The 57,671-nt window shown below is 65.9% G+C and carries 38 protein-coding genes, 5 pseudogenes and 1 riboswitch (2 of these 44 only partly in view); of the genes and pseudogenes, 25 read left to right on the forward strand and 18 right to left on the reverse strand.

The features are described 5' to 3' along the window. The 13 genes and pseudogenes from A3M1_RS0124605 to istA form a co-directional block, all read left to right on the forward strand. A protein-coding gene (locus A3M1_RS0124605) for a TrbC/VirB2 family protein (protein ID WP_018391653.1) crosses the window boundary here: on the forward strand, positions 1-303 show its 3' portion. It extends 27 nt beyond the left edge of the window; the window shows 303 of its 330 coding nt (coding positions 28-330); its start codon lies beyond the left edge, outside the window; the stop codon is at positions 301-303. Beyond that, positions 303-653, forward strand: a complete 351-nt coding sequence (locus tag A3M1_RS0124610) for a type IV secretion system protein VirB3 (RefSeq protein WP_018391654.1) — start codon at positions 303-305, stop codon at positions 651-653. The genes A3M1_RS0124605 and A3M1_RS0124610 overlap by 1 nt, the downstream gene beginning before the upstream one ends. Next, positions 643-3,000: a VirB4 family type IV secretion/conjugal transfer ATPase gene (locus A3M1_RS0124615; RefSeq protein WP_018391655.1), complete on the forward strand. Its 2,358-nt coding sequence runs from the start codon at positions 643-645 to the stop codon at positions 2,998-3,000. The genes A3M1_RS0124610 and A3M1_RS0124615 overlap by 11 nt, the downstream gene beginning before the upstream one ends. A 14-nt stretch (positions 3,001-3,014) precedes the next feature. Then, positions 3,015-3,707, forward strand: coding sequence for a P-type DNA transfer protein VirB5 (gene virB5, locus A3M1_RS0124620; protein WP_018391656.1), 693 nt, complete (start codon positions 3,015-3,017; stop codon positions 3,705-3,707). Further along, positions 3,704-3,937, forward strand: a complete 234-nt coding sequence (locus tag A3M1_RS0124625; RefSeq protein WP_018391657.1) for an EexN family lipoprotein — start codon at positions 3,704-3,706, stop codon at positions 3,935-3,937. Before virB5 ends, A3M1_RS0124625 begins: the two co-directional genes overlap by 4 nt. Before the next feature lie 46 nt (positions 3,938-3,983). Next, positions 3,984-4,898, forward strand: coding sequence for a type IV secretion system protein (locus A3M1_RS0124630; RefSeq protein ID WP_018391658.1), 915 nt, complete (start codon positions 3,984-3,986; stop codon positions 4,896-4,898). 88 nt (positions 4,899-4,986) lie between these two features. Then, entirely contained in the window at positions 4,987-5,190 is a 204-nt protein-coding gene (locus tag A3M1_RS26625; protein WP_018391659.1) for a hypothetical protein, read from the forward strand. A gap of 12 nt (positions 5,191-5,202) precedes the next feature. Next, positions 5,203-5,871: a virB8 family protein gene (locus A3M1_RS0124640; RefSeq protein ID WP_026221509.1), complete on the forward strand. Its 669-nt coding sequence runs from the start codon at positions 5,203-5,205 to the stop codon at positions 5,869-5,871. After that, positions 5,871-6,743: a P-type conjugative transfer protein VirB9 gene (gene virB9, locus A3M1_RS0124645; protein WP_018391661.1), complete on the forward strand. Its 873-nt coding sequence runs from the start codon at positions 5,871-5,873 to the stop codon at positions 6,741-6,743. Before A3M1_RS0124640 ends, virB9 begins: the two co-directional genes overlap by 1 nt. 10 nt (positions 6,744-6,753) lie before the next feature. Continuing rightward, positions 6,754-7,911 carry a type IV secretion system protein VirB10 gene (virB10, locus tag A3M1_RS0124650; RefSeq protein ID WP_018391662.1) on the forward strand — a complete coding sequence of 386 codons (1,158 nt, stop codon included), beginning with the start codon at positions 6,754-6,756 and terminating at the stop codon, positions 7,909-7,911. A 29-nt stretch (positions 7,912-7,940) separates the two neighbouring features. Continuing rightward, on the forward strand, positions 7,941-9,005 hold the full coding sequence (gene virB11, locus A3M1_RS0124655) for a P-type DNA transfer ATPase VirB11 (protein WP_018391663.1): 1,065 nt from the start codon (positions 7,941-7,943) through the stop codon (positions 9,003-9,005). After that, a complete protein-coding gene (locus A3M1_RS25445; protein ID WP_018391664.1) occupies positions 9,002-10,336 on the forward strand; it encodes a DNA topoisomerase in 1,335 nt (444 codons plus the stop codon). The genes virB11 and A3M1_RS25445 overlap by 4 nt, the downstream gene beginning before the upstream one ends. A 107-nt stretch (positions 10,337-10,443) precedes the next feature. Continuing rightward, positions 10,444-11,738 (forward strand): annotated as a pseudogene (istA, locus tag A3M1_RS25450) (IS21 family transposase); the annotation flags it as partial. Positions 11,739-11,745: 7 nt separating this feature from the next. Here istA and A3M1_RS0124670 read toward each other — a convergent pair. The 15 genes and pseudogenes from A3M1_RS0124670 to A3M1_RS25470 all read right to left on the reverse strand — a co-directional run bounded on the left by A3M1_RS0124670 (position 11,746) and on the right by A3M1_RS25470 (position 38,466). Then, on the reverse strand, positions 11,746-12,513 hold the full coding sequence (locus A3M1_RS0124670; protein WP_018391665.1) for a SapC family protein: 768 nt from the start codon (positions 12,511-12,513) through the stop codon (positions 11,746-11,748). Positions 12,514-12,576: 63 nt separating this feature from the next. Next, positions 12,577-13,134 (reverse strand): invasion associated locus B family protein, encoded by a 558-nt coding sequence (locus tag A3M1_RS0124675; protein ID WP_018391666.1) that lies wholly within the window; start codon positions 13,132-13,134, stop codon positions 12,577-12,579. Positions 13,135-13,193: 59 nt separating this feature from the next. Then, positions 13,194-14,771, reverse strand: a complete 1,578-nt coding sequence (locus A3M1_RS25575; RefSeq protein WP_245261974.1) for an autotransporter domain-containing protein — start codon at positions 14,769-14,771, stop codon at positions 13,194-13,196. Between the two features lie 17 nt (positions 14,772-14,788). After that, a complete protein-coding gene (locus A3M1_RS27135) occupies positions 14,789-24,340 on the reverse strand; it encodes an autotransporter-associated beta strand repeat-containing protein (protein ID WP_198291200.1) in 9,552 nt (3,183 codons plus the stop codon). Positions 24,341-26,475: 2,135 nt separating this feature from the next. After that, positions 26,476-27,483 carry an AraC family transcriptional regulator gene (locus A3M1_RS0124690; protein WP_018391668.1) on the reverse strand — a complete coding sequence of 336 codons (1,008 nt, stop codon included), beginning with the start codon at positions 27,481-27,483 and terminating at the stop codon, positions 26,476-26,478. Between the two features lie 298 nt (positions 27,484-27,781). Then, a pseudogene (locus A3M1_RS26815) lies at positions 27,782-28,016 on the reverse strand (transposase); the annotation flags it as partial. Between the two features lie 9 nt (positions 28,017-28,025). Continuing rightward, positions 28,026-28,782, reverse strand: a pseudogene (locus A3M1_RS26285) (DDE-type integrase/transposase/recombinase); the annotation flags it as partial. Between the two features lie 515 nt (positions 28,783-29,297). Continuing rightward, complete coding sequence (locus A3M1_RS0124700; protein WP_018391669.1) at positions 29,298-30,254, reverse strand: FecR family protein; 957 nt, start codon at positions 30,252-30,254, stop codon at positions 29,298-29,300. 62 nt (positions 30,255-30,316) lie between these two features. Next, entirely contained in the window at positions 30,317-30,829 is a 513-nt protein-coding gene (locus A3M1_RS0124705) for an RNA polymerase sigma factor (protein ID WP_018391670.1), read from the reverse strand. A gap of 295 nt (positions 30,830-31,124) precedes the next feature. Beyond that, positions 31,125-31,985 carry an ABC transporter ATP-binding protein gene (locus tag A3M1_RS0124710; protein ID WP_018391671.1) on the reverse strand — a complete coding sequence of 287 codons (861 nt, stop codon included), beginning with the start codon at positions 31,983-31,985 and terminating at the stop codon, positions 31,125-31,127. Continuing rightward, positions 31,972-32,958: an iron ABC transporter permease gene (locus A3M1_RS0124715; protein WP_018391672.1), complete on the reverse strand. Its 987-nt coding sequence runs from the start codon at positions 32,956-32,958 to the stop codon at positions 31,972-31,974. The genes A3M1_RS0124710 and A3M1_RS0124715 overlap by 14 nt, the downstream gene beginning before the upstream one ends. Next, positions 32,955-34,004, reverse strand: coding sequence for an iron ABC transporter permease (locus tag A3M1_RS0124720; protein ID WP_245261976.1), 1,050 nt, complete (start codon positions 34,002-34,004; stop codon positions 32,955-32,957). Before A3M1_RS0124720 ends, A3M1_RS0124715 begins: the two co-directional genes overlap by 4 nt. Further along, a complete protein-coding gene (locus A3M1_RS0124725; protein ID WP_018391674.1) occupies positions 34,001-34,984 on the reverse strand; it encodes an iron-siderophore ABC transporter substrate-binding protein in 984 nt (327 codons plus the stop codon). The genes A3M1_RS0124720 and A3M1_RS0124725 overlap by 4 nt, the downstream gene beginning before the upstream one ends. Positions 34,985-34,995: 11 nt before the next feature. Next, positions 34,996-37,410, reverse strand: coding sequence for a TonB-dependent receptor (locus tag A3M1_RS0124730; RefSeq protein ID WP_157626343.1), 2,415 nt, complete (start codon positions 37,408-37,410; stop codon positions 34,996-34,998). A gap of 153 nt (positions 37,411-37,563) precedes the next feature. Further along, positions 37,564-38,466, reverse strand: coding sequence for a ferric iron reductase (locus tag A3M1_RS25470; RefSeq protein WP_051087062.1), 903 nt, complete (start codon positions 38,464-38,466; stop codon positions 37,564-37,566). Positions 38,467-39,001: 535 nt separating this feature from the next. After that, positions 39,002-39,213, forward strand: a riboswitch (cobalamin riboswitch). Positions 39,214-39,324: 111 nt separating this feature from the next. On the opposite strand from A3M1_RS25470, the gene metE reads away from it, so the two are divergent. Both metE and A3M1_RS0124745 read left to right on the forward strand, forming a co-directional pair. Beyond that, entirely contained in the window at positions 39,325-41,688 is a 2,364-nt protein-coding gene (gene metE, locus A3M1_RS0124740) for a 5-methyltetrahydropteroyltriglutamate--homocysteine S-methyltransferase (RefSeq protein WP_018391677.1), read from the forward strand. Continuing rightward, on the forward strand, positions 41,685-42,440 hold the full coding sequence (locus tag A3M1_RS0124745) for an acyl-CoA thioesterase (protein ID WP_018391678.1): 756 nt from the start codon (positions 41,685-41,687) through the stop codon (positions 42,438-42,440). Before metE ends, A3M1_RS0124745 begins: the two co-directional genes overlap by 4 nt. A 45-nt stretch (positions 42,441-42,485) precedes the next feature. Here A3M1_RS0124745 and A3M1_RS25475 read toward each other — a convergent pair. Continuing rightward, positions 42,486-43,115: pseudogene (locus tag A3M1_RS25475) on the reverse strand (ribonucleotide-diphosphate reductase subunit beta); the annotation flags it as partial. On the opposite strand from A3M1_RS25475, the pseudogene A3M1_RS25480 reads away from it, so the two are divergent. The 4 genes and pseudogenes from A3M1_RS25480 to A3M1_RS25485 form a co-directional block, all read left to right on the forward strand. After that, positions 43,116-43,577, forward strand: a pseudogene (locus tag A3M1_RS25480) (transposase); the annotation flags it as partial. It lies immediately after the preceding pseudogene. A gap of 385 nt (positions 43,578-43,962) precedes the next feature. Further along, complete coding sequence (locus A3M1_RS0124760; protein ID WP_018391681.1) at positions 43,963-44,193, forward strand: hypothetical protein; 231 nt, start codon at positions 43,963-43,965, stop codon at positions 44,191-44,193. After that, a complete protein-coding gene (locus tag A3M1_RS0124765; RefSeq protein WP_039784643.1) occupies positions 44,190-44,531 on the forward strand; it encodes a type II toxin-antitoxin system RelE/ParE family toxin in 342 nt (113 codons plus the stop codon). The genes A3M1_RS0124760 and A3M1_RS0124765 overlap by 4 nt, the downstream gene beginning before the upstream one ends. Before the next feature lie 124 nt (positions 44,532-44,655). Further along, positions 44,656-45,003: a WGR domain-containing protein gene (locus tag A3M1_RS25485; RefSeq protein ID WP_018391683.1), complete on the forward strand. Its 348-nt coding sequence runs from the start codon at positions 44,656-44,658 to the stop codon at positions 45,001-45,003. Positions 45,004-45,008: 5 nt separating this feature from the next. On the opposite strand, the gene A3M1_RS0124775 is transcribed toward A3M1_RS25485, so the two are convergent. Together A3M1_RS0124775 and traA are read right to left on the reverse strand one after the other, a co-directional pair. Then, positions 45,009-45,719 carry a BID domain-containing protein gene (locus tag A3M1_RS0124775; protein WP_018391684.1) on the reverse strand — a complete coding sequence of 237 codons (711 nt, stop codon included), beginning with the start codon at positions 45,717-45,719 and terminating at the stop codon, positions 45,009-45,011. A gap of 25 nt (positions 45,720-45,744) precedes the next feature. Further along, positions 45,745-50,253, reverse strand: coding sequence for a Ti-type conjugative transfer relaxase TraA (traA, locus tag A3M1_RS0124780; protein ID WP_026221515.1), 4,509 nt, complete (start codon positions 50,251-50,253; stop codon positions 45,745-45,747). A 268-nt stretch (positions 50,254-50,521) separates the two neighbouring features. Between traA and A3M1_RS25490 the strand changes: the two genes are divergently transcribed. The 6 genes from A3M1_RS25490 to A3M1_RS0124810 all read left to right on the forward strand — a co-directional run. Then, entirely contained in the window at positions 50,522-50,779 is a 258-nt protein-coding gene (locus tag A3M1_RS25490; RefSeq protein WP_018391686.1) for a TraC family protein, read from the forward strand. 40 nt (positions 50,780-50,819) lie between these two features. Continuing rightward, entirely contained in the window at positions 50,820-51,065 is a 246-nt protein-coding gene (locus A3M1_RS25495; RefSeq protein ID WP_018391687.1) for a conjugal transfer protein TraD, read from the forward strand. A 71-nt stretch (positions 51,066-51,136) separates the two neighbouring features. After that, positions 51,137-53,056 carry a Ti-type conjugative transfer system protein TraG gene (gene traG / locus A3M1_RS0124795; RefSeq protein WP_026221516.1) on the forward strand — a complete coding sequence of 640 codons (1,920 nt, stop codon included), beginning with the start codon at positions 51,137-51,139 and terminating at the stop codon, positions 53,054-53,056. Between the two features lie 2 nt (positions 53,057-53,058). Beyond that, entirely contained in the window at positions 53,059-53,610 is a 552-nt protein-coding gene (locus tag A3M1_RS0124800) for a hypothetical protein (RefSeq protein ID WP_018391689.1), read from the forward strand. Beyond that, a complete protein-coding gene (locus A3M1_RS0124805; protein ID WP_018391690.1) occupies positions 53,603-54,118 on the forward strand; it encodes a hypothetical protein in 516 nt (171 codons plus the stop codon). Before A3M1_RS0124800 ends, A3M1_RS0124805 begins: the two co-directional genes overlap by 8 nt. Before the next feature lie 241 nt (positions 54,119-54,359). Continuing rightward, positions 54,360-57,671 carry the 5' portion of an autotransporter domain-containing protein gene (locus tag A3M1_RS0124810; RefSeq protein ID WP_018391691.1) on the forward strand. 615 nt of this gene lie beyond the right edge of the window, so the window shows 3,312 of its 3,927 coding nt (coding positions 1-3,312); the start codon lies at positions 54,360-54,362; the stop codon falls past the right edge of the window.

Consider the following 57,671-nt stretch of genomic DNA (forward strand, 5'->3'; position numbering starts at 1 on the left):
AACGACGGGCTCGTTTCGCGTTCGCGTCGCCTTAGTGCCCCTCTGATGATGGGCCTGACCCTGGCACTGATCGGCGCGGAGCCTGCCTTTGCGCAGGCGACGGGTATTCAGACCGCCCTCGAAAGCCTGATCAGCATGATCACCGGCGGCGTCGGAAAGGCGCTCGCGGTTCTGGCGATCATGGGCGTGGGCATCGGCTGGATGTTCAACGTGATCCAGCTGCGCACGGCGGGCTTCGTCGTGATCGGCATCGCCATCGTGTTCTCGGCCGCCACCATCGCGTCGATGCTGGGGGCTGGCTGATGTCGAAGGCCGCCGGCGAGCCCGGGCTTGAAGAGGAAATGCTGTTTCTCGCCTGCACGCGCCCGGCGGTCTTTGGTGGCGCGCCGATGGAGACGTTGCCCGTCAACGCCGCCATCGGCCTGCTCACCGGCTTCATCCTGCTCGACAATTTCATTGTCGGCGTCGCGATCACGGCCAGCCTTCACATGGTCTGCCGCGAAATTGTGAAACGCGACCCGAACCGCTTCCGTCTCATCGCCGCGTGGCTGTTCACGTCCATGCGGTGTTTCAACCGGGATTATTGGGGCGGCTCCAGCGTGACGCCGCTCCAGACCATCCGCCACTACGACGAGCGCGATTATGGCCTCTGACAACGCAGCTCTCCGGGCGCGGGAGATCGAACCCGAGAGCCGCATCCCGCATGTGCGGCACGTCGACGAGCATGTCATCGCGCTCGCTGGCGGCGCGCTCATGACCATGATCGCCGTGGAAGGCATCTCTTTCGAGACGGCCGGCGTCGACATCATCAATGCGCGCTATCGTGGGCTCGACACGATGCTGCGCAACATCGCGGATGATCGGCTGGCGGTATGGAGCCATGTTGTTCGGCGCCGCGAGACGACCTATCCGGCCGGCTCCTTCGATCAGGCGTTCGCTTCGGGCCTGGATGAGCGCTACCGCGAGCGGATGGTCGGGCAGGAACTGTACCGGAACGACCTGTTCATTTCGCTGGTCTGGACGAGCGATCCGTCGTCGCTGGCAAAGATGGCGGGCCTTGCACGGCGCGCCCGCAACGGCGGCGTCGAGGTCAATACCGAGGCGCTGAAGCATCTGACGGATGCGCGCCAGACGATGATGGGGTTGCTCGCCGACTTCCGTCCTCGGCTGCTGGGCCTCTATGAGGCGGACGGGCTGATGTGGTCCGAGCCGTCCGAAGTGCTTCACCAGCTGGTCGGCGGTCGGCGTGAGCGTGTCCCGTTGACGATGGGACCGATCTATTCGGCGATCTACACCGATCGGGTCATCTTCGGCCGGGAAACGGCGCAAATCCGGCATGAGGCCGGGGATCGCGTCGCCGGGGCGCTGTCGCTCAAGGAATACCCCTCGCGCACCCGTCCCGGCATGCTGGATGGCCTGCTGGCCCTTCAGTGTGAATTCATCCTCACGCAGTCCTTCGCCTTTCGGTCGAAAGGCGACGCCCTGGCGCTGTTCACGCGCAAGCAGAACATGATGACGGCCGGCGGCGACAAGGCCGTCTCGCAGATCGACGACCTGATCGACGCCGCCGATGACGTGCAGGCCAATCGTATCGTCATGGGTGAGCATCACCTCTCGCTGATGGTCTTCGCGGGCGATGTGAAAACGCTCGGGGAGCATTTGTCGAAAGCGCGGGCGGAGCTGGCGAACGGCGGCGCCGTCGTGGCCCGCGAGGATATCGCCCTGGAGGCGGTATTCTGGGGGCAGCTGCCGGGCAATTTCTCGATGCGCCCGCGCTCGGGGGCGATTTCGTCCCGGAACTTCGCGGCGCTGTGCCCGCTGCACTCCTATCCGATAGGGCAGGCGGAAGGGAACTATTGGGGTCCGGCGGTCGCGATGCTGAAGACGGCATCGGGCGCACCGTTCTATTTCAACTTCCATTACGAACAGCTGGGTTCGACGTTCATCTGCGGCCCGTCCGGATCGGGCAAGACCGCCCTGATGAACTTCCTGCTGACGCAGATTACCAAGCATGCGCCGCAGGTGGTGCTGTTCGACAAGGACCGCGGCGCCGATCTGTTCGTGCGCGCGATGGGTGGCACCTATCTGCCGCTGCAGAATGGTCGCCCGACCGGCTTTTCGCCGCTCAAGGGGCTGGAGCTGACAGAGGCGAACAAGGTCTTCCTGTCGCGCTGGATCGAGCGCCTGGTGCGTGGCGGTAGGCCGATCACGACGAATGAACAGCGCGCCATCGAGCAGGCCATTACGGCGCTGGGCCAGCTGGATCGGCGGGACCGCTCCATCGGGGCGCTGATCCAGTTTCTCGATACGACGGACCCCGAAGGCGTGGCCGCTCGCCTGCGCCGCTGGGCGGCCGGCGGCGCGCTGGGATGGGTCTTCGACAATGACGGCGACGCCATCGGAGAGGGGGCGCAATTCCTCGGCTACGACATGACGGACTTCCTCGACAACGAGGAAATCCGCATGCCGCTGATGTTCTACCTGTTCCATCGGGTCGAACAGATGATCGACGGCCGGCGGATCGTCGTTGTGATCGACGAGTTCTGGAAGGCGCTCGCGGATGAGGGCTTCCGGGACTTCGTGCAGAACAAGCTCAAGACCATTCGGAAGCAGAACGGTCTGATGGTGTTCGCCACGCAAAGCCCGCGCGACGCGATATCGAGCCCGATCGCGCATACGGTGATCGAGCAATGCGGCACGCAGATATTCCTGCCGAATGAGAAGGGACAGCACGCCGACTATGTCGGCGGCTTCCGGCTCACCGAGCGGGAATATGAGCTGATCTCGCGCGACCTTCAGAAGGCGTCCCGGCGCTTCATCGTCAAGCAGGGTCATGGAAGCGTCGTGGCCGAACTGAACCTCGCGGGCTTCGGGGACGAAATGTCGATCCTCTCCGGCACGACGGCCGGCGTCGATGACCTTGAACAGATCCGCAAGGAAGTGGGCGACGATCCGTCCCGCTGGCTTCCGCTCTTCTACAGCCGTCGTCGCGGCGCTTAATCAGGAATCCTGGCATGTCTCGGCTGCGCCTTGTCCTCATCGTCACCACCTTCCTGTCGGGCTCGCTTGGAGCGAGTGCGCAGGGCATTCCAGTCCTCGATACGACCGCGATCGCGAAGCAGGTCGAACAGATCGCTCAGCTGAAAAGCCAGTTGGACACGCTCAAGGAGCAACTGGCGCAGGGCCAGGCGCTGTTCGATTCCATGAATGGCGTGACGAATATGAGCAACGTCGCCGGCCTGTTGAACGATCCGGAGATCCGCAACGCCCTTCCTGGGAATTTCTCCGAGGTTGAGGGGCTTCTGCAGGGCAATGGCTCGGGGGCCTTCGGGTCCTCGGCGCAGCGCCATCTGGATAGCAATTCGAGCTACCAGACCAATGCCAACGACTTCTACGCGCAGGAGCTGGCGAAGGTCCAGAAGCAGAACGCCGGCCAGCTGTCCCTAGGCGAACAGATGTACGAGGCCGCGACGAAGCGGGTCGATGGTCTCGAAGAGCTGCGCAAACAGATTTCCAAATCGTCCGACGCCAAGGAGGTCGCCGCTCTGTCGGCGCGCATCCAAAGCGAAAGCGCTCTGCTCCAGACCGATACGCTGCGCATGCAGGCGTTGAAGATGGTGCAGGACGCTCAAATCAAGGTAGACGAACAGCGGGCGCGTGAGAACTGGCGCCAGAAGCTGGATAATATGGAGAAGTCTTTGAAATGAAGAAAATTCTTATTGCAGCCGTCGCCTGCCTCGGCCTCGCCGCCTGTAACGGCAACGATGAAAAGGTCTACACGGTCGACGAGCTTGTGAATGACCCGGCTACACTCGAACGCATCTACAACGAGTGCAGCAATGACCCGGGCCGGCTTTCCGAGACGCCAAATTGCAAGAATGTTGCACAAGCGCGATGGAAGAGCCGGCTCAACAACATGTCTAAATCGCTTCAGTAGGGCTGCTGTGCGGCAGCGCGGCTGAATAAGAAAACGGGGCGCCGGCATGGCTGGTTACACGACATTCGAGAGCATCGAGGACAGTTTCACGGCGCCCCTGGAGAGCTTCATCTCTTCGGGCTCGTCGAACATCGCGTCCGCGATTGCCGGCCCCCTGTCTCTGGCGGTTACGCTCTATGTGATCATCACCGGCGTCCTGATGATGCTGGGAAAGATCGACACACCGATCCGGGAAATTGCCCTTCGGGTGATCAAGCTGGGCTTCATCATCGCGCTCATCAAAGAGAGCGGGACGTATCAGCAGTTCGTCACCGACATCTTTTTCGAGAGCCTGCCGAATGAGATTTCGGCGGCTCTATCGACCGGGAGCGCGATCAGTGGATCGAGCCTTGACGGTCTGATGACGCAAATTCAGGTGACTGCCACGAAGATCATGGCAGCGGCGGGCTGGGACTATACGATCGTGACCTATGGCATGGCAGCCTTGCTGCTGATCATTATCGCATTGATCACGCTCGCGATCTCCTTCGTCGTGACGCTGTACGCCAAGATCGCTCTGACGCTGGTGCTCGCTCTCGGTCCGATTTTCATCGCCTGCGCGCTGTTCGATTCAACACGTCGGATGACAGAGGCGTGGTTCGCTCAGGTCATCAATTACGTCGTGCTGCAGGTGCTGGTTTTGGCGCTCGGGTCGCTGCTCGTCGATATCCTGGACTCGCAAGTCAGCTCGGCGGGCAGCTTCTCCGACGTCTTGATGATCCCGCTGTCGCTCGGGGCGACCTTCGTGGCGGCCGGCTACATTCTGTACCAGCTGCCGCAGCTTGCCGCCTCGCTCGCCGGGGGAGGGATGTCCTTGGCCTATGGCACATTGGCGAAAAACGATGCGCGGGGAAGCGCGGTAGCGCAAAGCGCGCGGTATCTGGCCGGGAAGATGCGCGGCGGCTCAAAGGGAAAACAGTAAGGCCCTGACAAATCAACCGAATTTTGAGCCGGCCGCGAGGCCGGACACCACCCCTAACGCTCTGCGTCAGAGAACTGGACCTGAATTGATGAGAAAGCCGACCGCCTTAATCATCCTCGCGCTGGGCCTGATGGTGTCGGGCTGCGCGTCGATTCAGTACCCGTTGCCGTCCTGCGACGGCTCTGCCCGCCGGCCCCTCAACCGTTCGGTGTGGGATTCCACCTCCATGAGCACCCAGCCGGTGCCGACCGGGTTGGAAGTGGTCGCCGGCGCGACGCCGGCCGCGAGCTAAGGGGAGGGGATGATGGTGCCGACCAAGAGCCTCGACGAGTATTTCGAGAGGGCGCGCCGCTTCGATCAAGACCGGGTGATCGCGGCGAACCGCTCGCGCAAGGTGGCCTGGACGATCGCCGGTTTGTCGGGCGCGGTCGCGCTGGTGGCAGTGGCGGCTGTTGCCGGCCTGACGCCTCTCAAGACGGTAGAGCCCTTCGTGGTGCGGGTCGATAATTCGACCGGCATCGTCGATGTGGTGTCGGGGCTGAAATCGGGTCCGCTCGAATATGATGAGGCGGTCCGCAAATGGTTCGCGGCCCGCTATGTGCGCTCCCGCGAGGGCTTCGCGGCGAGCGAAGCTGAAGAGAGCTTTCGGACCGTGATGCTGATGTCGGCGCCGACCGAACAGGGTCGTTTCGCGGCCTGGTTCAACGGCCGCAATCCCGAGAGCCCCCAGAACATCTATGGGGAACGGGCGACAGTCAGGATCAAGGTCAAGACCATTGCGCTGATCGGCTCGAACGTCATGCAGGTGCGCTATCTGCGCACGATGACGCGCGGCGATGAGGTGAACCAGACGCACTGGATCGCCACGCTGACCTATTCGTTCGTCAACGCGCCGATGTCCGAACAGGACCGGCTTGTGAACCCGCTGGGCTTCCTGGTGAGCGATTTCCGAGCGGACCCGGAGGTAAACTGATGAACCGCTTCACCATGCTCTCGGCGGCGATCCTCATCGCGGCCTCCGCGCCGGTCGGCACAGCGCTCGCGCTGGAAACGCCGGTCGCGGCGCCCCGCGATAGCCGCATCCGGTTCGTACAGTTCGAGCCGTACAACGTGGTGCGGATCATCGGCACCCTGCGCTCATCCGTTCAGGTCGAATTCGCGCCGGACGAGGAGATCGTGCACGTCGCCACGGGCAACAGCATTGCCTGGGAGGTGGCGCCGGCGGGGAGCATTCTGTTCCTCAAGCCGCGCGAGAAGCAGGCCGTGACCAACCTGCAGGTCGTCACGGCACGCCGGGACGGCTCGAAGCGCAGCTATCAGTTCGAGCTGACGGTTCGGGAGGGGGCGGTTGGTCCCGGCTCCGACACCTATTTCCTTGTGAAATTCCGATACCCCGGCGACGAAGCCGAGGAGCGGCGCCGCGTCGCTGCCGCCAGGGCGGAAGCTGCGAAGGCGAACCAAGCCGACAAGGTGCTGGAGTTTCACGGCGCGTTCGGGCCGCGCAACTGGCGCTATTCGGCGCAGGGATCGCAGGTCATCGAGCCGGCGTCGGTCTACGACAACGGCAAAGTGACGACGTTCGCCTTTTCGGGGAACACCCAGATTCCGGCGATCTACATCGTGAACGCCGATGGGTCGGAGAACCTGGTGCCCAGCTCGACCGATGGCGATCTGGTCATGGTCCATGCCATTGCCGCGAAATTCGTTCTGCGGCGCGGCAAGGAAGTCACCTGCATCTTCAATGAGGGTTACGTGCCGGCCGGGATCAATCCGGGCACGGGCACGACGTCGCCATCGGTGCAGCGCGTCGTAAAGCCGGCCGCCGCGTCTACCCCGGCACAGTGAGGAAGATCCGATGTCTGATGCCGATCATGAGAAGGATGGCCTTGCGGGTGAACGCGGAGCGCTTCGGGCCACGCCAAGCCGCTTTGGGATCGACGCCAGGAAGCTCCTGGGCGGGGCCGCGTTCATCGCAGTAGGAGCAGCGGCCCTGGTCTATTCCTCGCTCGGGAATGAGAAGGCGGGTGAACCGGCCAAGCCGGATAACGTCATCCGCTCCAACGTTCCCTACGAGCCGGCGCCGGTGCAGCTGCCGAAGGTGGAGCCTGTGCCTGCCCCCGTTCGGGAGCGCGCCGCCGCTGTTGTGGCGCCGGTGCCTCAGCAAGAGCCCGACCCTCTTCTCGGGTCCGCAACCCGCGCGCCGGTCATCGCCTTCAGCGCGGGAACCGCACGCGGCGGCCAGGGCGCGCCGAGTGCCCCCGGCGATGACGCCTATGTGGCGGTGCAGCAGCAGCGGTCCGATGACGAGGCGCGCTTTCAGGGGCTGTTGAAGCCGACGGTCCTGCAAGGATCGAAAGCGGGCACTCTGGGAAATCGGAACTTCATCGTGGCTATGGGCGCCTCGATTCCATGTGTGCTGGAAACGGCGCTGTCGTCGGACCAGCCGGGCTTTTCCAGCTGCGTCATCCCGCGCGACGTGCTCTCGGACAATGGCCGCGTCGTCCTGATGCCCAAGGGGACGCAGGTCGTGGGCGAATATCGGGGAGGGCTGCGCCGTGGTCAGAGCCGGCTGTTCGTGCTCTGGACGCGGGCAAAGACGCCGGATGGGGTCATTATCTCGCTGGCGTCGCCGGCGACGGATGGCCTCGGCCGGGCGGGTTTCGACGGCTATGTCGACACGCATTTCTGGGAACGCTTCGGCGGCGCGATCCTGATGTCGATGATGAGCGACATTTCGAGCTGGATCGGGGATGAAATCTCCAAGGGCAGCGAAGTGTCGGCCACTCAGACCACGAGTTCGGGCGAAGACGCTGCCGCGATCGCCGTCGAGCAGTCGATCAATATCCCGCCGACCCTGATCAAGCATCAGGGCGAGGTGGTGTCGATCTTCGTCGCGCGCGACCTCGATTTCTCCAACGTCTACACGCTGAAAGTCACGGAACCGCTCGGCAAGATCTACGATCGCGGGGTGCTCGGTGACTTCGGCATAGCCGATCCCTTGATCACGAAATAGGCCGCCGGCCGCAACTCAGGGAATTAGCGATGACTGCCACGCAGGACCCCTTGGTCGTGCGGGCGCTCTTGCGCCCGTTCGACCAGTTTCTCTCGGACGACGAGGTATTCGAGATCGTCGTCAACAGGCCGCATGAGGTGCTTGTCGAGCGCCGCGACGGGTGGAAAGCCTATTCCTTCCCTGAGCTGACATTCGAGGCCCTGACGAGCCTCGGCCGGGCGGTCGCGACCTGGTCGCACCAGACCATCTCGGAATCGCGCCCGCTGCTCTCGGCGACGCTGCCGGCGGGCGAGCGCATCCAGATCGTGTTCCCTCCGGCTGTCGGCGCCGGCACGGTGTCGATCACGCTGCGCAAGCCATCGTCCAAGACCTTCACGCTCGACCAGCTCGACACGTTCGGGCTGTTCGACGACGTGCGGACGGTTGTGCAGTTCAATCCGGCCGATGAGAAGCTGATCGCTTTGCATCGCTGCGGCGACTGGTCCGAATTCCTTCGGCAGGCGGTTCGCGCGCGCAAGAACATTGTGATTTCGGGCGCGACGGGCAGCGGCAAGACGACCCTGTCGAAGGCGCTGATTGCCCATATCCCGCTTGATGAGCGGGTCATCACCGTCGAGGACACGCCGGAGCTGGAGATACCCCAGACGAACGCGGTGCGCCTCTTCTACTCGAAGGGAGGGCAGGGGGTGGCGAAGATCGGCCCGACCGAGCTGCTGGAATCGTGCATGCGGATGCGGCCGGATCGGATATTGCTGCAGGAGCTGCGCGACGGAACGGCCTTCGATTACATCGTCAACGTCAATTCGGGGCACCCGGGCTCGATTACGACGGTGCATGCCGATAGCGCGCTGCTGGCGATCGAGCGGCTGACGCTGCTGGTGAAGCAGAGTGAAGCCGGCCGCGATCTCGCGCGTGATGACGTGCGGGCGTTGCTGACGACCATGATCGACGTCGTCGTTCAATGCCACAAGGTAGCCGGCCGCTTCCGCGTCACCGAAATCGACTTCGCGCCGGCGCGCCTCGGTGGCGATAGCGCTGCTCGCCAGGACGTGCTGCCTACAGTTTCGACGAGCAAGCCGGGGCTGGCAGCATGAACACCGTGATCATCTGTGAAAAGCCGTCTCAGGCCCGCAATCTGCGCGCGGCTCTCGGCGATCGGCATGGCCGCATCCTTGCCGCCCAAGGCCACCTCCTGCGCCTGGAAGCCCCGGAAGAGGTCAATGAAGCGTGGCGGGTCTGGAGCCTCGATGTCCTGCGCCCGGCAAAGGGCCGGTATGGCTGGCGCGCCGACGAGGGCGACGGCAAGGCGGAACGTCTCGACGAGATCCGCAAGGCGCTGTCGGGCGCCGGCCGTGTGATCATCGCCACGGACTGCGACCGCGAGGGACAGGCGATCGGCGAGTCCCTGGTTCGGCATCTCGGCTTCACGGGCGAGGTGCTGAGGGCGATGTTCACCGCCGAGGACGAAACCTCGCTGAAGGCGGCATTCGCCGCGCTGAAGCCGAACGCGCATTGGGCCAATCTCTTTGCGGCCGCCGTGGCGCGCGCTCAGTCGGATCAGATCTTCAATCTGACGATGACCCGGGCCGCCACTGTGAAACTGAGGCCGGAGGGCTGGCGCGGACCGCTCGGGATTGGCCGTGTCCGCACGCCGACCCTGGGGCTGGTCTGCGCGCGCGAGCTGGAGATCCGCAGCTTCGTGCCGCGCGATTTCTACGAGATCGAGGCCGTCGTCGCCGGCGCTGCCGGCGAGGCGTCCCTTTGGTACCGGCCGCGCGGAGACGCGCGGATCTTCGATCCGGCGAGAGCGGACCGGATTGCCCTCGCGGCCGCGAGCTATCAAGGACCGATCGAGGTCTCACGGGAGGCCCGGAAAGCGGCACCGCCGCGTCCCTTCGACCTGCCGTCGCTGCAGAAGCACGCCGGCAAATGGGGCTGGGGCGCAAAGAAGGTCCTCGATGTCGCCCAGGCGCTCTATGAGCGGCACAAGCTGATCACCTATCCCCGGGCGGAAACCCGCTATTTGCCCGAGAACCTGGTGCCGAGCGCCGACAATCTGCTGACTGCCCTGCGCGGCATTGACGGGCTGGCGCCGCTGCTGCCGGCCGCCGCGGTTATTCGCAAGGGCAAGTCCGGTCTCTGGTCTGACGCCGGCATTGCCGGCGCCAGCCATCATGCCCTTATCCCGAACGTCAACGCCCCGAACATGTCGGCCAGCGTGGCGGCACTGGATCATGACGAACGAATGCTGTTCGACGCGATCGCGCGCGCTTTCATTGCCGCGATCTCGCCGGACCATGAGTTTGACGAAACCACGCTCTCATTTCCTGTGCAGGTACCGGAAGAGCCCGGCTCGATCGAGGTGCTGCGATTTCAAGCGCGAGGGCGCGTGGTGACGCGCCCGGGCTGGAAGGCCGTCTGTTGATTTCCATTTAGAGTTGACCCGGCAGGGACGGATTTTTCCATCGAGAAGTGACCCATGTTTTCACCTCGTCTCACGCGGGCTACGCGGGGGACAGCGGAGTGATCGACATGGAGTTATTGAGCGTCATCAGACGCTGGCATCATCGGGATCGTCGCTCGATCCGAGAGATATCCCGCAGCACCGGCCTCTCGAGGAACACCGTGCGCAAGTATCTGCGGGCGGACAGCGTCGAGCCCCAGTTTCAGGCTCCTGACCGGCCGAGCAAACTCGATCCCTATGCCGACAAGCTNGCGGCGATGCTGCNGGTCGAGAGCGGCAAGTCGCGCAAGCACAAGCGCACGGTCAAGCAGCTGCACGCCGATCTGGTGACGCTCGGCTATGAGGGGTCGTACAATCGGGTGGCTGCCTTTGCCCGCGACTGGAAGGCCGCNCGGCTGCGCGAACAACAGACCAGCGGCCGCGGCACCTTCGTGCCGCTGGCTTTTGTGCCCGGAGAGGCCTTCCAGTTCGACTGGTCTGAGGACTGGGCGATCATCGCCGGTGAGCGCACCAAGCTGCAGGTCGCTCATGTGAAGCTGTCCTACAGCCGCGCCTTCACGCTGCGAGCCTACCTGCTGCAGACCCACGAGATGTTGTTCGATGCCCACAACCACGCCTTCCGGGTGCTGGGCGGCGTGCCGCGGCGAGGCATCTACGACAACATGCGAACGGCCGTCGACAAAGTCGGCCGGGGCAAGGAGCGCCGGGTCAACATCCGCTTCTCGGCCATGGTCAGCCACTTCCTGTTCGAGGCAGAGTTCTGCAATCCGGCCTCCGGTTGGGAGAAGGGGCAGATCGAGAAGAACGTCCAGGATGCCCGTGTCAACGGGCACCGAACTTCCCCTCGCTGGACGCCTTGAACGAGTGGCTGGAGACCCCGTGCCAGGAGCTATGGACACAGATCGAGCACGGCGCGCAACCCGGCTCAATCGCCGATGTGTGGGCTGAGGAGGTCCGCCACCTGATGCCGATGCCGCGGCCGTTCGACGGCTTCGTCGAGCACGCCAAGCGCGTTTCCCCGACCTGCCTCGTTCATCTGGAGCGCAATCGCTACAGCGTGCCGGCGTCCTTCGCCAACCGTCCGGTCAGCCTGCGGGTTTATCCCGACCGGATCGTCGTCGTCGCCGAGGGGCAGGCGATCTGCGAGCATCAAAGGGTGTTCGCTCGCTCCCATGACCGCCAGAGCCGGACTGTCTATGACTGGCGCCATTATCTGGCCGTGGTCCAGCGCAAGCCCGGCGCCCTACGCAACGGCGCGCCCTTCGCCGAAATGCCATCGGCGTTCCGGTCCCTGCAGCAGAATCTGCTGAAGCGGCCAGGCGGTGACCGCGAGATGGTGGAGATTCTGTTCCTGGTCCTTCAATCGCGGATCAGGCGACTGCTTGTGCCGGCGCCTCGGCCGGCGTAGCGGAACGCTCCACTAGCCCCTGCCAAGCAAGTTGCGAGGCGAGGTGCAGGATGATGAGGTCGAGCCATCCGTTGCGATGGAAGGTGGCAAGGGTGTCGCTGGACAGAGAACGGAAGGCGGCCTCGTCCACGAGGCGGAAGCCCTGGACCCGTTTTTCGGCGCCGCCACTCAACACTATGCGGGCTTCGCGGGTGGCCAGGAGATTCTCCGCGACCAGTGCTGCACTGAAGGCGCGGGTGCGTTCATGCTCCAGGGCATAGGCATCGCAGAAGGCCATGCTGGCGGAAGCGAACGTGGTGGGTGAACCGTCTTCCAAGAAGAGCGCCCGCGCGCCGTCCCGGACGGCATCGGTCGTCACCTTGGCGGCGGCGAGGTCGATACCCAGCAGGGTGACTCCGCCTTCGGTGGGCGCCATGCTGATGAAGGGGTAGCGGCGCACATAGCTGGGCACATAGTGCCCTTCCGCCCATGCCCCTTCCGAGGCGAACAGGTTTGTGCCGGCCGCAGTGCCGGTGACGGCAAGCGGCGCCGCGTCGGCATCATTGGAGAATACGATGGGATAGCTACGCTGGGCCTGCAGGAACTCCCCCGCCACGAGCGGAATCGCCGTCGCGCCCTCGGCATAGCTCACATCAGCACCCTCGCGGACACCCACCAGACGGTGATCGGGAAAGCGCAAGAGGGCAGGCGCCCGATAGAACAAAGGAAGGATCGAGGCATCGGCCGTCATTGTCTGTTCGCTTTCATCGAGGAGGGCATTTCGCGCCACATCAGGCCGTGGTCGGCACAGGTGTCAGGGCTTCAGGCTGGCATCGAGGGCTGAGGTGAAGCCCTTGAAGGAGAGCGGCAGCGTCACCGGGCGGCGGGCGCCGTCCTCGAAGGTGAAGCTGCCGGGCTCGGTGGCGGCCCGCAGCGCCTGCACCGCAGCGGCGTCCAGCTCGGTTTCGGCGAAGCAGCCCTGCGGGCAGCGGGTGAAGGCGAGCAGCACCGGCTTGGCCTTCTCGGTGATCTGAACCTTCACCCCGGCCGGCAGCCACACCCCGGCCGGCAGCTGCACCACCAGCCGCAGCGGCGCCTTGGGGTCGGCCCGGCCGACCGCGACACTGGCGATCAGCCCCTGGCCCTGCGCCTGGATGTTCTGCACCACCTCGCAGATCCGCCCGGTGTCGCCCGCCACGCAGCGCACCACCCAGTCCTGATAGGTGGCGGTGGTGAGGCCGGGCCGTGCGGCCGCCGGGGCACTCGCCGCCGGCGCCGGCGCGGCCGGCTGCTGCGCCGAGGCGGGGCCGGCGAGGCCGAGGCCGAGGCCGATCATGAAAGCCGCCAGTGTGAGGAAGCGATGCGTCATCATACAACTCGGTCAGGTGTGGGTCGGGTGGGCGAGATCCGTGTGACCCCAGCGCGGTTGGCTTAGAACTTCAAGGAGAACTGCGCGCTGAAGGTGTTCTGGTTGGTCTGGTCGGCCAGTTGGCCGGCATAGTTGAGCTGCAGCTCGGCGCTGTCGGACAATTGGTAGCCCAGCCCGAGCCCGACCAGCGCCACATCCGCGGCGATCGGCACGCCCTGGATGGTGAACGGGTTGGCGCCGCCAGTGGCGAACAGCATGTCGGCCGACGAGTTGGTGTCGCCGAAGGCATGCTGCCAGCCCAAAGTCGCGCTGGTGGTCAGCGTGCGGCCCGCCACGGTGAAGGTGGTGGCCGCCCGCACGCCCAGCGTGGAGTAGAACGTGCCCTGCGAGTCCCCGTCCACCGCCAGCGCCGAGGCGAGCGTGCCGCTCTCGGTGAAGCTGTCGCCGGAGACATGGACATAGGCGAGCCCGGCAAAGGGCTCGAAGGCATAGGCCCCGACCGACAGGTCGTAGCCGACCTCGCCGAACAGCTGGGTCGTGCCCAGCATGTAGTCGGCATCCTGGGCGCCGTAATAGCCCGGGAAGATCACCGAGCGCGACACCGAGATGTCGTGCCAGGTGTAGGAGGCGCCACCGCGCAGCGCGAGCGCGTCGAACTGGGCGCCGGCATAGAGGCCGATATCGTAATTATCCATCGAGCCCTGCGAGGAGCGGCCATCGATGTCGAACGAGGTCCGGCTGTAGCCGCCGACCAAGCCGACCCGCAATTGGTCGAGCACCGCCACGTCGATGCCGCCGAACACGCCGCCCACCGTGGTGTTGACCGAGGCGGCATTGCCATTGCCCGAGATATCGCCCCAGCCGCCGAAGCCTTCCGCCCACAGCGTCGGGGTGAAGCCCTGCGCCAGCTGGGCCGTGGCCGGCCCCGCCGCCTTGGCGGCATAGGACAGCGCGCCGGCGGACGGGGCGGTGAGCGATTGGCGCAGCCGGCTGCCGACCGCGTCGCGCAGATAGATCGACTGCTGCTGGATCACCGTCTGCGCCGAGGCATAGGCCTCGCCCGAAAGCTGGTCCAGCGCCGGCGCAACCGCCGATTCCGGCAGCGCGAAGATCGCCTCATAGACGGCGTTGCCCGTGCCCAGCGCCTGCGCCGATACCGCCACGTTCGCCTGGTTCGGCGTGTGGGCATAGTCGACGAAGTTGAACCCGTTATAGACCAGCGTCAGATAGACGTTCTGCGCGTCATAGGTCAGTTCCGGCGCCAGGAAGGCGAAGTCCGACGTGACCGAGCCGAAGGTGCCAGTCACCGTGCTTGTGGTGGACAGAATGGTGATCGTGCTCGTCGAGGGGTAGCGCCCCGAAGTCGCCAGCACCTCGACGCTCGCGTCCGAGGACAGCGTCACCGCCCCGGTGGCGGTGATCAGGTCGTGCCCATCCGCCACGGTCACGTCCACCTGGTAGACCGCGCCGGCATTGAACGTGACGGGTCCGTTCACGGTCAGCGTGCCGGGCGAATAGCCCGGCCCGACAATGCCGCCCTCATTGACGATCAGCCCGCCAATGCTCGCCGTGCCGCCGAGCACGCCGCCCTCATTGACGGTGAAGGTCGAGGCGGTGCTCGACCCGGAGGCGAGTTGCACCGTGCTCTCATCCACCGTCACCGCCCCGGTATAGGGCGCGCGAGAACAGCACCGTGCCGCCGCCGGTGAAGGTCACTTCGCCGCTGCCGGTGATCGCCCCGGTGAAGGGCGTAGGTGTCGGAGCGGTTGAACACCAGGCTGGCATTGTTGACCACGTCGCCGGCAATGGAGCCGGTGGTGCCGCCATCGCCGATCTGCAGCGTGCCGGCCGAGATGGTCGTCACCCCGGCATAGGTGTTGGTCCCGGTCAGGATCAGCAGGCCGTCGCCGGTCTTGGTCAGCCCCGCCGTGCCCGAGATCACCCCCGACAGGGTCAGCGTCTGCGCGGAATCCACCTCGATCGTGCCCGCCGTGGAGACGGCGCCGTCCAGCACCACCGCCTCACCAAAGGTGAAGCTGCCGCTGGCGCGGAAGGTGCCGGCCGCGCCGACGCTCAGCCCGCCGCTGCCCAGCGCGCTGGCCGCGTCGACCCGCAGCGTGCCGGCCTCGATGGCGGTGCCGCCGGCATAGGTGTTGGCGCCCGTCAGATACAGCGTGCCGCTGCCCGCCTGCACCAGCGCGCCGCTGCCGGAGATCGCCGACGCGATCGTCACGTCGTCGCTGCGGTTGAACGCCAGCACGCCATTATTGACCACATCGCCGAGGATCGACCCCGTGCTGCCGCCATCGCCGATCTGCAGCGTGCCGCCGGAAATGACGGTGCCGCCGGTATAGGTGTTGGCTCCGGTCAGGATCAGCGTGCCGTAATCGGCCTTCTCGATCCCGTGCGTGCCGGTGAGGACCGAGGCGATGGTGGCGAGCGTCGACCCCCCGGCCTCGGTGCCGTCGCCGACACGGATCGTCGCCCGGTCGTCGCCGGACAGCGCCAGCGCGTCGCCGCTCACCACATAGCCGCTGTCCACGAACTGCAGCCCCGTCGCCGACACCTGGCCGTCGGTATTGTCGATCGTCACCGTGCCGGGGGTCGACTGGAACACGGCGAACCCGTCGTTCCATGCCCGCGGGATGGTGCCCGAGGCGTTGATCCAGTTGGTCTGCGTCCCCGCCGTCCAGGTCCCCGTGCCGCCGAGAACGCTCTGCGTCGCCGTCGTGTTCGAGCCGTTCCAGAACAGGATGGGGCTGTTCGGATCCTCGACGTACAGGTTCACCTGCCCGGCCACCGAGGTCTGCACCCCGCCCTCCAGGCCCCCCGCGATCGTTCCGACCTCCATGCCATTGTCGGTCAGCGTGCCGGTGTAATTGACAATGCGATAGATGCCGATGCCGAATTCGCTCGCAGGCGTCACGTTCAGCGTGCCGTCCAGCGTCACGTCGCCATTGACGGTGAACACGCCGCCGCCCGTGGAAGAGCCCAGGGTGACGTCCATGTTCGCGCCCGACTGCATGTCCAGCGCGCCCATGGTGAGGCCCGTGGGCTGGACCCCGGCGAGCGTTCCACCGGAAAGGACATGCACCGTCTGCGTCACGGTTCCGGAACCGGCCAGCGTCGCGGCATCGTAGACGTAGATGTCGCCCGCCACGCTGCCGTTCACGGCGAGCGTGCCGCCATTCACCTGCGTGGTGCCCGTATAGGTATTGGCGCCACTGAGCGTCAGCGTCCCGGTGCCATCCTTGTCGAGGCCGCCCGTTCCCGCCAGCACGCCCGAGAAGGTCGTCGAGGTGTCGTCGGAACCTGTGGCCAGGCGTGTGCCGTCAAGCGTGACCGACCCGGCGCCAGCGAGCGAGCCGACCGTCTCCGTGCCGCTGGGGCGAAGGATCAGGCTCGCCCCTTCCGCCACGGTCACCGCGCTGGTGTCGCCCAGCGCGGCGCCGCCCTCGGCGATCAGCGTGCCGGCGGTCACCTGGGTTGCGCCGCTGGCGCTGTTGGTGCCGGATATGACCAGCGTGCCCGTCCCGGTCTTGCCAAGGGCGCCGGTGCCGGTGATCGCGCCCGTCAGGGTCAGCGTCTTGCTGTCATCCACCTCGAACGTGCCGCCGCCGACGCCGGAAACCGGCGTCAGGGAGATGGCGGAGCCATAGGTGAAGCTATCGCTGGCGCGCAGCGTGCCCTCGCCTTCAAGCGCCAGCGCGCCACTTCCCAGCGCACTCGCCGCTGTCACCTGGATCGCGCCGCCGGAGATGGTGGTCGGGCCGGTCAAGGTGTTGGTGCCCGTGAGGGCAAGCGTGCCGTCACCGGTCTTGGTGAGGCAGCCCGGCCCTGTCATGCTGCCGCTGAACGTGGAGCTGGTGCCGTCCCCACCCGCCGTCAGGCAGTGGCCATTGAGGTCGACGGACCCGGCACCGGCAAGCGAGCCGACCGTCTCGTCCGCATCGGTCAGCAACGCGCTCGCCCCGCTGGCCACCGTCAGCCGCGCCGTATCCGAGAGCGAGGAACCGCCGGCAAGCTGCAGTTCACCTTCATCCACCGCCGTGGCGCCCGAGAAGGTGTTCGTCCCCGTCAGCAGCAGCGTGCCGGTGCCGGTCTTGGTCAGTGCGCCGGTGCCGGAGATCACACCCGACACGGTGAGGGTCTTGGTCGGATCGACCGAGATCGTTCCCCCGCCGGTCCCCTCGGAGGGGGTCAGCGATACTGCGCTGGCCCATGTGAAGCTCTCGCTCGCCTGGAATGTGCCGCTGCCCTCAAGGGCCAGTGCGCCCGTGCCCAGCGCGCTGGCCGCGGAGGCCTGCACGGTTCCGCCGGACACCGTCGTCGTGCCGCTATAGGTGCTGACCCCGGTCAAGGTGAGCGTGCCGTCGCCGGTCTTGGTCAGGCATCCGGCGCCTGAGATGGTGCCGGAGAAGGACGAGCTCGACCCGTCGCCCCCTGTCGTCAGGCAGTAGCCGTTCAGCGCGATGTCGCCGGCGCCGGCGAGAGAGCCGACCGTTTCGTCAGCATCCACCAGCTCCAGCGCGGCGCCGGAGGCCACGGTCAGCCGCGCGGCATCCGCCAGCGAGGCGCCACCCATGAGGGCGAGGCCGCCGGCCGACACGGTGGTCGCGCCGGTGAAACTGTTGGCGCCCGAGAGCGTCAGCGTGCCGGCGCCCGCCTTGTCCAGCGTGCCCGTGCCGGAGATGGCTCCCGCGAAGCTGGTGGCGTCGGAGCGGTTGAAGACAAGTGCCCCGTTGTTCACCACATCGCCGACGAGGGTTCCGGTGGTGCCGCCATCACCGACCTCAAGCGTGCCGGCCGAGATGGTGGTGCCGCCGGTATAGGTGTTGGTTCCCGTCAGGGTCAGCGTGCCGGTGCCGGCCTGCACCAGCGCGCCGGCGCCTGAGACATCGCCGTCGAACGCAACGGCGTCGGTCCGGTTGAAGGACAGTGACGCCAGAGCCGCCACGGAGACATTGCCCCCGATCGAACCGGTTGTGCCGCCATTGCCGATCTGCAGGGTGCCCTGCGTGACCGTGGTGTCGCCGGTATAGGTGTTGGTGCCGGTCAGGATGAGCGTGCCGAGATCGGTCTTCTCGAGGCCGGTCGTTCCTTCCAGCACGGAACCGATCGTCGCCACAAAGCTGGCGCCCGCCGCGCTTCCATCACCGACGCGGATCTGCGTCTGGCCTGAGGTGGCCGCGAGGGTGATCGTCCCGCTGTCCACCGTATAGCCGTCCACCATGAACTGCATGCCGATGGTGGATACCGTGCCGGACACGGTGACATCTCCCGCCGTGCCGGCGAACACCGCATATTGGCTGTTCCACGCCCGCGACTGGTTGAGCGGCGAGGTCAGCCAGTTGAGGTCCGACGGGTTCGCCGACCAGGTGCCGCTGCCGCCCTGGATGGTGCCGTCCGGCGTCGTCGTCGAGCCGTTCCAGTACAGCATCTCGCCCGAGAGAACCGTCAGGTTCACCTGGTTCGGCACCACCTGGATGGTGTAGGCAAAGTCGGTAGGCGTATCGCCCAGCACCAGCCCTCCATCCGAGGCCAGCGTCGTGTAGTCGATCAGCCGGTAGACACCGAGCGCCATCGACCCGCCATCGGTCACGTTCAGCACGCCGTCCAGCGCCAGCGTCCCGGCCGAGAACACCGCATTGCCGGTGTTGGAGCCCAGCGTCACATCGATATTGGCGCTCGAAGCCAGCGTCAGCGCCGTCATCGAAAGCCCATAGGCCCCCGCCGTCGTCACCGGCGCCGCCGCCAGCGTGCCGCCATTCTCCACGCTCACCGTCCCGGCGATCGCCGCCCCGGACGTGCCCGACGTCTCGCCCTGCAGCGTTCCCCCGGACGTCACCGTGACATTGCTCGCCAGCGACACGCCGCTGAGGATCTCCAGCGTGCCCGCCTCCACCGTCGTGCCCGCGCCCGCGCTGTTGGCGCCCACAAGCGTCAGCTTGCCCCCGCCCTTCTGCACCAGCGCGCCCGTGCCGGTGATCGCCCCGGCCGCAACCACATCATCGGAGCGGTTGAACGCCACCGTGCCGCTATTGGCGATCGCGCCCGCCACAGAACCGGTGGCGCCGCCATTGCCGATCTCAAGCGTGCCGGCCGACACCGTCGTCCCGCCCGCATAGGTGTTGTCGGCCGTGAGCGTCAGCGTGCCAAGGCCCGCCTTGGTAAGCCCGCCCGCGCCGCCGAGCGCGCTCGACACGCCAATGTCGAAGCCGTTGGAATCGATCGTGCCACCGCCCGTCGCCAGCGTGATATCTCCCGCCGCGAAGCCGGAGAGGAAGTCCGCCTGCGTCGCCGTCGCCCGCAGCGTGCCGCCGTCGAGGGAAATCACTGCGCTGGCCGCTTCGCCGTCCTTGACGATCTGGCCCGCGGCGACCGTGCCGCCGTCCTCCACGGCGAGGGTCGCGTCGCTGCCATACTCGCCCATGTAAATGCCAGAGGTTCCGACGTCGAAAGTCGATCCGGCGCCCGTTACCGTGGCGATGCCAAAGTGTTCGGAGTTGTTCCCGAGAAAAAGGTCGCCGCTCAGAATCGTACCGCCGTCCGCGACGGTGACGGTGCCGTCGCCGTAATAGCCGGCGTAGAATTCGGCGCCTCCGGTATCGAGCTTCGAACCAGCGCCAGTCACCGTTACCTCGCCCCGCGAGGCATCATAGACGCCGAGATAAACGCCGCCGCTTTCGACCGTTCCACCGTCGGCAACGGTGAGCGCGCCAGACGTCGTGTCGTAGGAATAGCCGATCTGCAGATAATTGCCGTTCAGCGTCCAGTTCGAGCCGGCGCCGGTGACGGTCACGGAAGATTCATACTCCCCGTAAGATCCACTATAGACGCCGACATAGCCCTCCCCCGTCGAGAGCGTCGCCCCGTTCGAGACCGTCACCGAGCCGCCATTGTAGTAGCCGACATCGAACTCGCCGGTGCCGATATCGAGCGACGAGCCCGCACCCGTGATGGTGAGGGAGCCGTACGCGCCTTCGTTTTCGTCATAATAGCCGACGACCGCATAGTTGGCCGTCACCTTGGCGCCACCGGAGATTTCCATCGTGCCGGTGCCGTAATAGCCGACATAAAGACTGTTCGTGACGTCCCAGCGCGAGCCCGTGCCGGTGACGGTGGCTTGACCCACCGCTCCGATGTCGTTGCCGACATAGCCCGCCCCGGAGGTCAGCACCGCGCCGTCCGCGATGGTGAGGTTTCCGCTGCCCTTATCGGCCACGATCATACCGGAGGTGCCGAGATCGAGGCTGGTTCCGGCGCCGGTCAGCGTCGCCGCGCCCGAGGTCTCGTACTCGCGGCCGATATAGAAGGTTTCCGCCGTCGACGTGCCGCCGGCGAAGACGAGCGAACCGGCGGAGACCACCGTGCTCCCGGTGATGGCGTTGTTCCCCGTCAGCGTCAGTTCACCCGCGCCAGCCTTCTCCAGCCCCGTCGTGCTGGTGAGGACGGAGGCGATGGTGGCGGTGACCTCGGCGGTTGCGGGCGTCTCGTCGCCGACCGTGATGACCGCCGACTGCCCGTTGAAGCTGGAGAGGGAGATGCCGCCTCCGGTGAGGGTGTAGCCGGAGGTGAGGAAATACATCCCCGCCACTTCGGGATCGGTCGACCCGCTCAGCGTCACCGTGCCGGCGGTTCCGGCGAAGACGGCGACGCTCGCCTGCGTCCAGGCATTGGCTGCGGCGCCGGTCTCGTCGGTCCAGTTCATGTTGGAGTTGGTGACCGTCCAGGTCCCGTCGCCGCCCTGCACGCTTGAACCCGGGGTGACGGTCGAGCCGTTCCACCATTGCGCGGCGGCGACCAGCAGGTTCACCTGCCCGGAGGTCGAATAATCGAGGGCGGTCAGCGAATAGTTCTGCGTGGTTCCCAGCACCAGGCCGTTATTGGTGATCTGGCCGCCAAAATCGAACAGGCGATAGGTGCCCGAGGCGTAGCCGTCGCGCTGCGCGAGGTTCAGCGTGCCGCTCAGGATCAGGTCGCCATTGCCGGTCGACAGCGCCGCCGTGGTCGATGGCGCCCCAAGGCCGAGATTGATGACCGAGGAACCCTGCATGAGCAGGCTGCCGACGGTGAGGTGACTGACGCCGTCCGCTTCCATCTGCAGCGTCGCGCCGCTTGCCACCGTCATCCCCAACACGGACCCGCCGGTCGCCCCGGACTCGGCCACGAAAGCGGCCCCGGACGTGACGAGGATCGTACCGGCCACTTTCGCCGCGCCGCTGAACTGAAGCGTCCCGGCGGACACCGTCACCTCGCCTTCGATCGTATTGGACCGGGAGAGCACGAGCGTTCCCTCGCCCGTCTTCTCGAAGCCCGAGCCGCCGGTCAGCAGGGTGTTGATCGTCGCCGTTCCCTCGGCCACCGAAATCTCGGGGACATAGCCATCAGCCAGCGCCACCAGCCGGATGGCACCTGCCGGCGAGGCTCCGTCGACAACATAGCCCGAGGTAAGGAATTCAATGCCCGCGACGGTCGGATTCGTGCTCCCCGAAAGGGTCACCGTGCCCGCAGTACCGCCAAAAATGGCAAGACCGCTCTGGCCCCAGGCATCGGCGGTCGTCCCCGCCATATTCGTCCAGTTGGTGGTGCCGGCCTGGACGTCCCATGTGCCGTCACCGCCGACAACCCCGGAGCCGCCCGTCGTGTCTGTGCCGTTCCACCACTGGCCGAGCGCGACAACGAGGTTCACCTGCCCGCTCGTCGCCGTGTCGATGGCATAGAGCGAGTGGGCCGGCGCCGTCACCTCCATGCCGTCATCGGTGAGCGCGCCGGCGAAATCGATCAGCCGGTACGTACCCGAGGCGAAGCCCGAACCCGCATTCACCTGCAATGTGCCGTCGAGGGTCACATCGCCATTCGAATAGATCGCATTGTTGGCGGTCGGGGCCTCCGCGAGAAATGTGAAGGTCGAGGTCGCGCCGAACTCCACCGCCCCCACGGTGAAGCCGATGCCGCTGACCACCGACAGCGTGGCCCCGCTCTCGACCGAAACGGTTCCGGAGGCGACGCCGCCACCAAGCAGCGTGGCGCCGGACTTCACCGCCACGTCGCCGCCCAGGCTGCCCGTGAGGTCCAGGGTCCCCTCGGAGACCGTCGTCAGGCCCGTGAGGCCGGTATTGCTGGTGCCGAGGATCATCGTGCCGGAGCCCTTCTTCTCCAGCGTCCCGGATCCTGAAATTCCCCCCGAATAGGTGAAGTCGTCGGAGCGGTTGAACACCAAGGCGCCCGTCGTCAGGCCGGAACCCGTGTCGACGTCCCCGATGTTTCCGCTCGTGCCGCCGTCGCCGATCTGCAGCACGCCACCCAGGACCGTGGTTCCCGCGGTGAAGCTGGTGCTGTTGTCCCCGGTCAGCGTGAACGTGCCGGTTCCCGTCTTGACAAGGCTCAGGACGGAACTCCCCCCGGCCTCGATCAGCGAACCGGAGAAGGTGGTGCTCGCATTGTTTCCGCCGGTGGTGAGCACATAGTCCCCCCCGGCGGCAATCACATCGCCTGAGCCGGCGAGAGAACCGATGGCTTCAGAGTCCCGCAGGACCAGTTCCGTCCCGGCGTCGATCGTTACCGCGACGCTGTCGGCGAGCGCCGACCCGTTCTGCAGGAACAGCTTGCCCGCAACAACATGGACGGGCCCGGTGAAGGTATTGGTGCCGGTGAGGAAAGCGGTGAGGCTGCCGACCTTGGTCAGCCCGCCCGTGCCGGTGATGCTGCCGGCAAACCCTCCGGTGGTCGTGTCGGATCCGATCGTCAGCGTGTTGGCGTTGAGATTCACCGTCCCGCCGTCACCGTTCAGATTGGCCAGGGCCTGCGAACCGTCGACCAGCTCCAGCGTGGCCCCGGTCGACAGGTTGAACTCTGTCGTGCTCGCCAGCGCCGAGCCGCCGGACAGCACCATCGTTCCGGCGGACACGGTGACGATGCCGGTGAAGGAACTCGCCCCGTCGAGGGTCAGCGTGCCGGTGCCAGCCTTCTCGAACGAGCCGATGCCGGCAATCTCGCCGGAGAACGTCGTCGAGCTGTCGTCGCCGCCAGCGGTGAGCTGGCTGACATTGGTCAGCGTCACCGTCCCGGCCCCCGCCAGCGAGCCGACGGTCTCGTTGGCGTTCAGGGTCAGGCCGGCGCCGCTCGCCACCGTCACGGCACTGGAGTCGCCGATCGCCGATCCACCAGACACGACCACGGCGCCCGAATTGATGGAGGTCGCGCCGGAATAGGTGTTGCTGCCTGACAGGGTGAGCGTGCCCGATCCCGAGACGGTCAGCCCGCCGGCGCCGGAAATCGCGCCCGAAAGGGTCTGCGCGGCGGAGGAGGCGTAGTCGAGCAGGGTACCCGAGGCGAGGGAGATCGCCCCCGCATAGCTGCCCGCCCCGAGGCTGCCGGCCGAGGCGATCTGCAGCGTGCCGGCCGAAATCGTCGTGTCGCCCGTATAGGAGTTGACGCCCGACAGGATCAGCGTGCCGTCGCCGGTCTTCTCCAGGCCGTCGCTGCCCGCGAGCACGGAGGAGATGGTGGCGTCGGTGCCCGCGCCGTCCACATTCACCACCGGCGCCGCGGAGGCATTCGCGAGGGTCAGCGTGTCGCCGGTGATCTCATAGCCGGAGGTCAGGAATTTCAGGCCCTTGGCGGAAACCGCGCCCGAGGAATCGTCGATGGTGACGAGGCCGGCGGTGGCGGAGAAGATGGCGAGCTTGGCACCGTCCGACGCGACATGCGTCGTGCCGTCCGCATTGCTCCAGTTCAGCACACCCGAATCCGCCGTCCAGGTGCCGGTTCCACCCGCAAGCGGGCCGCTGCCGGACACGGTCGTGCCGTTCCAGTACAGGCCGCCGCCCGCAGCAACGGTCAAAAGAACCTGACCGCTCACCGAGGTCGTATCGACGGTATAATCGTAATCCGACGACGCGGTGCCGATGGCGAGCGTTCCCGAAACCGAGCCGGTATAGGTGATGAGAAGATAGGAACCTTCGGCCATCGAGCCGCCGTCGGTAATGTTCAGCGTCCCGCCAAGCGTGAGAGTGCCGCCTCCAGGGGCACCCGCTGCGTTTACGACGATGAGCGGATCCGTGGTGCTGGGCGAGTTCAGCGTAACGTCGAGATACGAGCCGCTGTTCAGCGTGAGATTGCCCTCGAGCGTTTCCAGAGCCGGCGCACCGCCCATGGGGCGGCTGACAGTCAGATGGCCCCCGGCCTCGATAACAATACTTCCCACCACATCCCCAACCTGTGCAGTAGAGGCGAGTGTCGCTCCACTGTGCACGGTCACATTACCTGGGATTGTGCCTGCATTGTCTGCCGTTCCGATTTGAAGCGTGCCACCGGACACACTCCATTCCGTGAGGTTGCTGGATCCCGCTCCACGGGCAGCACCAGTCACTGCCCAGGTCTGGCTCGCATCAACATTGAAGTATTCGAAGTTCTGGAAGACGACACTCGCCAAACTGCCCGAGCCGACATCGATCTGAGAGAGATCAAAACTGCCGCCCACACCGGCCAAGGTGAGAGTGTTGGTGGCTGAGGAAGCAGTCGAACCAATGACATCGCCGGAGATCGTCGCATAGGTGGATCCCGATGCGTTTCCGTTACCTTCGAGCGTCAGATTGTTGGTTGTGCCGGCGAATTCGATCGCATTTGCTACCGACACACCATCGCTGGCAAGCCCGCCGGTCACGGTCGCAGTGCTGGCGAGCGTCAGCGTTGCATCGCCCGCTACGGATAGACCGACACCACCGTAACCGGAGTATAAGAGCTCCGTGCTCCCGCCCGAGACATATCCGGCGATTGTTCCGGTTGCTGACCCGTCGAACACAAGTCCAGCACCTGCGTCGACCCAGCCGGAACCCAACCCAGCATTCCCGCCGATAATGTTAACGCCGGTGCCCATATCGACTGAGACATCGGAGGTGAAATACAGGCCGATGCCGCCGCTGCCGCCGGATCCCCGGTTGCCGTTTGAATCGCCGGCGGAGCCCCCGTCACCACCCTGAATGATCACGGAGATGGCCGACCAGTCATAGGGTCCACTGCCTGTGATGACAGCGCCCCAGCCACCGGCGCCGCCGCCGCCGCTGGCGTAGCCATCATTCATATCACTGCCGCTGTCGCCGCCATCGCCGCCCTTTATAAGGCTGTCCATAGGCAACACGCTGCCGACATAGCCGTGAGCGCCGCCGCCGCCGCCGCCGCTTCCAGAACCGACGTCATCCTGACCTTGTCCGCCATTCGCGCCAGCCGTGGCGCCCCCTGCGCCGCCGGCGGCAGACCCGGCAGAACCACCCGCTCCGCCGGTGGCGCCCGCGCCACCACCGCCGCCACCCGTCCCCGAGACGCCATCCTGGCCGACCGAGGTCGCGGAGTCCGTGCCGCCCGAGGCCCCGGCCCCCGAGGAGCCGCCGTCAGCAAAAGCAGGCGGCGCCATCATGAAGGAGAGGGCCAGAACAGGCACCAGCGCCGAGCTCAACAACAACCCCCGGCGCAGGGCGCGCGATGGCTGCACGAGGGATCTGGCGTCGAAGTCCTTGCGAGATGCTGCGCTGCTCATGATTGCCTCAGTCCCGAATTTCAAAAATGTGTTGTTTGTCAATGCAAAGGTGCCTAGAGGCGCCGTTTCGACGGATGCGCCGCGCACGCGCCCCAATGCCCGCCCGCGACAGCGGCGCTCTCGCGGCACGCGGTCGCCGGGCGCCGGCCTGCCGCCATCGCCGCCCGCAACGCCGACCAAAGGGGGGTGGGGTAGCGACGCATTTTTGCCCGCAGGGCCCGCGCCCAAGCAGGAGAGGCAGCGACGCTGCGGTTCAAAGGCACGCCTCGAAACGGCATGATGGCGCGCCGACGCGCGACAGCGCCCGGACAGGCGCCCGCTGACGGCGCAGCCGCGTTACGCCCGAACCACCCGGAGGCGGCGCGCTTTCCCGCACCGCCGGAACCTGCGTCGGTGTCGGGTTTACGTCCGGCCATTTTCAGAAATGGCGCAGCGCGGCCACAACCGGAGGGCGCAAGGGCCGGCGCCGCAAGGCCGCGCGCAAACCCTCGACCCGCCGGCCGCGTCGGCTCGCACGCACCAGCCCTCCGAGCCGTGACTCCCCGCATCCGCTACACCCCAAACCCCGTCCCGCCATGCCGGGCGGGATCCTGGGTCGAACGTGCGCGAACAGCGGGTTACCGCGATATCCGGATTGCGCAGGCAGCATCCGGATTGCGAAACGGCCGCAGTCAAATTTTGCTGTGTTGTAAATGTGCAACCGGAAGAAGGCCGGATCGGCGGCGGAGAACCGGCCGAAGCGGCGGATTGAGGTGCTATGACACCTACTTTACCTCCGCGCGCATTGCCCTCTATTGCTGTTTTTGTCAGCCGCTCCTGCCGCGCGCGGCGGCGAGAGTCACGGCGGGATATTCGCCGAATCGCTCTCGGTAGTGGCGGGAAAAGCTCCCCAGATTGGAAAAGCAGAAGGCGAGCGCCGCCGTGGTGACATTGTCCGCGTCGCCTCCGGCCAGGAGCAGGTCGCGCGCCGCATTCAGCCGTTCATTGCGAATCCACGTCACCGGCGTACAGCCGAACCGCTTCTGAAAGGCGTATTGAAGATTGCGGGCCGACAAGCCGCTGATGGCTTCAAGGTCGGTCAGGGTGATGCGTCGGTCCAGATTGGCCATGACATAGTCGCAGGCGCGCTCGAGCCGCCTGTCCGCCGACGCCCCTGACGACCTGTCCCCGGTCTCGCCGAACAGCCGGTCGCGCAGCAGCATGCCGCAGATCGCGCGATAGAAGATCTCATCGACACCTAAACGCGCCGCCGCCTCTCCCGACAGATTGCTGGCTTCCAACAGGCTGCAGGCGCCCCGCAGCATGAGATCGAAATTCACCCCCGCCGCGACCAGCGGCATGACACTGGGCGCGCCCAGATCCACCCTCATCTCGTCGCGGCCCAGCATGGCGCCTGCCGTTTGCAGCAGCCGGCTCCGGTCCAGGCCGGCAACCAGGATGGAGCGATAGCCGCCTTCGCCGATCCTCTCGCCTTCCGGCGCCAGCAGCGCGTTGGTCCGGACATGACACTCGACCAATTTGCCATTCACCGTGGAGCGGATCGCTCCACCCTCCACCGGCATGAAGAACGACAGTTCATTCGATTCGACGCGGGTGCGGAGCGGCGAGTGGGACAGGCCGCTGAGCTTCAATCCATTGACAGTGATGGAGGCTTGCTGGGTGGCGAAGGTCGACGCATCGCCGATCGCGTCATATTCGGCGCTCCAGCCGAGCATGCGGTGCACCTGCTCCTGCATCGACAGCAGCGACGTCGACTGCATTTTCGTCCGGTTGCCGAACGCCAGCGGGTGAAGCATCGCGGCGTTCTTCGGCATTGGCCTGCCTCCATAGATACTGGCAAAGCTGGGGCGGCGGGCGGCGCCAGGGTGGGCGCGATCATCACTATTGAACCGGAAGGGCCGCGGCAAGCGATGACGTCCCGCGCGCCGGAAAGGCAAGGCTTTAGGTAGGATATCGGCTCAGCAAGGAGTTTACCGAAGCACTGAGCGGGACCTGGCCGCCTCGCTGAAACGGATGGCGCTGAGGTCAAGGGCGGCCCATCTTGATCGTGTCCCGCCACGTGGCGTAGCTGGGTTGGCGGTCGCGCATACGTCTCGACGCTTGCCTTGCTGATCAGGATGTCGCGGCCGGCACGCTGATGAGGGCATCACTCCCCAGCGAGGCGATGGTTTCCAGCGTCATGTAGCGGGCAAGTTGGACGGCCCATTCGTCATTTTGCTCAGGCATCTAAGCACCGACGAGGTGAATGATGGCCTCGTCATTGGGGAAGATGCCGGCGACCTCGGTGTCGCTTGATCTCGCCGTTCAGGCGCCCGAGCGGGTTTGTGCTCTGCGGCTTGACCCTGTGTTCCCTGAAAGTGTTTAGTCCCGGGATTTGGTGGATTGGATTGAGCTTGAATTGTTGTGGCACTGAAGTCCATCGTTTGCAGATGAATTCGTCGGGCGTGGGGCCATTCAGGCTCTTGAGGTGCCGGGCGAAGTTGCAAGCGGCGACAGAGCTTTTGGGTTGGCTCGGGCTGATCGTTGCTATGAGAGCGGAAGCGCCTGACGGTAGCCTCCCTGATCGTGCGCCTCATCCGCTCGACCTGCCCGTTGGTCCAGGGATGCCGGGGCTTTGTCAGCCGGTGGTCGATGCCATGCGCCTGAAAGGCCCGGTAAAACGGATACCCGCCCAACAGGGCGGTCGGACCGGACGGTTCTTCCGCAGGTCGGCGAACTGGCTGCCGTTGTCCGTCAGAACGATCTCGATCCCGTAGGGAATGGCGGCCACCAACGCATCGAGGACGGCACGCGCCGTCGCCGTGGTGGCCCTATCGACGCGCGGGGCAAAGGCGAAGTTCGAGCTGCGGTCGATGCCGACCGAAAGATGCAGCCTGCCTTGCGCCGTCTGCACCTCGGCGATGTCCATCTTCCTCCGGTGCCAGAACGCTGGACCTCGGCGCCGTAGGTCCGGTCGTCAGGTCGGCGACCGAGGTCCGCTGCTTCCATGTCGCCACGGTCTTCTAGTTGATTCCGTAGCGCTGAGCCGGAGCCCTCAGGCTCTCTTGACTATGCTGTATCGCTCGACGGATCGCCCCCGTCGTCGTGGTGCATCCATGGAGAACCTGGCCCATAGCGCATCCTTCCATTCCTGCGAAAATACTGCACCATCAAAGCCTGGGATCAAACACCTAGGGCTGCTCGCGGGCCCGGCGCGAGGGCTACATGAGTATTCTGCCACCTCCCGTCCGCAATCCGACCCGTTCTCGATGTTGCTAGGACCAGAGCGGACCGACCGCTTTTGGGAAATCGAAATGGCAACTTGAACGTCCGGAATGGCGGCGCGTTGCGGAAGGTCCGCTCTAATCAGTCCGCGCGGCAGCTTCCGTCGCGACCAGACGATCGTCAGCGCGGACCTAAACCACTGGCTCTGGTCGAAACCTGCCGCACTGACGCTCTCGCGACGCAAGTGTCGAACAATAGCGTGGAAACGGCGGTTCTCTATACCGCACGGTGGCGTGCGGCGATCCGCAGCGCTATCAGGCCATAGAGGGTAATCGGGATGGCGGGCCGCGAGCGACCAAGAAGAGAACTATGTTTTCGCTAGAGCGCGATAAGGTCTGGTTCTTGCCTGAGGCAAGCCGGTACATCAGTTCCGGATGACGATTACAGGGCCGATCCTGTTCGTAGAAACGCCCAGCGCGCGCTCCACAAAGTTGAGTGCGGCCTGAGTGTCGGAAATGGTCATGGTTCCGCTTACGCGACGCTGCGCCAGCTCTTGGCTGAGGACCACGATCCTGCCGGAGAAATGACGGTTCATCTCGGTGACGACCTGGGACAGCGGCGTGTTGTCGAGGACGAGCTGGCCGCGAGTCCAGGCGAGCGCGAGCGCGGTGTCGCTTTCCGCGATCTCGCTTCGGCCGGTCCGCTCGTCAATGACTGCCCGTTCGCCCTCAGTGACACGCAGCGAGGGATGCTGATCGTCGGCAAAGTCGATCCGCACCGCATGCTGGGTCACGACGACATCGGTTGCGTCAGTACCTAGGCGCACATCGAACGCGGTGCCGAGCGCGGTGACACGTAGGTCGCCGACCTCGACGACAAAGGGGCGCATCGGGTCGCGCGCGACCTCGAACAGCGCCTCGCCGCGCAGCAGTCGTACGGTGCGGTGATCGTCGGTCTCATCGAAGGCAATGGCGGAGGAGGCGTTGAGCTGGACGCGGGAGCCATCGGCCAGCGTCACCACCGGCAATTCCCCTACGCCGGCGATCGCGTCGGCGCGAAAGCGCATCGGCCCATCCATCAACATGAACGCCGCGCCGGCTATGGCAAGCGCCAGCAGGCAGCCCAGCAGCGGCTTGGCCATGGAGTGGGGACTTCGGTCGGACGCCTGCAGCATGGGATCGGAGCGGATGGCGGCGCTCGCCTCGCCCATCAGCCGCCGGGCCACCTCGTAGACGCGCCGGTTCTCAGGATCGTGTTCGAGCCACGTCTCGAAGGCCGCCTGCTCCGTCGGGTCGAGGGCGGTGCCGCTCTGGCGCAGCAGCCAGTCCGCCGCCTCCTCATGGCGACGGTGCTGCGTGCGCGTGGCTCGCTTGACGGGCATCATATCTCCGAAAGATCGGCGGGCTCATTCGATAGACGAACCAGCCTATCGATCCGGGACTTCTAGCCGATCTCAAGAAGTCGATCGAGGCAGTGGGTGAGCGCGCGCCGCAGATGACGATCGACCATGTTTCGGCTGATCCTCAGCCGGGCGGCGATGTCATCGGGCGACAGATGATGAAGCCGGTGCAGGATGAAGATGGCGCGACGGCGCGCGGGCAATTCGCGAATGGCATCCCTCAGCAGGCAGATGCGCGCCTCCACCTCGAGGCCATGGTCCGGCATGACCCCTTCCATCGCCAGGGCGCCGGCCTCTTCTTCCGTTCCCGAAAACAGCTGCGCCTCGAAACGCTCGCGGCGAAAGCGGTCAATCCCGAGATTCACCGCCGCCCGGCACAGGAAGCCGCCGAGGGACCGCTTGTCGCGCAGGACATCCGGGTTGGCCGCGAGCTTCAGATAGAGGTCGTGGACGATCTCCAGCGCCGCCCCGGGTGAATGGCCGCGCCGTCGAACGGCGGCAGCAATGTCCTCATAATGTGCCTCGATGGCGCGGTTCAGCAATTCGCTGCCGTCCATGGCCGCAAGGCACGAGGCTGATCCCTGGAATGTCGTCATGGTTCTGGCTTTGCAACGGCCTGTGCAACAGACAAAAGGGATCAGCATCCGATGGCGGGGAGCTGGCACGAGACGTGTCGGATCGCTGACACCCTGTCGAGGTTTCGGTACGCCGCGCGGCCCTTGACCAGCACGTCAGACATGCCTAGCAAGAATATTAAATATCTGCAATATCAATAGGTTAGAACGGTTCCAGAGACGTCGAGCGACCTGGAGGGCGCGCGCACGCCCGTGTCCTCGCGTTGTTTCCGAAAGACTATTCAGACAACGCCGATCGGCCTTCGCGGCCGGCTGACGACGGCGATTGTTTCCGACACCGTCTAAGCGGAACACACATGGGAGTGCCCGTCACCGGATCGGCGACGATGTGGGTCCGTACGCCGAACACCTGCTCGATGTTGTCCGCCGACATGATGCGCGTCGGTCGCCCCGCGGCGATGATGCGCCCTTGCTTCATCATCACTATGTGGTCGGCGTAGCGAGCGGCCTGGTTGAGGTCGTGGAGAACAGCGATCACGGTCTTGCCGCGCGCGCGCACCAGATCCGTGATCACCTCCATCACGTCGATCTGGTGGGCGAGGTCAAGAAAGGTCGTGGGCTCGTCCAGCAGCAGTGTGCCGGTTTCCTGGGCGAGCGCCATGGCCAGCCACGCGCGCTGGCGCTGGCCGCCCGACAGGCTGTCGAGCGGGCGTTCACGCAGTTCCTCCATGCCCGTCAGCCTCAGCGCGTCCTCGCAGGCGTCACGGTCCCGCTCCGACCAGAAACCGAAGAGCGTGCGATGGGGATAGCGGCCCTGTCGAACGAGAGCCTCGACGGTGAGGCCTTCCGGAGCGACAGGCCCTTGCGGCAGCATCCCGACCTGCCGCGCCATTTCCTTCGCCGGGAGCCGCGAGATCGAGGCCCCATCCAGGAGGACATCGCCAGCGCTGGGACTGAGCAGACCGCCGAGAGCCCGCAGCAGGGTCGATTTTCCGCTGCCATTGGGACCGATCAACGCGGAGAAGGCGCCGGTCGGAAACGCGGCATCGAGGCCATCGATGATCGATGTGCGTCCATAGGCCAGCGAAAGCGCGCGGGTTGCGAGCCCCTTGTCGCTTGGGACATCATGAGAAGCCATGGCGTCGCCCCCACAGCAGATAGGCAAAGAAGGGCGCGCCGATCAGTGCCGTGAACAGACCGGCGGGAAGCTGAAGGGGAGCGGCGATGCTCCGGCCCGTGAAGTCGGCGGCCATCACCAGCGCACCGCCAAGCAATGCCGTGATCGGGATGAGCCGGGCGTGGGATGGCCCGACAAGGCGCCGGGCGGCGTGCGGAGCGATCAGCCCGACGAAGCCGATCAATCCGGCCGCCGAAACCGCAGCGCCCGCCATCGCCGTGCAGAGCAGGACCATCATGCCGCGGATGAGATCGACGCGCTGGCCGAGGCCTCGTGCCGGGAGATCGCCGAGGCCGATCAGATCGAGTTCGCGCGTCGCCAGCATCACCAGCGCCATGGGCGGGGCCAGCCAGAGGGCGAGCAGCTGCACACCCATCCAATTAGCATGGTGGACGCTTCCCGCCAGCCAGATGAGGGCGCGCTGCACGTCCCTGATGTCGCCAAGCGTCGACACCAGCGCCGTCCCCGCCATCGCCACGGAGCCGAGGCCGATGCCGATCAGGATCAGGCGCAGCGGTGTGGTGCCGCCGCGCCAGGCGAGGAGGTAGATTGCCGCCGCCATGGCGCTGGCGCCGAGGAAGCCCGCGACCGGCAGAAGCGAAATCGGCGCGGAAGGCAGGCCCACCATCACCACCATGGCGGCGAGGCCGGCGCCGGCGTTAATGCCGAGAAGGCCGGGCTCGGCGAGCGGGTTGCGCAGGATCGCCTGCGCCCCCGCCCCCGCCACCGCCAGCGCGGCCCCGACTAAAAAGGCGAGCAGCAGCCGGGGAAGGCGCAAATCCATCACGACAAGCTCGGCCTGTCGGGTCGCCGTAGGACGGCCGGTCAGCACCGAGGCGAGTTCGCTCCAGGCAAACGGATGGTCGCCATGCGACAGCGCGGCAGCCGCGAGCGCGGCAATCAGGAGGAGCAGCAGCAGGACCATGCGGATCATGCGGCGGTCCCCTTCAGGCGATGGCGGGCCAGCCAGACGAAAAACGGCCCGCCGATCAGTGCCATGGTCACGCCAACAGGAAAGCTCTGGCTGAGCAGCAACCGTCCCGCCAGGTCTGCGACTGTAAGAAGCAGCGCCCCACCTAGCGCGCTGAAGGGCAGGATCCAGCGATAGTCGACGCCGACGATCAGTCGCGCCATGTGGGGAACAACAAGGCCGACAAATCCGATCGGGCCGGCGAGCGCCACGGCGCTGCCGGCGAGCAGGATCACTAGGGCGAAGAGAACCGCCCGCCAGATAACGGGCTCCTGCCCGAGGGCGCGGGCAATGTCGCCCCCCAGACTCAGCGTCGTGATCTGGCGGCGAAAGACCATGGCGCCGGCAAGGCCGATCAGAATGAACGGTGCAACCGCCGTCGTCTGCGCCGCGGTCCGGCCGGAGAGCGAGCCCGCCGCCCACAAACGGATCTGGTCGAGGGTACTCTGCTCGACGATCAGAATGGCAGTGGTCAGCGAGGCGAGGAAGGCGGACAACGTGGCGCCGGCGAGAACCAGCCTGACCGGACTTCCCGAGGACGGTCCGGACGAGCCCAGCAGATAGACCATGATCGCGGCGACGCCTGCGCCAAGTAGGGCGCAGCCGACCAGGGCGATACCGGACACGACGCCTGTCACCGCCATCGCAAGGACAACGCAGAAGGCGGCCCCCGCATTGATACCGAGGATGTCGGGCGAGGCGAGGGGATTACGCGTCGCCGCCTGCATGATTGCCCCCGCGACGCCGAGGCCGGCACCGGCCAGTAGGCCGGCGATGACCCGTGGCAGGCGTATGGCTGTGATGACGTGGTGCTCGCGTGACCCGTCAAAGGCGAGCAGAGCGTCCGTGACGTCGCACAGGGACAACGGAGCCGCCCCCATGGTGACGGCGATGCCGGCGACTGCCGCAATCACAAGCCCCATCGCCAGGAGCGCGGCGCCCCCGGCGGCGGCGGCGGTCAGGCCCAGGCCGCCATGGCGCGCGCCCATCCGGCTCCGCACCCCGCTCACGGTGCCCCCAGAACGAACCGCTCGATGTCGTCCAGCACCTTGTGCGCCGAGCCGGCGCCGCTGAACCCCATCCAGTGCCCCCGCTCGACACGGTAAGCCCGGCCGGCCCGCACCGCCGGCAGCATCTGCCAGAGCGGATTGGCGAGCGTTTCCGCCTCCAGCGCGTCGTCCTGCGCGGTGTCGTAGCCGCTGACGACGACATAAAGCAGCACGTCGCCCTCCAGCGCGGCGATCTCCTCCCAGTCGGGACGCTTCACGACCGTCTGGTCGCTGGTGATTTCGTACTCGGTCCTCCGGATGCCGGCTTCCTGCAGCACGGCATAGGGTCCATAGGCCGCCGGTCCCTGAAGATAGACCTGAAAGCCGCTCGGGCCGATGCGCACGACGGAGATGCGGATGTCGGGCACCCGGGAGCGGAGGGCGGCCGCCCGCGCCTCATAGGCGCCGATGAGCGCGTCGGCGCGCTCGGCATGGCCGCTCACTTCTGCCATCAGCCTGAAATGCGCCTTCCAGTCGATAGGGTCGATGAGCAACGTCGGGGCGATGCGCGAGAGCGAGTCATAAGACGAGCCATGAAGGTAGGAACTGCCGATGATGAGGTCCGGCTTGAGGCCGACGAGGCGTTCGAGGCTGGGTTGCAGCGGATGCCCGACATCGACCACCTCCGGACCCAGGGCGGCCCGGACATGCGGTTCCTGGACGCCAATCAGCGGCGCCCCGACGACCGGCTCGCCCAGTTCTTGCAGCATGCCGAGGCTCAGCCATGGATCCAGAGTGACAATACGCTGCGGACGGGAAGGAACGCAGACCGGGCTTCCCAGGACATGGCGCACGACGACGCGGCCGGCGCATCCGGCAAGGGACGGCTCGGCCGCGGCCGCCGTGCAGGCCAGTGCCGCGACCGTGGCCGCGCAACGGACGGTTGCCCATCCGCGCGGCCAGAACCGGGGGCCCGGCAGCCGCCCGAGGGTGCGCGCCATCAAGGTGTAGCTCAAAAGCGCGCCCGGACGTTGACGCCGACGGAGCGCCCCGGACCGAGCTGCCCATAGACCGGGGTGGCGTCGTAATCGACGACGGTAAGATACTCCTCGTCCAGCAGGTTCTCGGCGAAGAACGTGATCTCCCAGTGCTCCGCCCGGTAGCCGGCCTGCGCATTCACGATGAAGCGCGAATCCATATAGTCGAGCGGGGGCACCCCGAAACGAGCCGTGTAGCTCGATGTGTACTTGGCATCGGCGCCGATATAGATGCCGTTTTCGAAGAAGTACTTTCCACCGAAGCCGACCGTCCATTCCGGCGCCTCGGGAAATGCCTCCCCGGACAGATCGCCATACTCCGCGTGGTCGAAGCTGAGGAACTGCGTGTTCAGGTAGCCGACCGAGGCGAAGACGGAAAGGCGCTCGTTCACCTGGAAGTTGGGCTCGAACTCGAAACCCCAGGATTGCGACGAGGCCGCATTGGTGGTGATGCGGAAGGAAGGCCGCGCCGGATCGGGACGGATCTCCACCTGCTGGTCCTGATAGGTGGTGAAGAACAGATTGGCGTTGATGGTCAGGCGGTTGTCGAGGAAACTGCCCTTGTAGAACAGCTCGTAATTGTTGGCGGTTTCCGGGTCGTAATATTCCGGCTCAAGCGTCTCGTAATTCACATAAAATCCACCGGTGCGGAACCCTTGGCTGAAGGTGAAGCCGGTGGTGTGATTTTCGCCGAACTTCTTCGACAGGCCAAGCTTTGGAACGAAGTTGGTCTCGTTGAAATCCGCCTCATTGGTGACGACTGGCAGAGTGCCGCCATAGATTCCTTCGGCATTGTCCTCGACAATCTGCTCACGCAGATAGTCGATGCGTCCACCGAATGTAAAGAACCAGCTCGGCAGGAATTCATAGGTCGCTTCGCCGAAGGCGGCGAGGTTGGTCGTCTTGCGGTTCTGATACTGATCCCACTGGTAGTAGGAATAGGCGACGGCATCGAACTCGCTGTCGAAGTTCTGCTGGCTGCCATAGAGGCCCGCGACCCATTTCCAGCGGTCCCCCTCATAGTTCAGCCGGACTTCCTGGGTGAAAAGGCTGTCGTCGACCGTGCCCCAGATGCCGTTGTCAATGCCCGGCGTATCGGCGTCGACGGACCGGCGCGTGGTCTCGCCATACTGGTAGCCCGTCATCGAGGTCAGGCGCAGCGTGTCCGAGAAGTCGTGCGTGACCTCAAGGCCGAGATTGTGAACCTTCACCGCGCGATATTCGGCGTAAGTGACCGGGTCGTAGAAATCCCCCCGATGGTCGTCGAGATCGAAGCCTGGCCCGATGCCGATCAGGCGCTCATTGGGCCGGTCATTCGAGTAAGAGTAGGTCAGCAGTGCCCGCGTGTCCGGCAGGGACGAGGGCGTGATCAGCAATTTGGCGCGGATATTCTGGCTGATCTCGGTGGTGAGATCTTCATAGCCGGCATAATTCACGAAGGTCGGGTAGGAGATCGGCGTCTTCGACCGCTCGAAGGAGCCGGACACCCGCAGGGCCATCTGGTCGCCGACCAGCGGCGTGTTGACGACGAAGGCGGTGCCGTAGAGGTCGTTGTTTCCAGCGGTACCGGAAATCTCGATCTCCTTCTCGAACGTCGGATCCTTCGACTTGAGATAAATGGCGCCGATCATCGCCGCCCGGCCGCTTAGCGTAGATTGCGGGCCGCGGTAGACCTCGACCTGCTCGGCATCCCACAGGCTGCGGGCACCGAAGCGTGCGTTGTAGCGGGTCTGCAGGATGCCATCGACATAGAGCGAGCCCGCCGGCGCACCCGCCGGCACAAAGCCTTCCGAACTCATGCCGCGGATGACGAAGCCGGCATTGAGCGTCGCGCTGCTCATCACGTTGCCGAGGAGGCGGAAGGAATCCCGGAGATAGCGGATCTCGCCATCCTCGATCTCTTCGGCACGGACCACGCCGACGCTGGCGCTGACATCCTGCAGCGTGCGCGCGTTGCGTGCGCCATAGACGGCGATGGCATCGAGCGAGATTTCGCCGCCGAAGGTCAGGTTGTCGGCTTCGATCGCCTCCGGGCCGCTGAGCACTACCTGGTTTCCGCCGGCGAAGCGCGCGCGAATTCCCGTGCCGGCCAACAGGGCGTCGAGCGCCGCCGCCGCCGTCATCGTCCCGCTGACCCCCTGGGTCAGGCGGCCGCTGGTCAGCGCGGCGTCGAACAGGATCTCGATGCCCGATTGCGCCGCGAGCCGGTTCAGCCCGGCGGTCAGCGTGCCCGGCGGAATGGCGATCGCCTGCTGGTTGGTGCGCGCGGGCGCGGCGCTTTGCGCCGTGGCGGCGTCCATGCCGAAGGCGAGGATCGTGCTCGCCAGAAGCGCAAGCCGGAAAAGGCGGCGCGCCCGCGCGCCCATGAATGCGTGTGCCCCTGCGGTCATCGAAATCCCCGTCCACGCGGCGTTCAAGGCGCCGCTGCCCGTTGCTTCTATCGGCCTTCCCCCGGCCGCTTGCTGGAGTGACGATCCATGCGGGGGATCTGGGACTCGCAGGGGCAAAAATTCTTGGAGCAGTACCGCGACGACGCGTGCTCCTTAGCCGGAGGCCGTCTCGTCGAGGCCGAGGTGGCGCCGGATCGCCGCGCGCATCTCGGCGTCGCGCTCGTTCGCGGGCTTGAGCACACAGGTTGTGCAGACGGTGCCGCCCTCAAGCGTGTAGTAGCGGCAGCAACCGCCGCGGGCGCGGAAGGTCCACACGCCCAGAGGGCACCCGGCGTCGCCGTTCAGCTCGATGTCGAAGAAATGCAGCTGACGGTTGGCGAGAGGCGAACCCGGCTGCTTCAGGATCAACAGCGCGGTGGCCTTGGCCTCCTCAAGCCGGCCCAGTTTTTTTCCCACGTCGAGAAAACGTCCGGCGATGGCATCCCCCGCCAGCCGCCAGAGCGCACCGGAGGCGAGCCCCGTTCGGGCCTTGAGGGCGACGACGAGCGGTTGCACGTGATCTTCCAGCCCCGCGCGAAACTGCTCGCACAGGACAGACCTGTCGGCGACGGCCTGTGCGTCCGCATGACAAGCAGCGTCAAGCTGATCCGTCGCATAGGCCTGCGAGAGATAGCGCACATGTGCCCGGCGGACCGCATATGTCCGGCCGTCCTGCTCATGCACGACGTCGTGGAACCACAGCGCGACGCGTGCGGGCGCAAGATCTGGCACGAGGCCGTGACCAAGGAACAGCGGAACGGTCGCCAGCGAGAAGATGGAGAGGTAGTCCCGCATCATGAACGCGGCGCTGCTTTTCAGATCGGCTCCCGGATAAAGCGCCCGCTCATGCGCGAGGAAGTCGTCAATCGCGGCGGCAGAGGTAAAGAACTCCTGCGCCGTCAGCCACCCCGGTTCCCAAGGCCCGAGTTCGATCCGCAGCCCCGGCCACACGGCTGACTCAACTGCCGTCGCCGCGCCGAGAGGATGCGCTGGTTCCCCGATCAACTGCCGCTGCATTCCGCGCGCCTCGCTGCCGCCCTTCTACTGGCAAGACGATTGGCAAGGCGTAAACGGGACACTGACGCGGCCTGAGATGGCAGAAGCTGAAAGCACCACGTCGCGGTCTAGGACGCCTGCCCCGTGATCGGCCGCCGGCGGCGATCTGACTTCATGGCGTAGCGTAGGATGCCCGGGCGTAGGTGGCGGGCCGCGAGCGACCAAGAAGAGAACGATGTGTTCACTATAGCCCCATGATGCGCGCTGCCCCATACCTGCCCCCGCCGCCTTTCAGCGAGGTCAGCTTTGCGCCCCGATGTCGGACGTAGAGATCTGATTATCGGGTTCCTGAAAGCAGACGATTCCGCTTACCGCTCTGGAGGTCATGAGTGTGCCAATTGCGGACTCGGAACAAGCCGCCGACAACGGACTCTGCCGCGCCAAGGGTTCGTAAGCTGGTTGAAAGGGGCGCTATCGACAACAATCGAAGCAGCCCAGATCATATGCCGACATAAAGATGTCTTTATGTCGCGATTGACAATCGTCGCTGGCGCCCTCATCGTGGCGCAGTCATGGGTCTGCGGCGTCGCTTGCGTCGCAGCTAAGAGGGAAGCCGGTGAGCCTCAAGGCGAGGCCGGCGCTGCCCCCGCAACTGTAAGCGGCGAGCCTGTCGTCCATTCAGCGTCACTGAAGCGCAAGCTTCGGGAAGGCCGGACGAGAGGCGGCGACCCGCGAGCCAGGAGACCTGCCCTGACACCATAATCGTCCCTGGGCGGGGTGTCCCGGTGGTGCGTTCGCGCGGCCGCCGGTGCCTTGCACCCGTGGCAGCGCCTCGCGTCCGCTCGGCCTTTGCCCCCAATCCTGATTGGGGTTAGCCGAATGAACTTCCCTTATTCCGCCGGCACGGTGCCGGTTTCCACCCTGGGCACGCCGCGCATCGGCCCGCGCCGCGAACTCAAGAGCGCGCTTGAGACCTACTGGGCCGGCAAGAGCGATTCCGCCGCGCTGCTCGAAACCGCCGCGCGGCTGCGAGCCGCCAACTGGGCCCGGCAGAAGGCGCTGGGCGTCACCAACATCCCCTCCAACGATTTCTCGCTCTACGACCATGTGCTCGACACGGCGGTGATGGTGGGGGCGATCCCGCCCGCCTATGGCTGGACCGGCGGGCCGGTGCCGCTCGACACCTATTTCGCCATGGCGCGCGGCAGTCAGAGCGCGGAGACGACGTGCGCGCATGGCCACGCGCACCCGCATGGCAGCGGCGTTCCGGCGCTTGAGATGACCAAATGGTTCGACACCAATTATCACTACATGGTGCCGGAATTCTCTCCGGGGCAGCGCTTCTCGCTCACCTCCACCAAGCCGATGGACGAGTACCGCGAGGCCAAGGCGCTGGGCTATGAGACGCGGCCGGTGCTGCTTGGCCCGGTCAGCTTCCTCAAGCTCGGCAAGGCGAAGGACGAGGGACTCGACCCGCTCAGCCTGCTCGGCGAGCTGCTCCCGGTCTATGTCGAGGTGCTGCGCCGGCTCTCCGCCTCGGGAGCGGACTGGGTGCAGATCGACGAGCCCTGCCTCGTCACAGACCTCAATGACGCCGCCCGCGTCGCGCTGCGCGAGGCATATGGCTTCTTTGCCCATGCACTGCCCCGGCTGAAGATCATGCTGACCAGCTATTTCGGCCGGCTGGGCGACAATCTCGACACCGCGCTTTCCCTGCCGATCGCCGGGCTGCATCTCGATCTGGTGCGAGGCGCCGGGCAACTGCGCGAGGTGGCGGACAGGGCGCGGGCGGGGCTCGTGCTGTCGCTCGGCGTCATTGACGGGCGCAATGTCTGGCGCACCAATCTGCCTGGCCTGCTCGACACGCTCGAACCCTTCGTGCGCAGGCGCGGCACCGACCATGTCGAGATTGCCCCGTCCTGCTCGTTGCTGCATGTGCCGATCGACCTCGAACAGGAGACCGGCCTTGATCCTGACGTGAAGAGCTGGCTCGCCTTCGCCGTGCAGAAGATGGACGAACTCGTCACGCTGGGTACCGCCCTTGCCGGCGGGCGCGAGGTGGTGCTCGGCAAGCTCGCCGCTTCGGCCAGGGCCGCCGAGGCCCGCGCAACGTCCGCCAAGGTGCACGATGCCGCCGTCGCCGCCCGCCTTTCGGCGGTCACACCGGCGGATGCGCGCCGTGCCAGCCCGTTCGCCCACCGCGCCGAACGGCAGCGTGCCCGTCTCGGCCTGCCGCCCTACCCCACAACGACCATCGGCTCCTTCCCGCAGACGCCCGACGTGCGCAAGGCCCGCGCCGCCCACGGCAAGGGCGAACTGAGCGACGCCGCGTATCAGGCCTTCCTTAAGGAGGAGACCGCCCGCACCATTCGCTGGCAGGAGGAGATCGGGCTCGATGTGCTCGTGCATGGTGAGTTCGAGCGCAACGACATGGTGCAGTATTTTGGCGAGCAGCTCTCCGGCTTCGCCTTCACCAAGCATGGCTGGGTGCAGAGCTATGGTTCGCGCTATGTCCGCCCGCCCATCCTGTTCGGCGATGTCTCGCGGCCCGCGCCGATGACGGTCGACTGGTGGCGCTTTGCGCAGGGCTGCACCGGCTGGCCGATGAAGGGCATGCTGACCGGCCCGGTGACCATCCTCAACTGGTCCTTCGTGCGCGACGACGTGCCCCGCAGCCTCGCCTGCCGGCAGATCGCCCTCGCCATACGCGACGAGGTGCAGGATCTCGAAGCCGCTGGCGCGGCGATGATCCAGATCGACGAGGCGGCGATCCGCGAGGGCCTGCCGCTGCGCCGCGCCGAGTGGGACGCCTATCTCGACTGGGCGGTGGAGAGCTTCCGCCTCTGCGCCTCGGGCGTGCGGGACGAGACGCAGATCCACACCCATATGTGCTATTCGGAGTTCAACGACATCATCGCCGCCATCGCGGCCATGGATGCCGACGTGATCTCCATCGAGACCTCGCGCTCGAAGATGGAGCTGCTCGATGCCTTCGTCGACTACCGCTACCCCAACGAGATCGGGCCGGGCGTCTACGACATCCACTCGCCGCGCGTGCCTCCGATCGAGGAAATGGTGGAACTGCTGGAGCACGCGAAGCAGCGGCTGGCGCCGGAGCAGATATGGGTCAATCCCGATTGCGGCTTGAAGACCCGCAAATGGGACGAGGTGCGTCCGGCGCTCATCAACATGGTGGCGGCGGCGCGGCGGCTGCGCGCCGGTCTGGCGAGGGCCGCCGAATGAGCGGGACCGCGGCTGCGGGGACGACGCGCCTGATCGACATCGTCTTTCCCGGCGCCACCAACCATCACGGCACCCTCTTCGGGGGTGCCGGTCTCGCCCTCATGGACCGGGTCGCCTTCATCGCGGCGGCCCGGCACGCACGAGCCGACTTCGTCACGGCGTCCTGCGAGCGGATCGACTTCGCGGCACCCGCACAGCTTGGCGACATCGTCGAACTGACCGGACGGGTCATCCGCGTCGGCCGCCGTTCGGTCGGTGTCGAGGTCGAGATGGTGGCCGAAGCACCGCTCGCCGCCGCGCGGCGACGTTGCACGGTGGGGGTGTTCAACATGGTGGCGGTCGAGATGCCCGCCGCCATGCCGCCGCCGCCGGCCCATACGCCGGAGGAACCGGGTGTGCTGCGCATGGCCGATCTCGTCATGCCGGGCGAGACCAGCCATTATGGCAGCCTCTATGGCGGCAGCGCGCTCGCCTTCATGGCCAAGGCGGCATTTGTGGTGGCAACGCGGCACTCGCGCCGCGCCGTGGTCATGGCTGCGGCTCCGGCGGTCGAATTCGCACGCGAGATCAGGCCCGGCGCGATCATCGAGGTGGAGGCGCGGCTGGCACGCGAAGGGCGCAGCTCGATGACCGTCGAGACGGAGCTCTGGGCGGAGGACCTCGGCACCGGCGAGCGCCACTCCTGCGGCACCGGCGCGTTCGTGATGGTGGCGGTCGACGAGGCGCACCGGCCGGTCGCACTGGCGCCCTGACCTTGTGATGCCGGCGCGGGCGAATGCGCCGGCATCATTCCATGTTCAATCCCAGGCCAGCGCGCCGCCATTCTGGTATTCGATCACGCGGGTCTCGAAGAAGTTCTTCTCCTTCTTCAGGTCCATCGCCTCGCTGATCCATGGGAACGGGTTCTCCGCCTCGGCGAAGACGGGCGCGAGCCCGAGCTGCGCGCAGCGGCGGTTGGCGATGAAGTGCATGTATTGCTCGCACGACGCTGCGTTCAACCCGAGAAAACCGCGCGGCATCGTGTCCCGGCCATAGGCGGCTTCCAGTTCGGCGGCGTCCCTCAGCATTCCCCGGACCTCGTTCTGGAAAACGGGCGTCCATAGATGCGGGTTCTCCACCTTGATCTGGTTGATGACGTCGATGCCGAAATTGAGGTGCAGCCTCTCGTCGCGCAGGATGTACTGGTACTGCTCGGCAATGCCGACCATCTTGTTGCGCCGGCCGAGCGAGAGTATCTGCGCGAAGCCGGTGTAGAACCACATGCCCTCGAACACGACATAGAACGCCACGAGATCGCGCAGGAACTGCTGGTCGCTCGCCAGCGTGCCGGTGGCGAAGGCGGGGTCGTCGAGGCTTTGCGTGTGCTTCAGTGCCCAGGCCGCCTTGTCGGTGATCGAGGGCACCTCGCGGTACATGTTGAAAAGCTCAGCCGAGCCGACTTCACCTATGACCGCGAGGCGGATGCCTATGTCTGTCCGGCCGCCAAGCTCTTGCGGCAGCGCCAGAAGACCTATCGCACACCCAAGCCCCTGGTGGATGAGGATGGCATGATGCGATATCGCGCCAGCAAGCTGGACTGCGATACCTGTGCCCTGAAGCTTCGCTGCTGCCCGACCACACCGGCCCGGAAAATACCCCGTTCAATCCATGAAGGCGCTCGCGACATGGCGCGGGCCATCGCGGACACCGATGCCTATGTCACGTCGCGGCGGCAGCGGAAGAAGGTCGAAATGCTGTTCGCGCATCTCAAAGGCATTCTGAAGCTCGACCGCCTGCGCCTGCGAGGCCCCAACGGCGCCCGCGACGAGTTCCACCTTGCCGTAACCGCCCAGAACCTTCGTAAGCTCGCCAAGCCCCTCCCGAGCGGACCGCAGATCAGCCCGGCTTAATCGGAGAAGACGTCCGCCGGCAAAATCCAGCTTCGTGCCAGCACGCCTCACAGACCGACTTTTTCAACGGAATCGGTCAATTTCTGCCCTCGACATTCATCTGCGATATGTCCGCTTCTCGCTTGAAGCACCCAATAGCGGACAGTCTGCCACCGGCCCCAAGTCAGCTACAGGCATATCCGCAGCGCCTTGTGATTTGGCGAAGCCAGTTCCGACAAAGGCGGCAGGAGAACATCAGATCCTCAATAACGGAGGGCGCGCCAGCGGCTCCTGTCCGCCACGCCGGCGATGGTAGAACGCGACCATATGAGCCGGAGACGCGGATTCCGGCGAAATCCAACCTTGCCAAATTTTGCCAAGCTTTTATTCTCCATGCATGAGCACGATGAACATTTCACTGCCCGAAGGCCTTAAAAGTTTCGTCGACCAGCAGGTTTCGGAGCGCGGCTACGCGACGAGTAGCGAGTATGTGCGCGAGCTGATCCGCCGCGATCAGGACCGTGCGCGGCTGCGTGGCCTGATGCTGGAGGGTGCTTCCTCACCCGCTTCGACGCCAGCCGACGACCGGTACTTCGACAGCTTGCGGGCCCGGATCGCCGGTTCAACGCGTCGGTGAGCCCGAAGCCTGTCATCCCGCGGCAGCGGGCGGAACGGGACGTGGACGAGGCCCTCGGCCACTATCTGCGCGATGCGAATGGCTCTGTTGCCCTCGGGTTTGTTGACGATCTCCAGGCCACCTATCGACTGATCGCTGAACATCCCGCCTCGGGCTCACCGCGCTATGCCTATGAGCTCCAGATGGCCGACCTCCGCAGCCTCCGGCTGAAGCGTTATCCCTATCTCGTGTTCTACGTCGAACATCCCGATCATATCGAGGTGTGGCGCGTGCTGCATGGGATGCGAGACATCCCGTCCTGGCTCATCGGGCCGGACGGTGACAGAGCGGAACATTAATGCCGCGCGGACAAAGCTTGGCTTCCCCCGCGCGGCCCAGGACTTCACCGGAATGAATCGGTCAGGCTCAACCGATTCAAAACTCTGGTTGGACGCGACATGACGCGCGCGCGACTCTTGCCCCATGATCGCGCAGCCCTACCAGCTCTATGTCGAACGGCAGGACTGGGCCCGGAACATGGCCCGCTATTACATGCTGTCGATCGAACCAACGTTATTCGGGGAGGTCTGTCTCACCCGCCGCTGGGGCCGTATCGGCGCGCGCGGGCAGGCGAAGTACCAGTCGTTCGAACGAGAGGAAGACGCCGTCCAGCTGTTTCTAGGGCTACTGCGCAGCAAGCGAAAGCGCGGCTATCGCGCGATTTCCAAAGAGGCGGCGAAGCGTCCATCAACGCCGGCGTCTTGCGCGCCAGGCGACGCTACCGGGAAATTGCCGCCCAACAACGACACCAGGATGCCCCCGGCCGAATAGCCGCCCTACCGCGTGAGAGCAGGCCCTATCTCTCGGCCGCGCGTCTGCTGGCGGACATGCTGTTGGTGCATGTCGCGCAGCATGGCCGCATGCCGGTAGGTATCGGGCACGCGCCCGGGCTCGCGAAGATCGTCCGCGCTGAGGCGCCGGCGGCCGGCGTCGACAATCTTCACCAGCTCGTCAGCGAGTGTTTGATCCTTCTGCAGGACCTCGAGGGCCTTGCCGACCGGCTGGGTGAGCACGACCGCCAGTTCGCGCGACGGCGCCGGAATGGCGGTTGCGAGCCGGATTTGTTCGTCACGGTGCGCGCGCTGGATTTCGCGCCGCTCATAGGCGAGGGCATCGCCGTATTTTTCGACGGCGATTGCAAGGTCGACGACGGCGCCTTTGGCTTCGCGCCGCTCGTTATCTTCCTTGCGCCAGAAGGTGCCGGCGCGTCCGGGCAGGGCGCCGATAGCTTCGGGATCGGCCTCGATGGACCTGGCGCGCTCGCGCGCCGTGGCAGCGGGGTTATCGGCCGCCCTGATGCTGTCCAGCGTCGCCTGGATTGCCGTCCTGTCCCGGTAGGCAAGTTCGCTGAGACCTTCAGCGGCGACCCGCGCGCCCTGTACCCTCGGCGCTTCTCGCGCGCGCTGCTGGATCGCGCCCTCGGAAAGGTCCGGCAGTTTTTCCGCCGCCATCAGCGTCGGGGCGATGCTGTAGGACTGCGCGATCATCTCGAACCTTTCTCTATGGCGTGCGTCACATGCTCGGCGTGATGCCGCGTGTCTGACCACGCTGCAGCCGCTCCTGCTCATGCTGAAGGTTATGGCCGGCGGTGATCGTCGCGTTTGTGGCAGACATCGCCGGCCTGCTAGCTGTGAGGCGCCCCCGCTGCTCGGTGGGGATGCGGTGCGCCAGTTCGTGATCGTTGGCGCCGGTGTAGTTGCCGAACCGGGCGCGTAGCGCCTTATCCACCTGGGCAATCTCGGCCCGAACCTCAAGGCTCATGCCGGCAACGACCTGCTGGCGTGCCTTGGAGTTTGTCGCGCCCCGGACCTGCTCGATGGCGCTCTGTGCGGCCGGCGTGAAGCCCGGCACCTCGATCGCCATGCGGGAACGGTTCTCGGTCTCGGCCTTGACCTCCTGGGCGCGATAGTTCGCGAGATTGCTCTGCAGAGCAAAAGCGACGGCGCCGACATGGGCGAGCGCATCGAGCGCGGCTTTGCGCTCGGCGCCGGCGGCGCTGAAGCGGTCCAGCATGCGTGCCGAGCCACGAAGCTCGCCGAAGGCTTCCGGGGCCTGGGTGATTTCGTCGCGAAGACGCGAACCTGTTCCCGCCTCGATACGCGCGCGGATCGTCGCGACGGCGCGGGCCGGATCGGCCCAGACCTTACGGGCCTCGGCCGCGAGTTCGGCAAGATCCTTTTCGACATGCGGCCGCGCCAAGGCGCGCCGCGTGGCGACCTGTTCGACGCCCTCGCTGAAGCTGGTGACGGCCGCAAACATGGGAGCGGGCTTCTCGGCCGGAGCGGCGATGACGGCCGGCGCCGACGGCACCTGGTCGACCTTCGCCACCAGAGCCTGCTCGCGCTTCTCGCCATAGTACAGCGCGGCCGATACCGCCCGAACCTCAGACAGGCGAGGCGCTTCTTCGGCAAGCGCCTTTCGTGCGTCGGCCGGCGTGCGATCTTCGATCGTGCGCGCGGCCAGCTCGTCAGCCTCGTCTGTGAACGCGGCAAATCCGTACCGGGCATTAAGCGCGTTGTTCACGGCGCGGATCTCCGACATGAGGCCGGCATCCTGGCGCAGCATGTCCACGCCCTTGCGCCACGCATCTTCGCCGCCCTGCTGGCGCAGCGTGTGCAGCGTGTCGAGCTGCTGGCCGGCCCTCTGTGACAGTGCCGGAATGGCGATCGCCATCGCCTCGCGCCGGCGCTCTTCCGCCGCGACATGGCGGGCCTCGGTGTTGCGCCAGGCAATGGCCTGCATGCGCGCGAGCGTCGCCACCTCGGGGACCGCAAGCATGGCTTCCTCACGCTGCGAGCGGGCGGCGCGGCCGTCAATGAGACGGCTCGATCCCCGCAGTCCGCCGAAGCTCTGCGGGCGCTGAACGACCTGTTCGGACAGCCGGGCCGTGTCGCCCTGCAGGCGCAGCGCCGCACCCGTGATCGCCTGCCGGGCGCCCTCGGGATTGCGGTAGATCTGCGCCAGCCGGGCGGTCAGCTCGGCGTCATTGTTTCTTGCCTCGGCACTCTGCAGGAAGCGCGCCCGGGCCGCCTCTATCAGCGGCTCGGCGTGCTCCTTCACGCTGGCGATGAGAGCGGGGCGCTCCGGCCCGATCCTGTCCTCGGCGGCGATCTTGGGAATGTCGGCCGCGACCGCCGGGGCCGTCTCGGCCGCGCGGCCAATCCCGATCCGCCGGAAAGCGTGCTCGGCCCGGCTCCACAAATCCGCCAGCCTCTCGCGATGCTGGGCAAGCCGCGCCGCCTGCTTCTCGACAACGGCCGCGAGTGCCGGCCCGATGTCGCGCAACACCTCGAAACCGCGGCGCTCCAGGAAGGCGTTCGCGTGATCGCGGTACAGCGGCTCATTCTCAAAATCGAGCGTCGTCGTCTTGGCGCCGGACCGCGAGAGCTGCTTTTCGATCTGGTCGAAGGTCACGCTCGCCGCATCGCGAACCTGCCATTCATTGCGATGGGTCAGCGTGCCATCGGGCAGGGTGACGGGCTGGGAGCCCAGATGCTGAAGCTCGATCTTCGTGCCGGGCTCGGCACCGCTCGCCTGCAAGGCGCGCTCAAGATCGACGCCCCACACCGTGTTGCGCAGGCCCTTGTCGTTCTCCAGCGTCACGAAGTAGCTCAACTTGTTCGACGGCTCGTGCTCATAGAGCGCCGGCCCGTGCGCGACCAGACGGCCGGCGCGCGGGTTGGAGAACTCGTCCTGAGCCGCGTACATCGTGACGCTATGCCGATGACGGCTCATCGCCACATAGGTCAGATGCTGGTCCATCATCGAGGACGCGAGCACGAAGGCATGATCGACGGTCGCGCCCTGCGATTTGTGAATCGTGGTCGCATAGCCATGGTCGATGTTGCGATAGATGTCGGTCGTGAACGTCACCTCGCGACCGGCATCGAGGCGGACCGTCAGGCACGGATTTCCCGCGTCATCCGTGGTCGCAATGACGGTGCCGAGCATGCCGTTCTTGACGCTCTGGCGCTCAAGCTGCGGTGCGGTCGGCTCAATGAACGTCGCGTTCTCCAGGAACAACATACGGTCGCCGGCGGCGAACTCGCGCGCGCCGGCCTGCGTGGTGAAGGTCCGCGCCTGCGACAGTTCACCGGCCCGCTGAAGCACGCCGCGCAGGCTGTCATTGAGCGCGCGCACATTGGCATTGGTGTGCGCCAGAACGATCAGTTCGTCGCCGCGTAGCGCCTCGCCCTTCGCTTCCTTCTGCGCCTTCACGTCGTTGCGGCGTAGCGTCCAGTCCGCCACCAGCGCCGCCCGCGCCGTGTCCTGAGTGTCCGCCTGCCGGACGGCGCCGTGCTCGTTATAGGCGGCGAGCGCCTGGCCGAACTTGCCGGCATTGCCGCTCGCGAAGTTGCGCGACGCCTCCTGCATCCAGCCCTCACGCTGACGGCGCACGCCGACAAGGTGCTTGGCCCCGACACGGTCGATGATGGCGCGAAACGCCGCGCCGGCCTGAATGGGCTGCAGCTGCTGCGCATCGCCCACAAGCACCAGCTTCGCGCCGGCCTCTTCCACGGCGGTGACGAAGGGCGCGAGCTGGCGCGACGACACCATGCCGGCCTCGTCGATCACGAAGACGTCGCCTTTCTGGAGCCGCGCGTTGCCGTTCTTCCACGCCAGCTCCCACGACGCGAGTGTGCGCGAGGCGATGCCCGCGCTTTCCTGAAGACCCTCCGCAGCCTTACCGGATAGGGCCGCGCCGAACACGCGGCGCCCCTCGTCTGTCCATGCCACCCGGGCCGCTTCCAGCAAGGTCGATTTACCCGCGCCGGCATAGCCGACGACAGCGGCAATGGCGCTGTTGACGGTGACGTGACGCACCGCCTCGACCTGTTCCTCGTCAAAGCGGAACGGGCGCGAAGCGTCTTTCGTCTCGACGGCGCGAACGGCCTTCATCACCACCTTCTCGCTGACGCCGAAGCGGCGAATAGCGGCGAGCCGGTCGGCGGCTTCCGCCATGCCGTGCTCAACCTTCATCATCTCGCGTGTGGTGTAGATGGCAGGCGCGGCCTTGCGCCCGCTCGCACTGTCCGCCGGCACGGCGGGACGCAACAGGCACAGCTCGGGGCTTTGCAGAACGGCGGCCTTGATGTTCTGGAACACTGCGATGTCGTCGACATGGCGATGCAGCGCGCGGGCGATGTCCTGCTCTGTGAACGTCGACTGCTGGTCACTTATCAGCGTGATCAGCTGGGACGGATCGGCCGCCAGTCGGTCGGCGGTCTGTTGACGTTCGGCCTCGCGCGCCGGCGCAAAATGCGTCGCCTTGCCCTCGCGCACCATGGCCGCCAAGGTCGTACCAAGATGGCGCTGCGGCTTGATGTCGAGCCCGCGTTCCACATAGGAGCGCATGTCGATCTGGATGTCGTGGCCGGCAAGCGCCAGATGGCGGTTTGCCGCCTCGGCCCATCCGAGTTTCCACGCCCGGTCGACCGAACGCTCTCCGACGAACGGCTGATAGACGATCTGCCCCTCGGGTCGGGCCGTCGTCGCTACGCGCAACGGCTTGCCGTCCTCGCCAAGAACCGGGCTGACCTTCGGGCCGAACCCTTCAGGGGCCAGAGGCCGGAGCGTATGCATCAGATGCACATGCGGATTGTCCCTGGCGCCATGGATCACCCAATCCGCGACCATGCCCTTGGACGTCAGATGCGTTTCGACAAACTCGCGTACCAAGGCGATGTTCTGGTCGAGCGACAGTTCCACCGGAAGCGCCAGCAAAAGATCTCGGGCGAGTTGAGCGTCGGCGCGCACCTCAGCGCCCTGGGCCGCATTCCATAACTCCTCGCTCGCCTTCGCGATCGAGCGGCCCTCGACAAGCGCCTGCATCCATTCTGGCGCATCGGGCGGCAGGCTGATCTCTTCATGATCGAGGTCGCGGGCCTTATGCGTGAAGGACACCGGCTTATTCAGGCGCCTGTCCGTCATGGCCGCACGATGACGATACGCAGCGGCCGCAACGGCGCTTCCGCCGCTTCGACTACCTACGAACGTGAACCGTGCGTACCCGATCGCCATGACGCACCCTAGCACCACGGCCGCAACGTCGCAACGCGACACATATTGCGCTTGTAGTCTTCGTGGGCAAGCCCACTCCGCTCCAAGAGCCGGCACCTGTGCCGGCGATGGCGCCCGAAAGGCGCCCCTGAAAAAATAATCGGTCTGCAACCTGTATAGGTCCGTCAATGCTTTGGAGACCGGCATTTGGTCATTTACGGTCGTCCCATTGCCTTCGATAAGTGAAAGGGAAGTCACGCTTATGAGCCGCGTTCGTTCCGCCAGTAGAATGACCAGCATTGTCGATATTGATGCTCAGATTCAGGAGCTGCACCGCAAGCGCAGGGAACTCCAGGCCAAGCAGGCGGAACGCCTCGGCCGGCTCGCGCTGGCGGCGGGGCTGGGTGAGTTTGAACAGACCGACGAGGAGTTGAAGGCCGCCTTCGCCGAGGTAGCCGCGCGATTTCGCCCTCGGCTGGCGCCTGCGAATTCAGGGATTGAAGCACCGTCGCCGGCAAAGGCCGTTGACGCCGCTGGGCCTCAATGACCGCGCGATCCTTGAACTGAGGTGGAAGAGGAGAAGCCTCATGCTCGATGAACGCCGCAAGGATGTGCGCGAGAAAATCGCGCTCGGCGGCCTGGTCGTGAAGGCCGGACTTCGCGGCGCGGATCGCGCTTTCATTCTCGGCGCCCTTGTGAGCGCGGCACGACTGAAGCAGGACGATCCACGTTGGCGCGAACTGCGCGCCCTGGGCGGTGCGGCCTTCGGGGACGCGGCGCCGGCCACTGATGCGGACGAACCGTCCGCGACGCAATCACCGCGCCTGAGCTGATCGAGGCAGGCCGGCGCTGCGCAATGGATGACGCGGCGCCGGCCTCGCCGGGCGGGTTTTCGAGGAACGACATGCACAACATCAACTGGAAAGACCCCACGCTTGCGTGGGCGCTCCTACCTGCGTCGGTGCTCGCACTCTGCATCTTCGTGACGGACACGATGTGGCCCGCTCTCGCCGCCGATCTCACCGGGCAGCCGCACTATTGGTTCATGCGGTCCTCGCCGCTGGTGAACTTCATACTGCCGCCGCTGTTCGGCCTCGCGGTCGTGGCGCTCCTGCCGCGCCACAAGCGGATGCCGCTCGCGCTCATCAACCTACTGCTCGTCGTCGGCGTCGGGCTTGCCTATGCCTGGCGCGAATATGCGCGCCTCGCGCCCTATGCCGAACAGGGCATGAGCTTCAACGAGCTGAGCGGCTACATCAGCGCTTTTGTGATCGGCGGCAGTGTCGTCGCCTTCGGGCTCGCCGGCTTCGGCGCCCGGCTCTCCACGCATGTGCCCGATAGGGTCAGGCGCGTGAAGGGCGGCATGATCGGTGATGCCGACTGGATGGATCTTGGCAAGGCGCAAAAGCTCTTTCCGACCGATGGCGAGATTGTCCTCGGAGAGGCGTATCGCGCCGACAAGGATGTGGTCGCGGAGATTGATTTCGAGGCCGGCGACCGCGCCAGCTGGGGCAAGGGCGGCAAGGAGCCTTTGCTCTGCTTCCGCTATGGCAACGACTCCGGCCACCTGCTGTTCTTCGCCGGATCGGGCGGCTTCAAGACAACGGCGAACGTCATCCCGACCGGCCTGACCTATCGCGAACCGATCGTCTGTTTCGACCCGTCGACCGAGATTGCGCCCATGCTCGTGAAGGCGCGTCGCGACATGAACCCGGGTCGCCGCGTGTTCGTCCTGGACCCAACCGATCCGACCGTCGGGTTCAATGTTCTCGACTGGATCGAGACGTCGTCTCGCAAGGAAGAGGACATCGCGGCGGTCGCGCACATGCTGCTCGCGGAGAGTGGGAAAATTGAAAGCTCGACCGGCAGCTATTTCCAGAACCAGGCGCACAATCTGCTCACCGGCATCCTCGCCTATATCCTGCTCTCGCCGAATTTCGAGGGCGAGAAAACGCTGCGAAGCCTGCGCCAGTTGGTGAGCCGGCCGGAGCCGTCGTTCATCGCTCTCCTGCGTGAAATCGTCGAGGATGAAGCCGAGCCGGATTTCGTTCGGGAGTCGCTGGGCGTCTTCACAAACATGACCGAACAGACCTTCTCGGGCGTCTATTCGACGGCCTCGAAGGACACGCAATGGCTCTCTCTCGGCAATTACGCTTCCCTCGTATGTGGCGATACCTTCACGACCGCCGACCTGGCGCGTGGCAAGATTGACCTGTTTCTCAATCTGCGCATGGACACGCTGAAGAGCTATCCGGGGATCGGCCGGGTCATCATCGGCGCCCTGCTCAATGCGATGATTCAGGCGGATGGGCGCTCCGGCCGCCGCGTGCTGTTCCTGGTCGATGAAGCCTCGCTACTCGGCTACATGAAGCTGCTGGAAGAGGCGCGCGACCGTGGCCGCAAATACGGCATCAGCCTGATGCTGTTCTATCAGTCGGTCGGACAGATAGAGGGGCATTTCGGCCGCGCCGGCGCGCAAGCATGGTTCGAGAGCGCGGCGCTCACCTCCTATGCCGCTGTCGGAACGCACGAGACCGCAAAGCGCCTTTCCGACCTGTGCGGCGAGATGACGATCGAGGTCGGATCGAGTTCGCGGCAGGCGGGGCTTCTCGCCAGCTCCGCCCGCGCGACCGAGAGCGTCAACTATCAGCGCCGCGCGCTGATCCTGCCGCATGAAATCCTGCAGGACATGCGACGCGACGATCAGATCATCATCAAGGCCGGTCAGCGGCCGCTGCGCTGCGGGCGTGCCATCTATTTCCGGCGCCCGGACATGGTGGCGCGCACCGAAGCCAATCGCTTTGCTCCGAAGGGAGGAAAGTGACAATGGCCGCACGCATCACGCCGACGCAACGCAAGATCCTCATCAACGCCTCGGAAGGCCGGCCGCTGGATCATGGCCGCCCCACCTCGCGCTCCACGGTCGGCTATTGGAACTGCGCTGTTCGCAGTTGCCGGCGCAAGGGCTGGCTGGACCAGCGCACGGACCAGCTGACCGAGAAGGGAAGACGTGTTCTCGACATGACGCCGCCGGCCGCATCCGTGCGCCTCACGACGTCGCAATACCGCGTCCTTCTGTACATGGTGCAGAACAACGCGAAGCTCATTCGGGGCAAGGGGGCATCGGCCCGAACCGACGACAGCTTTAAGTGGCCGGTGCCCGCATCGACCGTTGACCACCTGATCAAAGAGCGCCTTATCGAGAGGGAGGAGCGCGAGACCGAGCACGAGCTTCTGGCCGTCAGCGTTTTGGGATTTGGCACGGTCAAGGAGAAGCTGAGGCGCGCCGCTGCCGCGCAGGAGCGGGCCGCCCGTCTGGCAGGGGACGCGCCGACACCGCTCGAACAGCTGATCTGGCGAACGTTGACGCATGGATGACATGGCGGCCCGGGCCGCTCGGGTGAAACCGCTGGTCTGGCGCATTCAGAGCCCGCACACCACGGACCTGGTTTCCGGCGAGACGGTGGTTCTGCTGGCGCTGGTTCCGTGGGGGGCCGTCGCCATTACAAGGACGCTCAAGGAGACGGGCTATCGCGTCTGCGAGGGGGCCTCACGCGCCGGCGGCTTCGCGTCGATTGAGGAAGCACGGGATTGGGCTGAGACGGGATACCAGCGAATGATGGCGGCGGCGATCGAGCTCGATGCGCCGTCACCGTCGCTTCTGGCGGCGCTCTCTGTGCCGGCGGCGGTCATGGCCCTTTGGGAAGAGACCGCCGGCCGGCCCTGGCCGCAGGCGGCTCCGCTGGGACCGGAGATAGAGGCGATGATGGCCGATGGTTGGATACGGCTGGCCGGGAAAAGTGGCGGATCGCCTGCCGCATCTACCGCCATGCTGCAATGGACCCGCGCCGCCCAGATAGCGATGTCCCGCTTGGGCGCGATCTAGTAGCCGATTTGAGGCAGGCGCACATCAACGGATGGGCCGGCGCCAAAGCAGCTTGAATCAATGTAAGCGGGTACGGACCTAGGTCGATTAAACCACAGGTAAACCTTTCCCCTGGGGTACTCGTTGCAAAACGATCGCGTTCGATCCGCAAATATGGCGAAAATGAGCGGCCCACCTTGACGCCGCCAGAGCCACCATATTACCGCTTTATTTGTAACAATTTGTAACTCAGGCGGACCGCATGCTTCTCCCCTTGCCCAAGCTTTCCTCGCGCGGGCTGCGGCGCCTCCTGCTGGCCTCTGCCGCCGTGATGGTCGCTGGATCTGCGCAGGCACAGGTCTTTGTCGAGCCCGGGACGGGTGGCGCGGGCGGGGGCGCGGGCTCGGGCGGGGGCGCGGGCGGTGCGCCGAGCTATTCGGGCCAGGGCACAGCCGGACAAGACGGGACTGGCACTCCTGCAGGTGCGCCTTCCTATGGCGGCGGCGGCGGCGGCAGCGGTCTGCCCGGCGGGTCCGGCGGCGCGTCGCCGAACTCGTCGCCGGCCGTCGGTGGTGCCGGCGGCTCATCATTCGGCGCCAGTGGCGCGGCGGGGGGCAATGGCGGCGACGGCGGCGGCGGTGGCGGCGGCGGCGCCCACGGCTACGCGGCCTTTTCTTCCGCCTTCGTCGCAGGAACCTATACCGGCGGAGCGGGCGGGGCGGGCGGAAGTGCAACTTCCTATGGCGGCGGCGGCGGCGGCGGCGGCTATGGTGCCGTGGTCTACGTGGATACGTCTAGCGCCTCTCTGGACGGCACTTTTGTCGGCGGCAATGGCGGCGCTGGCGGCATCGGCGGGACCTCATCCGGCACAGGCGGAACGGCCGGCGGCGGCCTTTTGGTTCTCGATACGCTTGGCGGTGCGACCATCAATGTCGCACAGGCTGCCTCCGCCACCGGCGGCGTCGGCGGCGGGGCCACCCATTCGTCAGCGCAGGCAGGTTCTGGCGGCGCGGGCTTGGTCGTGGCGAACTCGACAGGCCTGACCACACTGAATTCGAACGGAACCGTGACCGGCGGCGCCGGCGGCGTGGGGACCGACAGCGCCACTGGCGGCACTGGCGGCATCGGCCTGATCATCACGGCCGATAAGGCGAGCGACGGCATCACTGCTAATATCAACAATACGGTGACGGGCGGCGCGGGCGGTTCCAGCAGCGGCGCGGCGCCGAAAGGGGGATATGGCGGGTACGGGATTTACGCCGGTAATCCCTCCTCTTCAAGCGATAGCGGGAAGAGCATCGTCAACGTCAATGCCAATGTCACCGGCGGCGCAGGCGGGGCTGCCTCTGGCGGTGGCGGCACAGCCGGAGACGGTGCCACCGGCATCGGCGCGATCAACTCCACCATTACGGTGGCCAGCGGGGTCACGGTGTCCGGCGGTGCCGGCGGCGTCGGGACTTACCCCGTTGCGGATGGCGTAGGTGGGACCGGCATTGGCGGCAGCGGTATCTTGGTGGTGCTCGAAGGCACGGCCACGGTGCAGGGCGGCCTCGGCGGGGACGGCGTCACCCGTGCCGCGGCGATCAGCTTCGGCAATGGCGTCAATACGCTCGAGCTGCGCGCGGATGAGAATGGCAATCTGCCGATCCTCATCGGCAGCGTCACGCATTCCAGCCAAACCGATGTCCTCGCGCTCGGCGGCACGAACGACAAGACCATCGACGGGGATACGCTCGGTGGTTATGCGAACGGCTTCGGTGCGCTTTCCAAGACCGGCACCTCCACCTGGACGCTGACCGGTGAGCTCGTTGAGAGCGCCCTCCCCTGGACGATCTACCAGGGCACGCTCTCGATCAGCGAAGACGTTAATCTCGGCGGCTCGGTCGCTGGGGTGACGCTGTCCGGCGGCACGCTGCTCGCGACCGAGAACATCGACTTCACGCATGAGACTACGGTGAGCGCCAATGGCGGCACGCTCTCCGTTGTGGATGGCAAGACGTTGACCCTTATGTCCTCCCTCGACGGCTCCGGAGCGCTTGCCAAGGCCGGCGCCGGCACGCTGACGCTGACAGCCGGCAACAAAGGCTATGCCGGCGCTGTCACCGTCTCCGCCGGCACGCTGGCGCTGAGCGGCGCGGGAAGCGTCGCGGATGCCTCCAGCGTCACCCTCGGCAAGGCGACGCTCGACATATCGGAGTCCAAAGGCGCCAGGATCAGGAATCTCGCCAGCACCGAGGCCACGAGCAAGGTCGTGCTCGGCGACAAGACGCTCTCGGCGGACGTGAACTCGACATCCTCCTTCGCGGGAGTCATCGAGGGCACGGGCAGGGTGGTGGTGATCGGCGGTGGCGAATTCACGCTGAGCGGCGACAACACCTATACCGGGACGACCGAAGTTAACGGGGCTTACCTCTATATCGGTGCCGGGGGCACGACCGGCTCGGTGGCGGGGGACATCAGCCTCGACGCGACGAGCATGCTGGTCTTCAACCGGTCGAACACGGTGACCATCGCCAACAGCATCACCACCGCGGCCGGTTCGAACATCACCTTCCAAGGCGGCGGCAACTTCAGCTATACTGGGTCCGGCACCATCCTCGGCTCCGTGTCAGTGCAGGACGGGACGACGCTGCGCCTGACAGGCGACCAGTTCGCCGGCGCCTCCCGCGTGGATGCCTATGGCGGCGTCATCGCCGGCAACGGCACGGTCAGTGCCCTCACCATCCATGAGGGCGGCACGGCGGCTCCCGGCAATTCGCCCGGCACCCTCAACGCAACGACCGTGTCCTTCGAGAAGGGCGCCACCTATCAGGTGGACGTGACCCCGTCCGGCGAGCACGATCTCATCATCGCCAGCGGCGCCGCGACCATTAGCGACGAGGCCAAGGTCGAGGTCGTCGCCGTGCCCGGCCGCTATGAGGTGGACACGAAATACGCCATCCTCACCGCCGCGGGAGGCGTCACCGGCAATTTCGGCAGCGTGACCGACAATTACATCTTCCTCGACGCCGCGCTCGAGTCCGACGACAACAATATCTACCTCTTGCTGCATTACACGGGGGCGAACTTCGCCGATTACGCGCTGACGAAGAACCAGTTCACCACCGCCACGGCGGCGCAGGCGCTGGGCGCCGGCAATGCGGTGTACGACGCGCTGCTGCAGCAGACCGCCACCTCCGCCCCGGGGGCCTTCAACGCCCTCTCCGGCGAGGCCTATGCCTCGGTCGGCAGCGTGATCCAGCAGCAGTCGGTCTATCTGCGTGACGCGGTGGGGTCGCGGCTGATGCAGGCGCTCACCGCGCCGGGCGTCTCGCCGCTGGCCTATGGCCCCGGCCCGGTGAAAGCCCAGCTCGCCGAAGGCTATACCCCCACCCTGTGGCTCGAAGGCTATGGCGGCTGGGGCGACACCTTCTCCAACGGCAATGCCGCCACCATTTCCAACTCGATCGGCGGCTTCCTGATGGGTGCCGACGTCGCGGTGGCGGAGAATGCCCGCGCCGGTCTGTTCGCCGGCTACAGCCAGTCGGATTTCGACGTGACCGGCCGTTCCTCCTCCGGCTCGATGGATAATGTC

The sequence above is a fragment of the Ancylobacter sp. FA202 genome (assembly GCF_000380205.1).
Taxonomy (GTDB): Bacteria; Pseudomonadota; Alphaproteobacteria; order Rhizobiales; family Xanthobacteraceae; genus Ancylobacter.

What these genes read in the sequence shown, in the direction of transcription:
- A3M1_RS0124610 (WP_018391654.1), top strand. Translation starts at nt 303, where the DNA reads ATGTCGAAGGCCGCCGGCGAGCCCGGGCTTGAAGAGGAAATGCTGTTT.
- A3M1_RS0124615 (WP_018391655.1), top strand. Translation starts at nt 643, where the DNA reads ATGGCCTCTGACAACGCAGCTCTCCGGGCGCGGGAGATCGAACCCGAG.
- virB5 (WP_018391656.1), top strand. Translation starts at nt 3,015, where the DNA reads ATGTCTCGGCTGCGCCTTGTCCTCATCGTCACCACCTTCCTGTCGGGC.
- A3M1_RS0124625 (WP_018391657.1), top strand. Translation starts at nt 3,704, where the DNA reads ATGAAGAAAATTCTTATTGCAGCCGTCGCCTGCCTCGGCCTCGCCGCC.
- A3M1_RS0124630 (WP_018391658.1), top strand. Translation starts at nt 3,984, where the DNA reads ATGGCTGGTTACACGACATTCGAGAGCATCGAGGACAGTTTCACGGCG.
- A3M1_RS26625 (WP_018391659.1), top strand. Translation starts at nt 4,987, where the DNA reads ATGAGAAAGCCGACCGCCTTAATCATCCTCGCGCTGGGCCTGATGGTG.
- A3M1_RS0124640 (WP_026221509.1), top strand. Translation starts at nt 5,203, where the DNA reads ATGGTGCCGACCAAGAGCCTCGACGAGTATTTCGAGAGGGCGCGCCGC.
- virB9 (WP_018391661.1), top strand. Translation starts at nt 5,871, where the DNA reads ATGAACCGCTTCACCATGCTCTCGGCGGCGATCCTCATCGCGGCCTCC.
- virB10 (WP_018391662.1), top strand. Translation starts at nt 6,754, where the DNA reads ATGTCTGATGCCGATCATGAGAAGGATGGCCTTGCGGGTGAACGCGGA.
- virB11 (WP_018391663.1), top strand. Translation starts at nt 7,941, where the DNA reads ATGACTGCCACGCAGGACCCCTTGGTCGTGCGGGCGCTCTTGCGCCCG.
- A3M1_RS25445 (WP_018391664.1), top strand. Translation starts at nt 9,002, where the DNA reads ATGAACACCGTGATCATCTGTGAAAAGCCGTCTCAGGCCCGCAATCTG.
- A3M1_RS0124670 (WP_018391665.1), bottom strand. Translation starts at nt 12,513, where the DNA reads ATGACGGCCGATGCCTCGATCCTTCCTTTGTTCTATCGGGCGCCTGCC.
- A3M1_RS0124675 (WP_018391666.1), bottom strand. Translation starts at nt 13,134, where the DNA reads ATGATGACGCATCGCTTCCTCACACTGGCGGCTTTCATGATCGGCCTC.
- A3M1_RS0124690 (WP_018391668.1), bottom strand. Translation starts at nt 27,483, where the DNA reads ATGCCGAAGAACGCCGCGATGCTTCACCCGCTGGCGTTCGGCAACCGG.
- A3M1_RS0124700 (WP_018391669.1), bottom strand. Translation starts at nt 30,254, where the DNA reads ATGCCCGTCAAGCGAGCCACGCGCACGCAGCACCGTCGCCATGAGGAG.
- A3M1_RS0124705 (WP_018391670.1), bottom strand. Translation starts at nt 30,829, where the DNA reads ATGGACGGCAGCGAATTGCTGAACCGCGCCATCGAGGCACATTATGAG.
- A3M1_RS0124710 (WP_018391671.1), bottom strand. Translation starts at nt 31,985, where the DNA reads ATGGCTTCTCATGATGTCCCAAGCGACAAGGGGCTCGCAACCCGCGCG.
- A3M1_RS0124715 (WP_018391672.1), bottom strand. Translation starts at nt 32,958, where the DNA reads ATGATCCGCATGGTCCTGCTGCTGCTCCTCCTGATTGCCGCGCTCGCG.
- A3M1_RS0124725 (WP_018391674.1), bottom strand. Translation starts at nt 34,984, where the DNA reads ATGGCGCGCACCCTCGGGCGGCTGCCGGGCCCCCGGTTCTGGCCGCGC.
- A3M1_RS0124730 (WP_157626343.1), bottom strand. Translation starts at nt 37,410, where the DNA reads ATGACCGCAGGGGCACACGCATTCATGGGCGCGCGGGCGCGCCGCCTT.
- A3M1_RS25470 (WP_051087062.1), bottom strand. Translation starts at nt 38,466, where the DNA reads ATGCAGCGGCAGTTGATCGGGGAACCAGCGCATCCTCTCGGCGCGGCG.
- metE (WP_018391677.1), top strand. Translation starts at nt 39,325, where the DNA reads ATGAACTTCCCTTATTCCGCCGGCACGGTGCCGGTTTCCACCCTGGGC.
- A3M1_RS0124745 (WP_018391678.1), top strand. Translation starts at nt 41,685, where the DNA reads ATGAGCGGGACCGCGGCTGCGGGGACGACGCGCCTGATCGACATCGTC.
- A3M1_RS0124760 (WP_018391681.1), top strand. Translation starts at nt 43,963, where the DNA reads ATGAACATTTCACTGCCCGAAGGCCTTAAAAGTTTCGTCGACCAGCAG.
- A3M1_RS25485 (WP_018391683.1), top strand. Translation starts at nt 44,656, where the DNA reads ATGATCGCGCAGCCCTACCAGCTCTATGTCGAACGGCAGGACTGGGCC.
- A3M1_RS0124775 (WP_018391684.1), bottom strand. Translation starts at nt 45,719, where the DNA reads ATGATCGCGCAGTCCTACAGCATCGCCCCGACGCTGATGGCGGCGGAA.
- traA (WP_026221515.1), bottom strand. Translation starts at nt 50,253, where the DNA reads ATGGCGATCGGGTACGCACGGTTCACGTTCGTAGGTAGTCGAAGCGGC.
- A3M1_RS25490 (WP_018391686.1), top strand. Translation starts at nt 50,522, where the DNA reads ATGACCAGCATTGTCGATATTGATGCTCAGATTCAGGAGCTGCACCGC.
- A3M1_RS25495 (WP_018391687.1), top strand. Translation starts at nt 50,820, where the DNA reads ATGCTCGATGAACGCCGCAAGGATGTGCGCGAGAAAATCGCGCTCGGC.
- traG (WP_026221516.1), top strand. Translation starts at nt 51,137, where the DNA reads ATGCACAACATCAACTGGAAAGACCCCACGCTTGCGTGGGCGCTCCTA.
- A3M1_RS0124800 (WP_018391689.1), top strand. Translation starts at nt 53,059, where the DNA reads ATGGCCGCACGCATCACGCCGACGCAACGCAAGATCCTCATCAACGCC.
- A3M1_RS0124805 (WP_018391690.1), top strand. Translation starts at nt 53,603, where the DNA reads ATGGATGACATGGCGGCCCGGGCCGCTCGGGTGAAACCGCTGGTCTGG.